A 56766-nucleotide genomic window follows, 5' to 3' on the forward strand; every position below is an offset into this window, starting at 1 on the left:
CGACTTGCAACGCCGCGTCTTTGCCGAAGCGCTCGGAACCTGTCTGCTGGTCGCGACCGTGGTCGGATCGGGCATCATGGCCGATGGGCTGACGGATGATGTCGCGCTGTCCCTGCTTGGCAATACGCTCGCGACCGGCGCCATTCTGGTGGCGCTGATCACGATCTTCGGGCCGATCTCCGGTGCGCATTTCAACCCGGCCGTCTCATTGGTGTTCGCGCTGAAGGGTCAATTGCCGCGGCGCGAGCTGGCATTGTACATCGTCGCACAATGCCTGGGCGGCATCGCCGGTACGGTCGCAGCCCATCTGATGTTCGATCTGGCTCCGATCGAAGCGTCGCTGAAGGTACGAACCGGGGCGGCACAATGGTTTTCCGAGGGCGTGGCCGCCTTCGGCCTCGTCGCCGTGATCCTCGGCGGCATCCGATCTGATCCCAAAAGCGTGCCGTGGCTGGTCGGGCTCTACATCACCGCCGCCTACTGGTTCACCGCCTCCACATCTTTCGCCAATCCTGCCGTGGCGCTGGCGCGGTCGCTGACCAATACATTTTCCGGCATCCGTCCGCTCGATCTCCCGGGTTTCGTCATCGCCGAAATTCTGGGCGCCGTTTGCGCGCTTGCCCTGATGAACTGGCTGCTGCGCCAGCCCTCCGCCAATACCTAAACACCCACGTCAGAGGCCATCATGACCGTTACCATCTATCACAACCCCGATTGCGGCACCTCACGCAATACGCTCGCGATGATCCGCAATGCCGGGATCGAACCTGTCGTAATCGAATATCTCCACAACCCGCCAAGCCGGGACGCTTTGAAAACGATGATCGCGGATGCCGGGCTTAGTGTGCGCGAGGCGATCCGCGAGAAGGGTACACCGTTCGATGAACTGGGCCTTGCCGATCCGGCCTTGACCGACGACCAGCTTCTGGATGCGATGCTGGCGCATCCGATCCTGATCAACCGGCCCTTCGTCATCACACCGATGGGCACGCGCCTCTGCCGGCCATCCGAGGTCGTTCTCGATATCCTGCCGGAAACGTACAAAGGCCCCTTCGCAAAGGAAGATGCCGAGCAGGTACTCGATGCAGAGGGCAAGCGCCTTGTCTGATCTGCCCGCAGCACATGCACAGCACCTGCGCCTGCCGGACCGCGAGGCGTTGCGTACGCCGCTCTCGGCCCATCCGCCGCGCATCCTCATTCTCTACGGCTCGCTTCGAAGCGTTTCCTACAGCCGGTTGCTGGCCGAGGAAGCCGGCCGTCTGCTTACGCATTTCGGTGCGGAGGTCCGTTTCTTCAATCCGGAAGGCCTGCCCCTGCCCGATGCGGCCCCGGCCAGCCACCCCAAGGTTCGGGAACTCAGGGACCTGTCGCAATGGTCGGAGGGCCAGGTCTGGGTCAGTCCCGAGCGACACGGCGCCATGAGCGGCATCATGAAGGCGCAGATCGACTGGATTCCGCTTTCGGTCGGCTCAGTCCGCCCGACGCAGGGTCGCACGCTTGCCGTCATGCAGGTCTCCGGCGGCTCGCAGAGCTTCAATGCCGTCAACCAGATGCGCATTCTCGGGCGCTGGATGCGGATGATCACCATCCCCAACCAGTCGTCCGTCGCCAAGGCCTTTCAGGAATTCGATGCGAATGGCCGGATGAAACCATCCTCCTACTATGATCGCGTCGTCGATGTGACGGAGGAACTGATGAAATTCACGCTGTTGACGCGCGACATCTCGGGCTATCTCACCGACCGCTACAGCGAGCGCAAGGAAGATGCAGAGAAACTCGAGCAGCGTGTCGGCTTGAAGGCCCTATGAGCCACAAAAAAGGCGCCGTTGCCAGCGCCCTTCTTTTACTTCGGAAACTCCAGCCCCATCTCGCGGAAGCGCTCGGGGTCGTCACCCCAGTTTTCGCGCACCTTGACGAACAGGAAGAGGTGGACCGGCTGTTCAAGGATCTCGGAGAGTTCCTTGCGCGAGGCCATGGAGATCGCCTTGATCGCTTCGCCGTTCTTGCCGAGCGCGATCTTCTTCTGGCTGTCGCGCTCGACATAGATCACCTGCTCGATGCGCACCGAGCCGTCCTTGCGTTCCTCCCATTTCTCCGTTTCGACATGCGAGGAATAGGGCAGTTCCTGATGCAGCCGCAGAAAGAGCTTTTCGCGGGTGATCTCAGCGGCGAGCTGGCGCATCGGCAGGTCGGAAATCTGGTCTTCCGGATAGTACCAGGGGCCTTCGGGCAGCTTCATCGCGAGATAGTCGAGCACATCGTCGCAGCCCGAGCCGGTCAGTGCCGAAATCATGAAAGTGCGCTCGAAGTCGACATATTCGTTGGCCGCCGTTGCGAGCTTCAAGAGGTCCTCGCGCGAAACCTGGTCGATCTTGTTGAGCACCAGCATCTTCGGCTGTTCGACTTCCTTCAGCCCTTCTAGAATGGTCTCGGCGTCGCCCTTCAGCCCGCGTTCGCTGTCGATCAGCATCATGATGGCGTCGGCATCCCTGGCGCCGCCCCAGGCGGTCGTCACCATGGCGCGGTCGAGGCGGCGCCGCGGCTTGAAGATGCCAGGCGTATCCATGAAGACGATCTGGGCCTGTTTGTGGATGGTGATGCCACGGACGATGGCGCGGGTCGTCTGCACCTTGTGGCTGACGATCGACACCTTGGCGCCGACCAGCCGGTTGAGCAGGGTCGACTTGCCGGCATTGGTGGCGCCGATCAGCGCCACGAAGCCGGAACGGGTGGCAACGCTTTCGGGCGGTGCCGTCTTTACATCATCTTGGCTCATAGTGTCCGTAATTCCGATTGTGCGCCGGGCGCCGGTGGGCGCAGGGTCGCATGTCTATCAAAAGATTGCCTGATCTTTCGGGAGGATCCTTGCCTCCGGACAGGTCAGGCCGTCGTCGCTGTCTTCCAGACGCCTTCCCGCTCCAGGATTTTCGTGGCGGCTACCTGTTCGGCGGCTCGCTTGGAGCGGTCGATGCCGGTTGCCGGCGCAATGCCCGGTATCTCCACCGTCACCGTAAAGCGCGGATCGTGATCAGGCCCCGACCGGTCGTCGATGCGGTAGCTCGGCGTCACGCCGAACTTGGCATGTGCCCATTCCTGCAATTCGGTCTTGGCATCGCGGCGCGCACCATCGACCCGGCTTGCCCGCGCCGACCAGTGGCGCTGAATAAACCCCCGCGCCGCTTCCAGTCCGCCATCGAGATAGATCGCCGCGATCAGCGACTCTACCACATCGGCGCGCACATTCAGCATGTGTTTTCCGGTGAGCTTTTTCACGTCAGCGCCGGTGCGAATGAAGAGGTGCAGCGACAGCGCATCGGCAACAAGCGCACAGCTTTCGGCGCTGACCAACTGGTTCAGGCGAACGGAGAGTTCGCCTTCGTCAGCCTCCTTGAAGGTCTGGAACAGCAACTCGGCGACACAGAGCCCGAGCACGCGGTCCCCGAGGAATTCCAACCGCTCATAGTTCGAGCCTTTGGCGTTGCGGGCGCTCGCATGGGTCAGCGCCCGGTCGAGCCGCTCCTTCTGAGCGAAGTTGTATCCGATCGCAGCTTCAAGGCGCTCCCGGTCCTCCGTGTTCAGCGAACGGCTCTTACTCATTCAACGGCCTTGAAAAGGCGGTCGTAGCGCAGGTTCGTCGGCCACTTCCACACTTCACGGAATGACGTGTCGTTGCCGAGCGAGAAGAAGATCATGCTGGCCCGGCCGACAAGGTTCTGGGCAGGCACGAAACCGACGTCGAACCGGCTGTCGGCCGAGTTGTCGCGGTTGTCGCCCATCATGAAATAATGGCCTTCGGGGACGATGAACTCGCGGGTGTTGTCGCCACGCGAATCCGGAAACTGGTCGAGCGTGTCGAAGTTCACGCCGTTGTCCAGCGTCTCGCGATAGACTGGAACCTCGGCGCCCGTGTCATACTGGTCGTCGGCGCGGAAGGCGCCGTCCGGGACACGCGGAACAGGTTTGTCGTTGACGTAGAGAATACTGTCGCGAACCTGGATCCTGTCGCCCGGCAGACCGACCAGGCGCTTGATGTAGTCGATGTCCGGGTTTGGCGGGAAACGGAATACGACGACATCGCCGCGCTTCGGCTCACTCGCAAAGATGCGGCCGCTGAACAGGTCCGGCGCGAACGGCAGGGAGTATTTGGAGTAGCCATAGGCGAACTTGTTGACGAAGATATAGTCGCCGACGAGAAGCGTTGGCATCATGGAGCCAGAGGGAATGGTAAAGGGCTGGAAGAAAACGGTGCGGATCACCACAGCCAAGAGAAGCGCCTGGATGATGACCTTGACATTTTCCCAAAGGCCACTCTGCTTCTTTTCTATCTTTTCTGCCACGCCGTCGTTCCTTGATCTGGTCATTGCTCGCACCGCTCCGTGTCGAACGAAGATATTACTTGCGGTCTACATCCTGACGGGGATTTGATCACAGGCCGTCCGAAGATATTGCGCCCGACGCCGCTTTTCAAATGAACCACGCCCGTTTTCCGGTCCGCTTCATGCGGACATGCTCTAAACGCTTCCTTTATCGGGGGCAACGGGCAGAGCTTCGATTATCACGAAGGCCTGCGCCAGGGGGAAGTCATCGGTGATCGTTAGGTGAATGACGCCGCGATGTCCGGCCGGCAGCATTTCGGCCAGCCTTTCGGCAGCACCGCCCGTCAACTGCATGGTCGGCTTGCCGCCCGGCAGATTGACGACTCCCATGTCCTTCCAGAACACGCCCTGCGCCATGCCCGTCCCAAGTGCCTTGCAACAGGCTTCCTTCGCCGCGAACCGCTTGGCATAGGATTCGGCGCGGTTTTTCCGGCCTTCGGATTTCCGGATCTCTGTTTCGGTGAAACAGCGCTGGCTGAACCGCTCGCCGAAGCGTTCAAGCGAGCTTTCGATACGCCTGATGTCGATCAAGTCACTGCCGATGCCGATAATCATCGAACGAAATACCTTATGAGAGTTTGAGGCGCGCCTCACCGGACAAGAGCAAACAGACGGCCGCCTGCCAAGTTAAAAATTCGCGAGATCAAAGACCGTTCGCCGATCCCGCCGTGCGCGGCTGCACCTTGCTGGAGCGCCGGACCTGGCGGCGGGACTGGAACAGTTTGACGGCTTGGAAGGCCACGACATAGAAAGCAGCGGCACTGCCGGCCGCAACCGGCACCGAACCAATCAGCAGCGGCTTCAACACAGGCTCCCATAGATGCATGAGTTCAAGATGCCCCAGCATATGGAGGATGTCTTCCCCCGTCAGAGCACCGCTGCCGCCCGTACCGAGGATCATCGCGCCAACCTCGTAGGTCGCGACGAGAATGACCGGGATGGTCAGCGGATTGGCAAGCGCGGTGGTTATGCCGGCTGCGATCAGATTGCCCGACAAGAGATAGGCGAGAGCAAGCGCGATGAGGATGTGAAAGCCGATAAACGGTGTGGCGGAAGATGCCGCCCCGGCGGCAACGCCGACGGCGATGGAATGCGGAGAGGACGATAGCCGCAGAACGCGCATCGACAAATACCGGAGGCCACGCGAAAAGCCCTTTCGCGGCCACAGAAACTCACGGAGCCTTCCCGACAAGGTTGCTGGCTTCTTGCGTCTGAACAACATGCTGTCCTGATAGACATGCGGATATGGCTGCTCAATGGCGGCCGCGGGAAAATCAGCATTCCGACACAGCATATCTGGCCGTCATGCCAGACACCTGATGGCGCCTGCACCTCATGCGCAGTGAGCCCGGTCCGGCATGCATCATTTGCATAGGTCCCGGCAGCCTGCGGAAACAGGCAGCCGGACGGCAGCCTGACTTAGAAGTTGCGGAACAGGCCCCGATCAACCTGACGCTGACGGTATTCCAGATCGATCCGGTCGAGCGAACCATTGAGATAGTTCATTTCGCGCTCTTCGACGGACGGTACGCGCAGGGCGCGGGTGATATTCTTCAGTTGCTTAAACATGGTAAACCTCTTTCGTTTACCTCCCGACGCTGAAGATAGGTGAGGCTGCGCTAATTCACCAGCGCTACAAAGAGGCGGCAGCCATGCGCAAGATGCATGGCACGCACATCATCTCCCCACAAAGTGCACATTTCCAGGGCAATTGCCGCCCGGCTATGCGGAAATGCCGCCAATCGTGACCGGATGTGGGCGTAGCTCGCGGCCGGAAGCCGGGCAATGCCGCACATGCGGCATCACTCGAAGACGCGCTTGACCGTGGAAACGCTCGGCAATTCGCGGATCTGGGTAATCAGGTGATTGAGCTGGCGGAGATCCCAGACTTCCAGATCGAGCTGGAACTCGCTGAAATCGGCGGCCACCTGGCCCATCGAGAGCGTGCGGATGTTGATGTCGCTGGTCGCGATCGACTGGGCAATTTCGGCAAGCGTACCGGGCTCGTTCAGCGCATTGATCTGTATGCGCGCCATGAAGCGGGTGTTGTTCGCTTCGTCGAGATCCCAGCGCACATCGATCCAGCGCTCGGACTCGTCGTCGAATTTCTGCAGGCTGGGCGACTGGATTGGATAGATCGTGATGCCCCGGTCCTTTTCCATGATGCCGACGATGCGGTCACCGGGCACGGCGCCCGAGGCGCTGAAATGAACCTCGGCGTTACCGGACAGCCCGCGAATAGGCAGAGCTTCCGGGCCCTCCCCCTCAAGCATGTCGAACATATCCTTGGGCCGGTTTGGCAGCTTGAACACCATGCCGGCGGCACTGCGCATGTTGAACCAGCCTTCGTCCTGCGGCTTTATCGTGACGCGCTCGTCCTGATGATCAGGGAATACGGCGCGCAGCACGTCGAGTGACGACAGTTCGCCGCGGCCGACTGCTGCAATTGCGTCCTCGATATCCTTTTGACCGAGCCGATGCAGGACCGGCTTCATCGCTTCGCGGGTAAATGACTTGCCCGCCCGCTCGAACGTGCGCTCGAGAATGCGGTAGCCAAGCCCGGAATATTGCTTGCGCACGGCAGCCCGGGTCGCGCGTCGAATGGCGGCGCGCGCCTTGCCGGTGACGACGATTTCTTCCCAGGCGGGCGGCGGCACCTGGATGCCGGAACGGACGATCTCGACCTCGTCGCCATTGTTCAGCCGGGTGACCAGCGGCATGATCCGGCCATTGATTTTCGCGCCGACACAGGTGTCGCCGATATTGGTGTGGACGGCATAGGCGAAATCGATCGGCGTCGCGCCACGCGGCAAGGCGATCAGCTGGCCTTTCGGGGTGAAACAGAAAACCTGATCCTGGAACAGTTCGAGCTTGGTATGCTCAAGGAATTCTTCCGGATTGTCGCCTTCAGCCAAGGATTCGATCGTCCGGCGCAGCCAGGAATAGGCATTCGACTTCGGCGACAGCTTGACGTCCCCGGCGGGCTCGACACTGTCCTTGTAGAGCGTATGGGCGGCAATCCCGTATTCGGCGATCTCGTGCATGTGGCGCGTGCGGATCTGCAGTTCGATGCGCTGGCGGGATGGTCCGACGATTGTCGTGTGGATCGACTGATAGTCGTTCTGCTTCGGCGTCGAGATGTAGTCCTTGAACCGTCCAGGCACGACGCGCCAGCGGGTATGGACGATGCCGAGCGCCCGGTAACAGTCCGGGATGTCGGCAACGATGATGCGGAAGCCCCAGACGTCGGACAGCTGCTCGAAGGAAAGCGACTTCGATTGCATCTTCTTGAAGACCGAATAGGGTTTCTTCTGCCGCCCCTTGACGACGGCGCCGACCAGCCCCCTTGCCAGAATGAGTTCGCCCAGTTCGTCCTCGATCTTCTTGATCAGCCCTTCGTTGCGCGTTGACAATTCGTTCAGGCGGCGGGTGACCGTCTCGAAGGCTTCGGGATTGATGTGGCGGAACGAGAGGTTTTCCAGTTCCTCGCGCATATCCTGCATACCCATGCGGCCGGCAAGCGGCGCATAGATATCCATCGTCTCCTCGGAAATCCGGGCGCGCTTTTCCGCCGACATATGATCGAGCGTGCGCATGTTGTGCAGCCGGTCGGCAAGCTTGACGAGAAGTACGCGCACGTCGTCGGAAATCGCCAGAAGCAGTTTGCGCAGATTTTCCGCCTGCTTGGCCTTCTTCGTCACCAGATCGAGCTTCTTGATCTTGGTCAGCCCTTCGACAAGCGCACCGATATCCTCGCCGAACAGATCGTCAATCTCGGCGCGCGTCGCCGTCGTATCCTCGATCGTATCGTGCAGAAGTGCCACCGCGATGGTCGATTCATCGAGATGCATCTCGGTGAGGATAGCGGCGACTTCGAGAGGGTGGGAGATATAGGGGTCGCCGCTCGCCCGCTTCTGCTGGCCATGTTTCTGCATGGCGTAAACATAGGCCTTGTTCAGCAGCGCCTCGTTTACATCGGGCTTGTATTTTTGAACGCGCTCAACGAGCTCGTATTGGCGCATCATCCGCTAGCGGCTCCAGGGGTATCCGGAAAACAAAAAGTGCGCCAATCATAGGAGTGGCGCACTGCTTTGCAAATACCGGCGTTACGCGATTTCGGAACGAAAACGCGGCATTGCGTCAGAGCGTCGCATCCGGCGACAAGCCGGACGCGCAATGGCTCAATAGTCGTCGCTTTTTTCCGGCGGAACCAGGCCTTCGATGCCGGCCAGCAGTTCTTCTTCCGACATGCGGTCGAAGGTGATCGGCTCCGGCTGATCATCGTCTTCAGCCGTTTCAGCGAAGGCCGCAGCGGCATCGCCGCTGATCATCGACGATGGATCGGGCTCAGGCTCGTCCACTTCAACATGCTTCTGCAGCGAGTGGATCAGGTCTTCCTTCAAGTCGCCGGGAGACAGGGTTTCATCTGCAATCTCGCGAAGGGCAACGACCGGATTCTTGTCGTTGTCGCGGTCGATGGTGATCGCAGCACCCTGCGAGATCAGGCGGGCTCGATGGCTTGCCAGAAGGACGAGTTCGAAACGGTTATCGACTTTGTCGATGCAATCTTCAACAGTGACGCGGGCCATTGCCTGTCCTTTGGGTCTCAAGAGCGCAGCTTCAATCACGGATACCCTGAAATGATCCGTCGCTTGCGCTGATTAACAACATCGGAACCCGGCCAGCCGTCGGCCTGACGCTATGCGTGGCTCCGATTTCAGGAATTAACCTGCCCGATACAATCAAAAGCGGACAAATTCAAGTTTTTCCTGCATTTCAACAAAAGATATCCGCGCAATGCCAGCAGCAGCGTAATCGCCACGCCGACGCGACGCGATTGCGGTCAATCGATCGGCTTTAACATCCTCACAAATGATGATTGAATGCCACTAAAGCCTATTGTCGTTCTAGAAGGCGAATATTGGCTTAAACGGCATGGCCCGACACAATGTCGGCAAAAATAATCCCAAATAAAGCCACAAACTTCTCATTCTTAGCAAAAAAGTGCGAAAAATAGCTATTTCAACCGGGATTTTCTTAGACTAAGCAAATTGCGGTGTAGATGGTTGGCATATGAAGAAATCTTTTAGATGGCTAGCATATGAAGAAATCTTAATGTAAGCGAGATTATTCCGCCACTGGTGCCTATTCGCGCGCGTCAGGTTGAAAATCAAAAACACTGAGACAACAAAAAGGATAAAACGATGTTCGACCCCCGCGAAAAAATCGCCCTATTTATCGACGGCGCGAACCTCTACGCCGCCTCGAAAAGCCTTGGTTTCGACATTGATTATCGCAAGCTGCTCAAGGCTTTCCAGAAGCGCGGCTACCTTCTTCGCGCCTACTATTACACGGCACTGATCGAGGACCAGGAATACTCGTCCATCCGTCCGCTGATCGACTGGCTAGACTACAACGGTTACAAGGTTGTGACGAAGCCCGCGAAGGAATTCACCGATTCCCTCGGCCGGCGGAAAATCAAGGGTAACATGGACATCGAACTGGCCATCGATGCGATGGAACAGTCCGAAACGGTCGACCACCTTGTCATCTTCTCCGGCGACGGAGACTTTACGACGCTGGTGGAAGCGCTGCAGCGCAAGGGACGCAAAGTCTCGGTGGTCTCGACCATGTCGACACAGCCGCCGATGATCGCAGACGACCTGCGCCGCCAGGCCGATCACTTCATCGAACTGGTCAGTCTCAAGGCCGAAGTCGGTCGCGATCCCTCCGAGCGAGCGCCCCGTGCCACCGAACCGGTCAGCGACGACGCCAGCGAATGAAACCATAAGGACCGGCCGCTTGCGACCGGTCCTTTGAATTTTGAGAGATGCGTCAAGATCAGTGATCCTTGAGGAGCCTGCTCTTCTGCCGGTTCCAGTCGCGTTCCTTCTCGGTCTCACGCTTGTCGTGCAGCTTCTTGCCCTTGCCGAGCGCCAGTTCGAGCTTCGCCCTGCCCTGATCGTTGAAATAGATCTTGAGCGGAATGAGCGTCATGCCCTCGCGATTGATCGCGCTTTGGAGCCGGTGGGCCTCCCGTTTCGACAAAAGCAGCTTGCGGCGGCGGCGCGGTTCGTGATTGAAGCGGTTTGCCTGCAGATACTCCGGCAGATAGGAATTGATCAGCCACATCTCGCCGCCTTCGTCGGTGGCGTAGGACTCTGCGATATTGGCCTTGCCTTCGCGCAGCGACTTGACCTCGGTGCCGGTCAGAACCAGACCGGCCTCGTAGGTATCGATGATCTCGTAATTGAAGCGGGCCTTCCGGTTTTCCGCGACAATTCTCTTGACCACCCGCTGGCTGCCCTTGGGTGCCATCAGTTCATCAGCCCCGCATGGCGAAGTGCTGCATCGATCGCGGCTTCCGTCGACGGCTCGAGCGTTGACAGCAGAGGCGAGCGGACGGTGCGGCTCATCTGGCGCAGCCGGTTCAGCGCATATTTGGCGCCGCAGAGACCGGGCTCCATGAAGATCGCCTTGTGCAGCGGCATCAGCTTATCCTGATATTCCAGAGCCTTGGCATAATCGCCAGCAAGCGTCGCCTCCTGGAATTCGGCGCAAAGACGCGGCGCCACGTTGGCGGTCACGGAAATGCAGCCCACGCCGCCATGGGCGTTGAAGCCAAGTGCCGTTGCGTCCTCACCCGAAAGCTGGACGAAGCCGGACCCGCAGGCCATGCGCTGCTCGGAAACGCGCTCGATCTTGCCGGTCGCATCCTTGACACCCATGATCGACGGATACGCCTTGTGAAGGGCTGCCATCGTCTCGACGCTCATATCCACCACCGAACGGCCGGGAATATTGTAGATGACGATCGGCAGCTTCACGCTCTCGGCGATCGCCGCATAATGCGCGAAAAGGCCCTTCTGGGTCGGTTTGTTGTAGTAGGGGGTGACCACCAGAACGGCATCAGCACCGGCCTTTTCGGCGTGCTGCGCCAGTTCGACAGCCTCCGTCGTATTGTTGGAGCCAGCACCTGCGATCACCGGCACGCGCTTTGCCGCGATTTCGATGCACAGCTCAACCACGCGTTTATGCTCGGCATGCGAGAGGGTCGGCGATTCACCGGTGGTGCCGACCGGCACGAGGCCGTGGCTGCCTTCGCTGATCTGCCATTCGACATGCGCGGCAAAACTATCCGTATCGACTGCTCCGGAAGCGGTGAACGGGGTGACGAGAGCGGGAATGGACCCCTTGAACATGCACGACTCCTGACGGCGCCCGGGAAGCTTGAAACCAACCCACGCTTTGGCCGCATTTCATGGTTAGAAAACTGGCGCACCATAATCATGTGAGGTGCCTGCGGCAAGCACTCTATCGCGCCATTCATCGCCGGTTCCCGTCTATTTCCCCGGCATCAGCGGCGTTTTTATGCATTTAAGGGCGCAACCACCCGCTGGCGTGGAACCGCCGATATTTATGGGCCGATATTTATGGGATTGAATGGACGCGAGTAACCTTTCGTTAATAATTGCATCGCCAAATGAGAGACTGACACGGGCAAGCGTGGGGTTCTTGATGCGTGGACACAAGTCTCGCCGGATGATTGCGATGCTCGGCGCATCCGTGATCGCGTTCTCGACTGTTACCGCATATGCGCAGGAAAACCAGACCCCACTGCCGCGCTTCAAACCCCAGGTTCTCGCTAAAACCAACCGTTCGTCCTCTCGGGACGTAACCGGCTCGATCGTCTCGGCGAGCGCTGTAGTGCCGATAGATTCAAACCTCAAGGCAGGGCTCGACGCTCTTTCCAACAAGGACGCCGGGCGCGCCATCGCGGCCCGCAATGCCATGGCCAAGGGCACGCTCGATCGCCACATCCTCACCTGGGCGATCGCCGTTTCCGGCCAGAAAGGCGTTCCCTCCTATGAAATTGCGGCAGCCCAACGGGAATTGAAGGGCTGGCCGGGGCTTGGCGCGCTGCGCGCCAATTCCGAACGTGCGCTCTACCGCGAGAATCCGCCCACATCCGACGTGCTCTCGGCCTTTGGCACGACGCGGCCGGAAACTGCCGATGGCACCATTATCCTCGCCCGTGCTTTGCAGGCGAACGGAGACAAGGCCGCTGCTGCGAAACTGCTGCATGCCCTTTGGTCGAAAGACGCTCTCGACAAGGCGACCGAAACCAGGATTCTTGCAGAATTTCCAAGCCTGCTCACGACCGCCGAGCACAAACAGCGAATGGAAATGCTGCTCTATCGAAGCCGTCTGGATCAGGCTGCCCGCTTCAGTGATCTCGGTAAGGCCCAGTCTCTCTATCGCGCCTGGGTGGCCGTTGCGAAAAAAGCCCGGAATGCCGCAGCGCTCATCGCGGCCGTCGATCCGTCATGGGCCAAGGAACCGGCCTACTTGTTCATCCGCGTCGAATATTTGCGCGCCCAAGAAAAATATGAGGAAGCGGCAAAGCTGCTCGCCGGTCTCCCGAAGGACAAGGATGCCCTCGTCAACCCCGCAGAATGGTGGGTCGAGCAGCGGATCATCAGCCGGGGACTGCTCGACCAGGGCAAGTTCAAAGCCGCCTACCGGATCGCGGCGAACCACGTCGCAACCGATCCGGCGGATATCGTCGATGCCGAATTTCATGCCGGCTGGTATGCGCTGCGCGGCCTTGAGGATGCGGCAACGGCGGCCCGGCATTTCCAACGCATCCTGCAGGCATCCAACAGGCCGATCTCGGTTTCACGTGCCTGGTACTGGCTGGGCCGCGCCGCCGAGGCGGGTGCGCCCGGCAATGCGGACGACTATTATGCCAAGGCAGCGACCCTGCCCGGCACCTTTTATGGCCAGCTTGCGGCTGCCCGTCTCGGCCGGAAGTCACTGAATGTCACCTATCCGTCACCAAGCGCCGATGATCGTTCACGGTTCGAGAGCCACGAGGCGGTTCGCGCCATTGCCCGCCTCGAAGCGGCCGGCCACGGTTGGCGCGCCGACAGCCTCTATCGGGCGCTGGCCGCGGAACTGACAAGCCCGGGAGAACTTGCAATCCTCTGCGCCCGCGCGGAAAAAACCGGGGGCCACCAACTGTCACTGCAGATCGGCAAGCTCGCCTTCGGCCGCGGCATCGATGTCGCAGCGCTCGCCTTCCCGATCGGCGTCATTCCGGCAACCGCGAACATCGGCGGATCCGGAAAGGCGCTTGCCTATGCAATCGCGCGGCAGGAAAGTGCCTTCAATCCCGCGGCCATTTCGCCGGCCAACGCGCGCGGACTGTTGCAGATCCTCCCCGGCACGGCAAAAGGCATCGCCGGACGCCATGGCCTTGCCTATTCCAAGGAGCGGTTGACCACCGACGCCGCTTACAATGCGACGCTCGGTGCACATTATCTTGGCGAACAGATCGACGATTTCGGCGGCTCATATATCCTCACCTTCATCGCCTATAATGCCGGCCCCCGCCGCGTGCCCGAATGGATTGGCCGCTACGGCGATCCGCGCGGCAAGTCGATCGACGATGTCGTTGATTGGATCGAACGCATTCCCTTCGCCGAGACCCGCAACTATGTGCAGCGGGTGATGGAGAACTACCAGGTCTACAAGTCTCGACTCGGGCAGACAGCCGATATCGTCCATGACCTGCGCATGGGGCGTTAAGCACACCGTCCATAGCCATTGGGACGCGGATCGCATGAAGATCAAGACTGACCGCCCTTCACGCGACGCGGCGATCCGTTATGGTGCTCCAATCAGAAATGAAGGGACAACCCTTGACGCGCGCGACCAGGACCAGTTTTGCGGAACGTTATTTTCCGGCAAGCGACGGATTGTCGCTCTATGCCCGGGACTACGGCCATGACAACCCGCAGGCGAAGAGAACACTACCGATCGTTTGCCTGGCCGGCCTCAGCCGCAACAGCCGCGACTTTCACCTTCTGGCGGAACAGCTCTCCGCCCACCCTGAGAGACCGCGCCGTGTCGTCGCACTCGACTATCGCGGCCGCGGCTTTTCCGACTGGGACCCGGACAAGAGCCACTATCAGCTTCCGATCGAGGCGGAAGATGTGCTCACGGCATGCGCGGTGCTCGATGTTGAGCAGGCGATTTTCATCGGGACATCCCGTGGCGGCCTGATCCTCCACCTGCTTGCCGCCATGCGCCCGACGCTGTTGCGCGGCGTCGTTCTCAACGACATCGGACCGGTCGTCGAGACCACCGGCCTGCTCCTGATACGCCAATATCTTGAGGCGCAGCCGGTGCTGCAATCCTGGGACGAGGCAACCGAAAGTCTGAAGCGCGTGCACGGCGCTTCGTTCCCGGCCCTTGGTCAAGCCGATTGGGATGACATGGCTGAAGCGATCTTCAGGGAAAAGGACGGCGCGATCGTCGCGGATTTCGATCCTGCCCTGATCGAGCCGCTGAGAAGCATCAGCGAGGATAGCCCGATGGCGGATCTCTGGACGCTCTACGAAGGGCTGAAACCGGTGCCCTTGATGGCGATCCGGGGAGAAAACTCCGCGATCCTTTCGCCAGCGACATTCGCGGAGATGGCTGAGCGACATCCACGAATGAGATCGGTCGCCGCGGCAGGCCAGGGCCACGCCCCGCTCTTGCACCGCCCGGATTTGCTCGCCGAAATCCTGGGGTTTATCAACGGAATTTCATAGGAGCGTCATGCCGCCACGCGCCGACGCAAGAGAAGCATCTTAACGGAAAAAGCCCGGCCGAAAGGCCGGGCTTCCCATCACTGACCGAAGTCAGATCAGATTAGAAGTCGCGCTGCAGGCGGAGGAAGCCAGTCCAGGTGGCGTCATCGGCGCCGTCAACATCGAGGTAGTTGACGGTAGCGAGCGTACGCAGGCCTTCCGTGATCTGGTAACCAGCCGTTACGCCAACCTTCCAGGCGTCGTCGCCAGCGAAGGAACCGTCAGCAGCAATACCGTAGTCGCCGAAGTACTGGGCAGCCGGGGTGATGAAGAACTTTTCAGTTGCCTGGATCTTGTATTCGGCAGCAACCGACCATTCAGACACGTCCCAGTAGAAGTTCGGGTCGGTCGCATAGATACCCATCAGGCCGAAAGTGCCCGGGCCGAGTTCGGCGGTCAGGCGAGCCTTGAGAGCGGTTTCGTCAGCGTCGAAGTCGTAGGAAGCGATGAGCAGAGCGTCAACGCCGCCAACCGTGCCGCGGATGAGGCCGGATACGCCGACGTCGTCGTTCGTGCCGTTACCAGTGATTTCTTCAACCGAAGCGCCGACCTGGAACGAGCCACCGTCGTAGGTGTAACGAACCGAGTTGGTCAGGTTGCCGGCTGCTACGTCGGTTTCGCCGCTGAGGCCGAAATCGTCCCACCAGTTGTAGAAGTAACCAACGTCGAAGCCAGCGATGTTGATCCAGGCACCATCGAGGAAGGTGTCGGAGTCGCTGTCAGCCTGCAGGTTGATGTAGCCGGAAAGCGCACCGAATTCGGTATCGCTCTTGGCAGCAAACGTCAGGTAACCGCGGGTGTATGCATCCCAGTCAGCGCCGTTAGGCGTCCAGTTTTCATCGTACTCGAGCTGGGTACGAACGTAACCGCCAACCTTGAGGCAGGTTTCCGTGCCCGGGATGTAGAAGTAGCCAGTGCCGAAAGCGTCGCAAACGCGAACGTATTCCATGGGCTCCGGCTCAGCAGCTACGATAGCGTCAGCTGCCTGGGCGCCGGATACTACTGCGAGAGCCGCAGCGGAGCCGAGAAGAAGGCTCTTGATGTTCATTTCTGACCTCCAGTCAAAAGTTTCAAACGGGTCTGGGTATTTTGCTGAAGGACAGCGTTCCCTGCCCCATCCCCAACATTTAAGAAGTCGGACGATCAACCGCCCTTGCTTCCGGAGTTGAAAATACAAGACCGGACCGTCTGCGCAATCACCAACTTGCGAGTTCATGCAGTTTGATACGCCCTTCCCCATGCGCTGTTGCTGAAACGACACAAAATCGCCTCATGCGCCCGGAAGTTCTTAACAAGTCCTTAAGAAAACCCTTTATTCATCAGAGCTTAGCCGGTCCCGCAAACGGTCTGTCCGTGTCATAACGAGGCAAAAATGGGGCAAAACGAGAGCCCAAGCGCAGATTCGCGCCCCGGCAGGAGCCGCGTGGCGACCCCCTTCCCGGTCAATTCCATGCCTCGGAGATGGAATCACGATGCGCATCTGGGCGAGTGACGAAGAGATTCGCAGAATCAGGTCGCAGCAGGCCCATCGAAAGATTCCGCATCTTGAATGACGCCGGCGTAAAAGAGCGCGCCGCCAAACCGCTCGGTATTGTTATGCTCACATTCTGCAAAGGCGCGACCGTCGCGTCCTGACGAGGGAATGCTCACGCTGACGTTCCTTGGGACATCAGCGTCAGGCAAAACCTACGAATTCAGGCGCATTTGCTCTTAAGAGATGCTTCACAGTGTCAACGCCAGCGGCTGGTTTGCCGGCGTCTCGGTCATCGGAACTTTCTCTTGTTTCACCTCTGGGCCGCAGGTCAAAGCAAGTAGGCAGACCAGGAAAAACACCGTGAAGCCCTCGCGGCCATAAAAGGTGATCGTGACCTCAGTACCGCATACCGTCAGTAGAGCGATAAGGAACACCATCAGCCCCCTCCACAGGGGCTGGTGTCTTCCTTGAACTCTGGCATAAAGCCGCAACCGCCCGAGTACCAACACGATCAATCCGATGTGCAGCACAGCACTAATCAGGCCTCCATCGATCAAAAACTGCAGATACGAGTTGTGAAGCGACGCCAGATCTCGACCGGCATCATTCCACCCGGCAAAGACAAACGAATAGCTGCTCGATATTCCCGCCGCTACCTGTCCGTAAACGCCATTGCCAAAAAACAGCTGCGCGAACGAGGCGGCGTTCCAATAGTTGAGAAAGATCGTCCAGAGGTATTCGCGGCCAGAGAAAAGGCCATAGGTATCGTACCGATCGCTTGCGATGTCGATCAGGTTGGACGCTTTAAGGATAACTGCCAGGAACAAAGCAAGAGGCAGCCAGGCGGCAACCACAATCATAGCCGCACCAAAACGCCGAGACATCCACCAGAAGATCAAGGCAATAGGCAACGCCATTTGGTAGGTTCGAGAGTCGTTCATCACCAGTAAGGCGGCCGCGAGCAGAAACCAAATGAGTGACCAACCGGATGAGCGCAGGCGAAACAGCGAGAGCGATGCAAGGAGGAGGGGGTAAACGCAGGCATTAGTCATCCCTGTTGAAATAGGGAACAGGAAGCGATTGAAATCAATTCCCGCATGAGAGAGGAAGAGCGCAGGACGCAGCGTTTGCGGAATTTGCGCCTTATCAGCATGCTCAATGCCAAGGCCGCCAAGAAGGAGTTGGGCTAAGCAGAACCACACCAGCGCGAAAACCAGCGATCGTTGCAGAACCTCTTGCCGTTGATCATCTTTGATAGATAAGAGGATGGAGACGATCGCGACAAGGAGGGTGCCTTGCATCGCCGTAGACACAAACAGTTTTGTTGCGGTCGATCTTACCAGCTCCATATCGGAGATCATCGCCCTTCCGAAGAGGAGGACGTTAACGACAAAGATTAGCGTCACAAAGAGCATGCCTACATTGAAGGGCCAACTCCTTTTCCAGGCCCTTCCAGAAGCATAGAGCAGCGCTAAAAATGCGTAAGGGATGGCGACCAGCCCTGCACCGATAAAAGGTGAAAATTCAAGGCCATTAAAAAGGCCGGGCAGTGCAAACAAAACAAGTAAGCTGAACGTTAATACGATCGACCGTTGCGACATGCCGGCCAATGAGACCGTTTGCTTCGTTTCATCAGACGGAACTGCAAAAGCTGAGATGGCCGACATGTCGTTTGTTTACCTTGGATATGGTTGTCGCTTAGTTCATCTTTGCGATGTCGGACAGTACGATGTACTTTAGGGCGGCGCGAGCTTCAGGGCTCAGCGGTCCGTTCGAGCATTCCTGCGATTCTGACGAGCATATCGAATTGATGGCCCTGATCGTTGAGGCCGTCAACATACCGTTAGTGCTGCCGGCGTATAAGCCCTTCTCGCGCAAAAACTCTTGCAGATAGTAAACATAGACGTTGGGGTTGGTGTAGCTCAAGCGATCAATGATGCCGACCTGAGTGTCAGGCCTCATCGTTTTCACTTCCTGGACGATTGCGGCAATGGCTGAACGAGATGATGCAGAGGAGCCATCGAGGTAGAGCTTTTCCGTTTGATACCGCTCAGCGGGCAGTGAGTTCTTGACCGTTTCAAGTGCCTGTCGTGCGCGCGTAATGCTCTTAGGAACGGCAACACCGGAGCCTATGGAGTAAAGTCCGGCGAGGCGGACGCCGGCATCACCGTCGCCATCCGCAGCCGCTTTGCCAAGGATTTCGATTGCCCGCGCAGCATCGCGTGGCACGCCCCGGCCATAGAGGTATGTTTCGGCGCTCACGACGTTTATGCCGGGAATGTTCTTTGCCGTGCCTTCGTTAATCAACTCTATCGCGCGCGCCTGCTGTTTTTTGGTTCCGCGGGAAAGAAGATTTGCGGCCTTTGCAAGCGCGTCCTTGTTGCCACCTTTATACGAGCTCAAATACAGATCGATGGCCTTGTCGAGATCGCGCGCCGCTATAGTGCCTTCGCGGTATATGTCTCCCATACCGGCGATGGCCCATGGATCGTTCGCGTCGACCCCCAGCTGGTAGAACTCCATGGCTTTTGTCACATCAAGCCCGGCGGAAAGGCCGCGCTGGTATACATTTCCGAGTTTCCAAGCTGCTCCCATGTTTCCCAGAGAAAGTGCCTCTTGGTAAAGTTCGATCGCTTTATTAAGGTCGCGATCGACAAGAATGCCTTCCTTATAGACGTCTCCCATACCAAGCATTGCCCCTGGGTCGCCAGCATCGACGCCCTGCTGCAGATACTTGACGGCATTCGCGGTATCCAGGCCGTAGCGATCACCGAGGCGGTAGATGTTACCGAGTTTGCCTGCTGCCGTCGGGTTGTCTTTCTGCAGGGCCTGTTCATAGAGTGAAACAGCCTTTTGGGCATCCAGGGGTAAGACAGTGCCTTCCCGATGCATGTCGCCCAGAGCTACCCTTGCCCAACTGTCGCCGGCTGCCACGCCCTTTTCAAGGAGAGGTGCGGCGTTCGCTGGATCTAAACCCATGCGGTCGCCTTGCTTGTAGAGACTGCCGAGCTTGAAATAGGCCGACGTATTATTCTTAGCCAGCGCCTGTTCGTACAGTGAGACGGCCTTTGGCACGTCTTGAGGGACGATTTTGCCGTCCTTGTAAATGTCACCAAGGGCAATAAGAGCCGAAGGATCGCCCTTGGCGGCGGCTTGCTCGAAGTAGCTGACCGCCTTGCCCTTGAGAGTATCCTCAGCAGCCCGCCAATAGAACTCACCCAGAGCCAACGCGGCGGTTTGGTCGCCATTTGAAGCCAGATCTTCAAGCGTCGTGACGGCCGACTTGATTTCAGGAGAATCGCCGCCATTACGCACGAGCGATCTGAGTTGCATGACGTCGGGCAAAGACCGCACTGGTGAAGGGTTCGTTTGTGCGAATACTGAAGCTGCAGTGATGGTGAAAAATACCGTTGATGAAAGAAGCGTTCTAAAAAACATAGCGGCCTCCGTTGGCTAAAAACGCGTGCAGGCTACGACTGATGGGTATCCTTGTCTAGGAAGACGACACAGTTCAATAGCTGCATACCGCCCCAGCACAACCCAAGCTACCACCACCTCACCGCCCGGAATCCACCATGCGAATGCCGATGGTTTGCATCCGACCGTTCTGGCCGGGTGCGTCCGCATCGTGTCCATTATCGCGACCCACGTCAGAACCGTGGTGTGACAAACTGTTGGTGAGGTGTGCCTTAGTGATGACGTGTCTCTGATCGCTATGGCGGTCGGGTAATCTGGGGCGGCGAACGGTAGTCGGCTTTCCACCCCGAAGCGGTAGTTCAGCCTGACAGCCGCATGCTTGGATGTCTCGCGCTGGTAACGGCTAGATTTCATCTTTCATCGATTGTGATCCGGTGGCACCGGAACCAACACGCAGTCTCGGGGTTGCTCATGTGATGGGGTCCGCTGGGGATTTCATGACGTAAACCTTTAGGCCCGCTGTTTCGTAACAGCGGGCCGGTTTTATGAGAGCCGCAGCCGCGATACACGCGGCACTTTCCTTGGAACCATGCCCTAGCCGAATCGTTGTACCGGCGCATTGAAAATCCAGGAGGAAGACATGAAGAAAGTGATCATCCCTGCCGTAGCTCTGTTCCTGTCGCTCGGCGGCGTGGCGGCTGCGCAGACGGCGACGGTCGTCGTTCCCGGCGAGGTCAGAACCTATATTCTCGAGCAGACAACGCCGTCGGTCACGTTTGAAGGCGATCTGGCAGTCGGCACGGCGCTTCCTGACACGGTCGAGATCCACACAATTCCCGATCAGCCCGATTACAGTTATGTGATCGTCAACAACAAGCGCGTGCTCATCAATCCGAAGACCCGCGCGGTGATAGAAATCATCGAATGACTTGAAAGCACTGCGGGCCCGGCTCTCCCCCCGGGCCCGCGATCCTCCCCTACCAATTTACCCTCGTCCAGGTCAGAGACCATTCGTCCTTGCCGCCAGCATTGTGGGTATAGTGTCCGTGGCCGGCGACACCGCCGCTCCCCATATTCGTCATGATCCAGCCGGGCGGAACTCTACCCGGAAGCTCCAGCGTCATGAGCGTGGACTGAATCTCTTCGCGTCGTGACCCGTTGGAGGTCCTGTCGGCCACGCACGCACCGCGCCCCAGTCGCTGCACGTGACCGGGGCTGACCTGAGCCGGTCGATTTCTGTCTTCTGGATGTGCGGGGTTGATCGCGATCCTCTTGGTAGGCCAGCGCATGATCACAAACGATCGTGGTAAGCGCTTACCACTTGTCCCATCCAGCTGCAGTGAATTCATCGATCAGGTCGACAAGTGAGCAATCCAGGAGGGAGGGTTTTTGACAGGGTTCTGGAAAAACCGAAATTCCGATTCGCCGTGTCAAAATTCCGAAAAGGCGCGTCCGGCTACAACGCCGTGTCAAAATTACGGAAAGTCGCGGCGAGCTGCGTCGGACAAAAAGGAAAATGGCGGAGAAGAAGGGATTCGAACCCTCGATACCCTTCCGGGTATACTCCCTTAGCAGGGGAGCGCCTTCGACCACTCGGCCACCTCTCCGTTAGCGCCTGACTAGAGTCAGGAGCCCTTCATTGCAAGGGATTTTTGCGGTTACCCGCTACAAAGTTGAATTTTCCATCCTGCATGACGGCGCACCTGCAGTCCTTCACAAGCGCCGATCAAGCCTGTCTGCGGGCGGATCTGCTTTCTTGCCGCCCCGTTCCTGGGCAACTCCCGATCGCCTTTGCGCCCTATTCACCGATTGCCCGCTACGGGCGTTTTGCGGTAGTCCTGTGCGCTTGAAATCCGCCCTTGCCCGCCGCTGCGGGCGGCGCGAGACAGCTTTGGGAGCAGAGAGTGAACAGCAACAGCAAACCGGAAACTCAAGTGACGGTCGAAAAGCTTCGCAACGGGCGCTGGGCTTTCGTCATCAAGCGCGGCACCGTCGTCTATCCTGCCAGCGGCCAGTTTATCAGTCAGCTGCAGGCGCATGCCGCCGGTCAGATGGCGCTCAAAGCCCTGGAAAACAAGCGTTAGCCAGTCGCCCATCGTCGCCAGATCGCGAAAGCCGGGCCTGCTGCCACAGGCCCGGCTTCGTTTTCCAATGCAGTTTGATATCGGTCAGCTCTTTTTCGCCAGTCGGTCCATCGCATTCTGGGTGGCTGCGCCAAAGTCACCGTCGAGCGGTCCGCTGTAATAGCCGCGCTCCCGAAGCAGCGCCTGGATTTCCTTGCGGAAGGCAGGCGTGAAATTATTCGGCGAGGTCTTCATCTCCTGCAGCTTCGCCGGGTCGCCGCCCTCGACGCTGGCCGCTGCCCAGCGGGCCGCCTCCTTCGGGTCCGCCCTGGTGCCGAGGCCAAAATCATAGAGGCGGCTCAGATTGCCCATGGCATAGGCGCTCCCGGCGTTCGCTGCCGTTTCATACCAGTTGCGGGCCTGAACATAGTCCTGCGGCACGCCGTTGCCGACGTCGTAGAACCAGCCGAGCAGCGCCATCGAATAGGAATCGCCGACATTGGCGGCCTTTTCGTACCATTTCTTGGCTTCCGCATAGTCCTGCGTCGTGCCGAGACCGTTCTGGTAGGCCCAGCCGAGCGAGGACATGGCATTGGCATCGCCGCCTTCAGCCGCCTTCTGGTACCAGGAAAGCGACTGGTTGAAGTCTTTCGCGACGCCGTTTCCTTCACGGTAGAACCAGCCGATCGTCGCCATGGCATTGGCATAACCCTGATTGGCCGAGAGCTGGTACCATTTCAGCGCCTCGGCATAATCCTGCGGCACGCCGCCGTAGCCCTCGCGATAGAGCCAGCCGAGCGATGCCTGGGCATAGGAATTGCCGGCATTGGCCGCCTGCTCGAACATCTGCTTGCCCTTCTCGATGTCGACCGGACCATCCGTGCCGTAAATCGAGAACCAGGCGAGGTTTGTCAGCCCGTACATGTTGCCGCCGTCTGCCGCCTTCTGGTAGTTGCGCCGCGCCTCGACATAGTTGCGGCCGGCATCGTGGGCGCGACCGAGCATGTTGACGAGCATCATGTCGTCGGGGTTTTCGTTGACGGCCTGGGCGCAGGCGGTGAGCGCGCGGGCCGAATCGATCTTCAGGAAATTGACGCCGAGGAAGCCCGGCATCGACTGTGGCTCACCGGCAAGCAGGTAACAGTCGCGCGATGCCTGCGTGTCCTTCCCCGTCTGTGAGATGTTGAGCCCCTTCTTCGGCTCGAGCGCGGCGATCTGGGTTTCGGCTTCCGCCTTGTGCTTGCTGTCAGGATAACGCTCTATGAAACGGGTGAGTGCGGCGGCATCGGTCGACTGCTTCAGCGCGTCCCAGGCGATCTCGTCGGGGCTGCTTACGGCGTTCTGCTCCGCTTCGGTCAAAAGTTTCAGCTTCTTCTCGGCCAACATCTTGTAGACGGGGTCGGAGCCATGCTTGGCGAGGAAAACCTCGATCAGATCCTTGTCGGCGAGATCGCGGATGTTCTGCCAGTCGGCGGCAGCGGCCGATTGGCCGTTCGGCGAGACTTCTTCCGTGTTGCCGTTGTTGGTGACGTTGACGTTGACCTCCCTGATGTTGAGGAAGATCTGCGCGCCGCCGAGCGAGCCGTAGACGAAGGGTTCCTGGCCGCGGTTTGTTGCCGCCACCACCTCGTCCCGCACCTTGCCAAGCGCGATGCGCACATCGACGCCGGGCTCCGTCAGATATTTCGACAGCGCCGTTGCAAACGGGCTGTTCTTGCCCTCGCCGTCCATGGCGACCGTGCCGGCCTTCGAGGCGAAGGCAACCAGCAGATCGGCCGATTCGGGCTCGACGCGGGCGAGACCGCGGCTGACGGCGCGGGTCGAGATCGACCGCGTCATTGATTGCTCGAACGGATTGTTGCGACAGGCGTCGAGAATGACCAGCTTCAGGCGGGTCGCGCCTTCCAGCGAACGCTGCACGCGATCGAGCGGAACGGCCTCGTCTTCCACATCCTTATCGGTCTTCAAAGCGACATCGACGGGCAACAGGAAATTCTGGCCGTTCATCTCCATGCCATGACCGGAATAGTAGATGATCGCGACTTCGGCGCCTGTCGCCGCATCCTCGAAATCGCGGAGCGCGCGCACCATCGAGGCTCGGTCGAGATCGTGGACGGTCGTCACCGTATCGAAACCGGCGTCCTCGAACGACGCCTTCATCAGGTCCACGTCGTTGGCCGGGTTGTTCAGCTGCGATGTCGCCTCATATTTCTCGTTGCCGATCAGGAGCGCGACCCGCTTCGCGGCCTCGGCTGCGCCAGCCTGAAACGCGAAAACTGATAGTGACAGAACGAGGATCGGCACCCAGCGCCGAGAATAGGCTTTGAACATGATTTTCCCTCCGCGCTTGCGCAGCGGGCCGGGACGTTTCGCGCCCCCCGCAAACCGCACAAACATGATCCCTAATTTCCGCGCGGTTTTTTCCACCGCGCGCTTTTCATGAAAGTATTACGTATGGCCCAGCCTGTTTCAATGTCCGCTTTTGTGCTTTTTTAAGCAAGCCGGAAGACAGGGCCGTGAAAGGCACAAGCTCAGGACAAGGCTGACGGCGGAAACTGCAATCATAGTCATGTGATTGCGTCGATAAAGCTCGACGCGAGCCTTCATCAAAAGCTGCAGAAATCTAGCAGAAGCGGCGCAGCGCCGTCATTTTTTCCGGAGTTTCCGATGTCGATGGTGATGCATCTCGCCGAGGCAAAGCCGGGTCAACCGACCACCAGATACAAACATTATTATATCGAACGCCCCTGCCGCATCCTTGTCGTCGGGCAGCACCTGAAGACGAAGACGAAATACCAGTGCCTGCTACGTCACATTTCCATCGGCGGTGCCATGCTGGATTTCAACGCCAATATCCTTTTGCCAAAACATTTCTTCCTGGAGATCGACGGCTTCCGGGAAGAAATAGGCTGTTCGCAGGTATACCGGCACAACTTCGAGCTCGGCGTGCGCTTCAACATGCCGTTGGCGCCCAAATTCATCAGCCGGTTGATCCGAATGGACTTTACCAGCGGCCTGATTTGAAGCCGGATCGGGCTATGTCCATCACGCCTGCAATCCGGCAACCTCCCGATCAGCGCGTTGAATCGCCACAAGGTCAAAGCATTGTCCGGCGATTTAGGTCCTGATTAAATTTTTAGGGAATGCTTTCAATGGATTGCAATATTCGTGACCGATTCTCCATGGATCGCTTGTTGCAGTCAGAAGGAGGGCAAGAGCGGTGAGAAGCGAGCGGCGCGGCAGCTTTGGATCTGGTTGATCCGCCGCCCATCGCTACCGAGGAGTGGTGATGCAGAACTCGACGATGTACTCCGTGGTCAAATCCAAGCTCTATGAGGAGCGCTTCGAGCGTTTCACGATCGGGCAGGCGGGCACCCTGATGGCGGTTCGGCCAGCCCTTGGCGGCGTTTCGACCCGCACCTGCAAAATGCTGGAAATTTCACGCGGCGGCGCCGCCTTCACCGTCAATACCACGATCGGCCTGCCGCCGCACTATTATCTGACCATCGTCGGCACCAAGAGGCGAATCGGCTGCGCTGAAATTTTCCGCAACGACCATCGTATCCAGGTGCATTTCATCAAGCCGATCGACGAGGAGTTCCTTCACGAGATCGTCCGCTACGAGTTCTTCACCGGGAACGAGTCGAAAAAACATTGACATCTTCGTCCCAAGCGATCGAGGGCGGTCAGATGCATTTCGCGAATGGATTCGGTTTCCATGACGATCAAACATCGCTAGTGTCCGCTGCGGTTTCATCCATCGTCAGGCTCGATCAACAGCATGTCCGCATTTTCCCGCTTTACGCCCCTCGTTTCCTCCCTTCCCTCCACCATTCCCTTTGTCGGCCCGGAAGCGATCGAGCGACAGCGCGGCCGTCCGATCAAGGCGCGGATCGGTGCCAATGAGAGCGGTTTTGGCCCTGCCCCCTCGGTTATCAAGGCCATGGCCGAGGCGGCGACCGGCGTCTGGAAATACAATGATCCGGAAAATTTCGAGCTGAAGCAGGCGCTGGCCCGCCATCTCGGCACTTTACCGGCGAATCTGGCTATCGGCGAGGGCATCGACGGTCTTCTCGGACAGATCGTCCGGATGGTGATCGAGCCCGGCCTGCCGGTCGTTACCTCGCTCGGTGGTTATCCGACGTTCAATTTCCATGTCGCAGGTCATGGCGGCAAGCTGGTGACGGTGCCTTACGTCAGCGACCGCGAGGATCTCGACGGCCTTCTGGCGGCGGTCAAGCGACAAGACGCGCCACTGGCCTATTTCGCCAACCCTGACAACCCGATGGGAAGCTGGTGGGATGCCGACAGTGTCGTCGCCTTTGCCAAGGCGCTGCCAGAAACGTGCCTGCTGGTTCTCGACGAAGCCTACGGTGAAACCGCGCCGGCTGGCACCATCCCCCCGATCGCATCGCTGATCGACATGCCGAACGTGATCCGCACCCGCACATTCTCCAAGGCCTACGGTCTGGCAGGCGCGCGCATCGGCTATGCCATCAGCACGCCGGGAACCGCGCAAGCCTTCGACAAGATCCGCAACCATTTCGGCATGAACAGGATCGGCACGGCGGCAGCGATCGCGGCGCTGGCTGACGGCGCGTATTTGACAGAGGTGCTTGGGAAAATCGCTGCCTCGCGCGAAAGGATCGCTGCAATCGCCATCAGGAACGGGCTGGTGCCCCTGCCGTCGGCAACGAATTTCGTCACTATCGATTGCGGCAGAGACGCGATTTTTGCGCGCGCGATCGTCGATCGGCTGATGCAGGATCACGGCATCTTCATTCGCATGCCGGGCGTTGCGCCGCTCAACCGGTGCGTCCGCATCAGCACCGGCCCGGAGGCGGATATGGCGCTTCTGGAGGAGGCGCTGCCGAAGGTTATCGAGGCAATAGGCAGTGCGCAGTAGGCAGTAGGCAGTAGGCAGACCTGTCGCCTATCGCCTCAGTGCATGGTCATCCATTCGCGGGCGGCGCGCAGCGCCGTGGCAAGGTCGGTCTTGCTCATGCTCATCGTAAGATCCGCACGCAGCGCGGCAGCCCGGTCGGAGCCTTTGATCGCTGCGATGTTGAGCCACTTGTGTGCAGCGACGAGATCAATGTCGCAACCACGTCCGGTTGCATACATCAAGCCCATTTCGCAGAAAACGTCCGCGCGGTTTTCGCCACCCATCGTGGCATCCGAAGCATTTTGAATGTCAAAGCGTGCCATTGTCTATGTCCCTGTTTGCCTGGTTGGTTACTACAGCGCAGCGCGTCTTTTCAGACGCGCAAAGGTCGCTGTAAATCTTTGATCTGCGGCATAATCCTGTTCTCAAATCGATTCCGATTTAAGGAATTGTGCAGCAGCGCAGTCCCTGTTTTGCTTGCCTTTTTGAGGCACCTTGGGGGCCGGCCGTCTTGTGCGGCTTTCGGTCCCCAAGGGATCCCGGCGGGGTGTTTTTCCCTGCTCGTCTTATGGGTTTGAGTATGCCGCAGCGGTTTCAATACACGCTTAAAATGCATGATTAATGTGCGACAAACAAAGTTCAAACGATTGGTAAACTTGGGTTTTTGTTAAACATCGGACCGCCTTGAAACGCTGGCTTTTGCCTCAATCTTTACGGAAAATTCAATTCTCGATTTCAACCAATCGCTAACCACGCGAAGCGGTGACACGCTCCATTTCGAAAAGAGTGAGGGCACGAGGGGCTGTTTTGCCGGGAATTTTCAGCGGAAAACGGGGGAAACACTTATTTACGTTTACGTTCGCGTAAGCTATTTTCCGCGTGTTGAGCGGTGAGGAGACCAGCTCTGGCAACATTTCGACCGAACCATGCGGCAAAGCATGATTATCCGGCGAACTTTATGGGAGGAACTTTATGATCCGCGCATTCATCCTGGCCGCAGCCATGACGCTGGCCACGACCACCGCAGGTTTTTCCGCCGAACCGATCGTCGGCAACTGGAAGACCGCGAGCGGCGAGACGGCAGCCATCGCCTCCTGCGGCGGCGGCTACTGCATCACTTTGAAAACGGGAAAACATGCAGGCAAGCACATCGGCAGCATGAATGGCAGCGGCGACAGCTATAGGGGCGAGATCACCGATCCCGCCAACGACAAGACCTATAGCGGTTCGGCATCAATCGAGGGCAGTTCGCTCAAAATGCAAGGCTGCGTGCTGAAGATCCTCTGCAAGTCTCAGACCTGGAGCCGTATGTAGCTGCGGGCATGGTCCGGCGGGCTTGCCGGCCGGACCATGTTTTCATCTTCAGCGAGCGGTCTGGCCGAACAGGATTTTCTGCGCTTCCTTGTCTTCCGAAAGGTGCTTCTGCCGCTCCCGTTCCTGCCTGCCGACATCAAAGCCCCTCTGAACCGCCGGGCGGGCCGTCAGCGTCTCGAACCAGCGTTTCAGGTTGGGGAAATCGTTGAGGTCCTGGCCATTTCCTTCGTACTGGCGCACCCAGCCAAGGCAGGCCATGTCGGCGATCGAATATTCACCGGCGAGGAACGGTCGGTCCGCCAGCCGCTTGTTCATCACGCCGTAGAGGCGATTGACCTCGTTGGTGTAGCGGGTGATGCCGTATTCGATCTTCTCGGGCGCATAATTGCGGAAATGGTTTGCCTGGCCGGCCATCGGCCCCAGCCCGCCCATCTGCCAGAACAGCCATTGATCGACATCGACGCGAGCGCGCTCGTCGGTGGGATAGAACTTGCCGAACTTGCGGCCGAGATATTGCAGGATGGCGCCGGATTCAAACACCGAGATCGGCTCGCCGCCCGGGCCGTCGGGATCGATGATTGCCGGCATGCGGTTGTTGGGAGCGATCGTCAGAAAGTCCGGCGTGAACTGCTCGCCCTTGCCGATATTGACGTATTTCACCTCATATGGAACGCCGAGTTCCTCAAGCATGACAGTGATCTTCCAGCCGTTCGGGGTCGGCCAGTAGTAGAGTTCGATCGGCGCAGTCATCGGCAATCTCCAATTGGGAAACTCGACCGAAGACTTAAGGGGCACCCCCCGCCGTTGCAAGGGTGAAAGCCGCGAAGATGAACGGGAGATGAACCGGGGTCTCAGCAACAGTTCAGTTTGCCCATGCGAAAAAGCCATCATCGCGTTGAACCCGACCGACAAACCCGACCAGACGGACAAAGCCATGGACATTCTCGCACGCCGCCTCACCATCATCAGCATGCTCATGGTCGTCTTCGCGATCACGCTTGCGGCCGCCGTCAGCGCCGACACGCAGCGCCGCCGCCACAATTATGCAGGCTCGATCGCCGACTGCACCGTGCACACCGCCCAGTTCTGCGAACAAGCCAAGCTCTAAAGGTCAGAAACGATGTCTTCCCTCGCCCATTCTGCAATCATCGCTCTGCGCATGCTGACGCTTGCAGCCCTGCTGATGGCGCCGATGGGTGCGATTGCCTACAACAAGGCCTCTGGCCTTGGCATCAGCAAGCAGGGAGCCGGCTTCGTTCTTTTCGTGACGCTTCAGCGCCAGTCCATGAGCTGATGCTGTCGAAGCAAGCGACGCACTTGCGCATTTAAATCTGCTGCCTTCCTACTGCATAATTCCATAAATCGGAATCGATTTAAGAACAAAATTATGCAGCAGATCAAAGTGTTACAGCGACACCTTTGCGCCTCTGAAAAGACGCGCAGCGCTGTATGCACCGCCAAGGAAGGAACACCATGCCCATCTCCGCATTCGCCATCTATGCCCTTGCCGCCCTTGCGGAAATCGCCGGCTGCTTCGCCTTCTGGGCATGGCTGAAGCTGGATAAGCCGATCTGGTGGCTCATTCCCGGCATGGCAAGCCTCGCGCTCTTCGCCTGGCTTCTCACGCTGACCGATACGACTGCTGCCGGGCGTGCCTACGCGGCCTATGGCGGCATCTATATCGCTGCGTCGCTAACCTGGCTCTGGATTGTCGAAGATGTTCGTCCGGATCGCTGGGATATAAGCGGCGTCGCGCTTGCGATTGCAGGCACAGTCGTCATCCTTGCCGGCCCGCGCTGAGTGGGGTTTTTCCGAACGATGCCTGTGCATTCGAATCTTGTCGTTTGCTTGTAAAAGACGCCATTCTATAATGCCGCATGAACAAACGAATCTCTTCCCTCTCCGCCCTTTCCGTCGCGACGCCGGACACTTTCGAGCCGCAGACGTTCGATGACCCAGCCGCAGCGGTCGATGCCTTGTCGGCGCTCTACGAGCGCAACACCAAATTCCTGGTCGATGCCTTTACCGAACTCGGTCGCACCGGAACGCCGATTTCGCGCTATCGCGCCTGCTATCCCCAGGTCAGCATCGAGACCAGCAGTTTCAGCCATGTCGATTCGCGCCTGTCCTACGGCTATGTCAGCGCGCCGGGCGTCTATACGACGACGGTCACCCGGCCGAAGTTGTTCCGCCACTACCTCAAGGAACAGCTCGGCCTCCTGATCCGCAGCCACGGCGTCGGTGTCACCGTCTCCGAATCGGCAACACCGATCCCGCTGCATTTCGCTTTTGGAGAAGGCGCCCATGTCGAGGCGTCGATGGCGGAAAACATCGACATGCCGCTGCGCGACCTGTTCGACGCACCCGACCTGACGACCACCGACGACGAGATCGCCAACGGCTCCTACGAGCCCGGTCCGGGCGATCCCTCCCCGCTGGCGCCGTTCACCGCCCAGCGCATCGACTATTCGCTCGCTCGCCTCAGCCACTACACGGCAACCAGTGCGACGCATTTCCAGAACTTCGTGCTTTTCACCAACTACCAGTTCTACGTCGATGAATTCTGCGCCTGGGCGCGCAAGCAGATGGCGGAAGGAGGCAACGGCTATGCCTCCTTCGTGGAACCGGGCAACATCATCACGCAGGCCGGATCTGACAAGCCGGAATCGGATCTTTCGCTGGTGCGGATGCCGCAGATGCCGGCCTATCATCTGAAGAAGAAGGGCCATGGCGGCATTACCGTCGTCAATATCGGCGTGGGCCCATCCAATGCCAAGACCATTACCGATCATATCGCGGTGCTCAGGCCACATGCCTGGCTGATGCTCGGCCACTGCGCCGGCCTGCGCAACAGCCAGACGCTGGGCGACTATGTGCTGGCGCATGCCTATGTGCGCGAAGATCACGTGCTGGACGACGACCTGCCGGTCTGGGTGCCGATCCCGGCACTCGCCGAAGTTCAGGTGGCGATGCAGGACGCGGTGGCGGAAATCACCGGTTACGAGGGCTACGACCTGAAACGGATCATGCGGACCGGAACCGTGGCGACGATCGACAACCGCAACTGGGAACTGCGCGACCAGCGCGGCCCGGTGAAACGGCTGTCACAGTCGCGCGCCATCGCGCTCGACATGGAATCGGCCACCGTCGCGGCTAATGGCTTCCGCTTCCGCGTGCCTTATGGAACGCTACTCTGCGTCTCCGACAAGCCGCTGCACGGCGAATTGAAGCTGCCGGGCATGGCCACAGCCTTCTACAAGACGCAGGTCAGCCAGCATCTGCAGATCGGCATTCTGGCGCTGCAGAAGCTCGCCGCCATGCCGAAGGAAAAGCTGCATTCGCGCAAGCTTCGCAGCTTCTTCGAGACGGCGTTCCAGTAATACTCAGCGTCGCGGCGACAGCACAATCGACAGCAGCGTGCCGGCAACCGCCGACACGACGATCAACAGATGCGCGTTGACGCTGGCGCTGGCGAGCAGATCGAAGGCAGAACCCTTTGCCGACGCGCCGAACGAGATCGCGCCCGCGGTGATGCCGGCCGGATAGGTGCCGACACCGGCCGGCGCGTGAACTGGCAGCACCGACGACAACTCGCCACCCAGAGCGCCCCCGAAACAGGCGCCGAGCGGCGCGACGCCCATCGTGAACAGCACCCAGGCAAGAACCGCGACCTTGGTCGACCAGTTGAGAACCGTCATCAACCATGCCCGCACGAAGACCATCGCATTCGCCGGCAGGCCGGCCTCTATTTCCTCGAGCAGCCTGCCGAGCTTGTCCGGAAACCGGCGCTCGACAAACGCAAGGGCGCTGCCCTTCAGGAAAAACAAAAGCAGCGGTGAGACGAGGAAGAGGGCCCAGAGAAGCCAGCCGAGGCGCTGATTATCGTGTTCGAGCACAAGGCCGATGCCGGCGGCAGCAAACAGCGCATGCAGGTCGAGCACGCGCATGAGCAGCAGCGCCGACGTGCTGCGCGCCAGGGGAATGGTGAATTCCGAGCGCATGAGGATCGGAAAGCTGGTCTCACCGGCGCGGAAAGGCAGCATGATGTTCAGAAGATTGTGGACCTGCGTCACGCGCAGGAGCAGAAGGAAGCGGCCGCGGGTCTCGCCCGGGAAATAATCGTAGATCCGATAGCAACGGATGAAATAGGTGCCGACCAGCAGCGCCAGCGCCGAAAACACCCGGACAACGCCGATCTCCGCCCACTGCCGAAAAAGCGCCGGCCAGCCCCAGATCCACTGAACGAATGCGGCATAGGCAATGACGGCAGCCAAGGAGACGAAGGTCATCCGGTTGCGGACAAGCCACGAGCCCCGGCTGGTATCCCCTTTTGCATTCATATATTTGCTACTTTCCTGTCCGGTGCTATGGGTTCATGGCTGTTATCACGAGAACCCGGGCAAGAGAACCGGCAGCGTTTTTCAGAGGCTTTGACATTGGATCCCATCTTGCAAGCAAACAGGACAGAAACTGTCGTCGCTGACGCGATAGAATTGTCCGTTGTCGTGCCGATCTACAACGAAGAGGAAAGTGTCGGTCCGCTGGTCGCGCGCATCCGCGACGGCATGGCCGATTTCGGACGCAGCTGGGAGCTGATTCTCGTTGACGACGGAAGCACCGACGCAACGCTGGTGAATGCCCGCAAGGAACTTGCCGATTCCAGCCTGCGCTTGAGGATCGTGGAGTTGCAGCGCAATTTCGGCCAGACCGCCGCTATGCAGGCCGGCATCGATACCGCCACTGGAAGGCTGATCGCGACGCTGGACGGCGATCTTCAGAACGATCCGCGTGATATCCCAGCCATGGTTACAGCGATCGAGGCGCGCGAACTCGACCTTCTGGTCGGCTGGCGCAAGAATCGGCAGGACGGGCTTTTCCTGCGCAAGATCCCCTCCTGGTGCGCCAACTACCTTATCGGCAAGATCACCGGTGTGAAGCTGCACGATTATGGCTGCAGCCTGAAGATCTACCGGGCATCAATCATCAAGCAGGTCAAGCTGATGGGCGAAATGCACCGGTTCATTCCGGCCTGGGTCGCCGGCGTAGTGCCGAGCAGCCGAATCGGCGAAATGGCGGTCACTCATCACGCTCGCCAGCACGGGACATCGAAATACGGGATCTCGCGGACCTTCCGCGTCATTCTCGACCTGCTCTCCGTGCTGTTCTTCATGCGCTACAAGGCGCGGCCGGGGCATTTCTTCGGTTCGATTGGCCTCGCGGCCGGAGCGCTCAGCGCGCTTATCCTGTTCTACCTCTTCGTCGACAAGTATCTGCTCGGCAACGATATCGGCGGAAGGCCGATGCTGATCGTCGGCGTCATGCTGTTTCTCTCCTCCGTCCAGCTCATTACCACCGGCATTCTGGCGGAGATGATGGCGCGCATCTATTCGGGCGAAAACGACACACAGCCCTACATTGTGCGCAAGGTCTTTAGCGGGGATGCTCCGAACGCGTGAACCGGGCTGCGACCTGAACGCGGGCGGCTATCGTCCGACAAGCACTTTCAATTCGCCCGGATGGATACGCAGGGCGACATCGCGGCCGATCGGCAGCAACTCGCCGTCAATGACGCAGTTGGTCTTGTGACGCGCGGTGGGGAAATGCAGGTCGACTGCCGACACGCTCATTTCGGTGATCAGCGGGCTTTCGCGAAATTTGCCGCGCATAATATCAAACACCAGTTTGGCCACACCTGCCGGCTTCAAGGGTGGCGCCGTATAGAATCCCAGATGCCCGCCGGTGAGGTCCTCGGCATACATCAGCGCGTTTGGGCCGAAATGGTTGTTGGAGACGGAAATGGCCGAAACCTCGCGTCGTTCATGGATACCGTCCACATCGAACTCGATCTCGAACTCGGGCGGATTGAAGATCACGCCGACCGCCGCGCGAGCGGTCGCGCGGATTTTCCCGAGCCGTGAGGCGAAGCTGTATGATTCGCGATAGCGCACCATGCGGGCATGCAACCCCATGGAAAATTGGTGCACGAAGGCACGGCCGTCCGCACTGCCGATATCGGCATCCGTGATCCTGCCATCGGCGAGGACGTCCAGCACCCTCCAGATATCGAGCGGCAATCTCAGCGAGCGGGCAAAGAGGTTCATCGTTCCGGCCGGAACGACGCCGAGCGGCATGCCATTCTTCCAGGCGACACCGGCAGCGCCGGAGATCGTGCCATCCCCACCACCCGCGATCATGGCATCGAGGTCATCACGTCGTGCTGCTTTTTCAAGGGTATCGCCCATCTCGCTGCCGGAGACGATCGCGATTTCGATATCGTGTCCCGCTGCGCGAAAAACCTCCTCGGCCTTCCGGCGATAGGCCTCCATATCGGTCGTCCGGAACGTCCCTCCGTCTCGATTGAAAATGGCCTTGATCTTCATCCGTCGTCCTTATGACCGCACACCGCGGGCAAACATCATATGGGGTGCGCCCAGCAAATTGTCAGGGCATGACCGGCGAGCGGCGGCGATTGAAGGAACGGATCGGGCCGGTTACGCCACTGCGCAAGACGGCCGGCTGTTGTCACGTCGACGCCGTGTGGTAGAACCCGCGCAATCCAAGCGCAAAGGCCACCCAGCATGACTTCGCTCGCCGAAAAAATTGAAACGCGACCCAACACGTTCATCCTGCTGATCGGCGTCTATTTCCTGCTCAATCTGATCGTTCGCATCTGCCTGCCGAATTCGCTCGAAATGGACGAGGCCGGTCAAATCCTGATGAGCCAATGGTACGCTCTCGGATACGATACGCAGCCACCATTCTTCAACTGGGTGCAGCATGCGGTCATCGACGGCATCGGACAGTCCCTGTTTGCGCTGAGCCTGGTCAAGAACCTCTTCCTGTTCCTGAGCTACGTCTTCTATTACCTCGCCGCCCGGCAGGTGCTTGCAAACCAGTCGCTCGCCGTCGCCGCAGCGCTAGGGCTTCTCACCATTCCGGAAATCGGCTGGCTGGCACAGCGCGATCTCACCCATTCGAACGCCTCGCTCTTCGCCGCCTGCCTGTTTGTCTACGGGTTGTTTCGCACGCTCGACCGGCCGGCGGTCGCCACCTATCTTGTGACCGGCATCGCCATCGGGATCGGGTTGCTATCGAAATATAATTTCTCGATTCTCTGCCTCTGCGCCTTCGTCGCCGTGCTTGCCAGTCCGTCCTATCGCCAGCGGCTGCTCGATCCGCGCATTCTCATCACCGCCGCGGTGGCGCTGGCGATTGCTCTGCCGCACGCGGTCTGGCTGTTCCAGAATTTCGAGATCGCCTCGCACGATACCGTCGACAAGCTGGCCTCGGATGCCGAGGGCGGCACGCTGATGCAGATCGCCCGTGGTCTCGCGGAACTTCCGCTGACACTCCTGAGCTTCTGCGCGCTGACCGTCGTTGTCTATGCTTCGACCTTTCGCGCCGGCTTCTGGCCGTCGTTGCGGGCGGGGAATGCAAAGACGCGACTGATAGAGACGATGTTCCTGGTCCTGCTCGTCTTTTTGCTTTTCATGGTGCTGTTCATGGGCACAGCGCAGTTGAAGGTCCGTTGGGTGTCGCCGGTGCTGTTCCTGCTGCCGATGTACCTCTGTATGAAGATCGACGCGTCAGGCGCTCCGATCGGTGACTTCCTGCGGCGTTTCATGCCGGTCATTCTGCTGCTGATGATCCTCATTCCCGCGTCGCTGGTGTTGCGCATCACGGCTGCGGGCGTAATGAACTCCCATCCGAAACTGACCGTACCCTATCAGGCATTCATCGAAGAAACCGTCAAGAAACCGGCTATCACCCCCGCCCTGGTGATCGCGGAAGACGCCTTCATGGCAGGAAATATCCGCATGCAACTGCCGCACACACCGGTCGACACGCAAACCTACCGGCTCTACAGCCCGCCTTTCTCATGGTCGAAGGAAAGCCCGATTCTTCTGCTCTGGCGCGATAATGGCAAGGGTAACGCCCGCGTGCCCGGGCGTCTCGAAGACCGCCTCAAGCAACGCATCGGCACCGTTCCGCCGCTGCAACCGCAGACGATCGCCCTGCCGTTTACTTATGGCAGCGGCGGCGATCTCTTTCGCTTCGGTTATGCCTGGGTTCGCAGGCCCTGATCCTGGTGCCAAATCATCCGGCTGGTGCCTGCCGGATTTGGACGCGCTTCAAACAAGGCCCCGCCGCAGTTCCCGCAGGAACCTCGGTTCCTCTTTACGGCCAGTAAACAGGAGACAGCGCGGCACACCGGGGAGCCTCCCGAACCGGAGACGCTGCGCTGCCCCGGGAACCGGTCCAAAGCCCGCGACAGGCGACCGGTTCCGGGGCAGTTTCATCACCTGTCATCGGAGAAAAAAATGCCTTCCTTCATTGATTCCATCGTCGGTTCCCGCCCGTTCGGCTACCTGGCCCGGGCTATCCTAACCTATATGTTCTGGGCAAGCGGCCTTGCCAAACTCCTCGATTTCAACGCCGGCGTCGCCGAGATGTCGCACTTCGGGCTAGAGCCGGCACCGCTCTTCAACATAGCGGTGATCGTCACCCAGCTTGGCGGTTCCGCGCTGATCATCACCAATCGCTGGGCCTGGCTTGGCGCCGGCGTGCTTGCAGTCTTCACCCTGCTCACTATTCCGATCGCCCATACCTTCTGGACCATGCAGGAGCCGATCAGGACGCTCGAATTCTACGTGGTCATGGAGCACATCACGGTGATCGGCGGCCTGATGGTGGTAGCCTGGAAGTCAGCCCCGAAGCACGAGAGTGCGCCGGCATCCCGGCCGAATTTTGCGGAAATCAACGCCTAGGGCTGCGGCGATCAACCCGATTCAAGGTTGCTACGGCAACCTTTGGCGCTGTGGCGGCGCCGGCGGCTTCAGGGCGCCGCCGGCGCCGGCAGCATTTCCGAATCGTCAGCCGTGAATGATTTCGCGGTGGCGCTGCAGCCTTTGCCCATACGCCTGGCTCACCCGGTCGAAGATGATCGCAATACCGACGATCGCCAGACCGTTGAAAATGCCGAGCGTGAAATACTGGTTGGCGATGGCCTTGAGAACCGGCTGGCCGAGGCCCTGCACCCCGATCATCGAGGCTATGACCACCATGGCAAGCGCCATCATGATCGTCTGGTTGATGCCGGCCATGATGGTGGGCAGCGCTAGAGGCATCTGCACGTTCTTCAGCTTCTGCCAATTGGAGGAACCGAAGGCGTCGGCGGCCTCGAGTACATCCTTGTCGACAAGGCGAATGCCGAGATTGGTGAGCCTGATCATCGGCGGGATCGCATAGATGACGACGGCGATAAGGCCGGGTACCTTGCCAATGCCGAGGAGCATGACGACGGGGATCAGATAGACGAAGCTGGGCATGGTCTGCATCACATCGAGCACGGGATTGACCGCGTTCTGCAGCCGGTCGGACCGCGACATGGCAATGCCCATCGGGATGCCGATCGCGATCGAGAGAACCGTACAGACGAAAATCATCGATATGGTCTTCATCGTGTCGTCCCACATGTCGAAATAGCCGATGGCCAGGAGCGTCCCGATGCAGGCGGCGACGATCTTCCAGTTCCGGCTCGCAAACCATGCGACCAAGGCGACCAAGACCAGGATGATTGGCCAGGGCGTGCGCGTCATAAAGCGTTCGGAGTGGATAAGGAAGAACTGCAGCGGCTCGAAGAACCCCTCGATCACATCACCATAGGCGCGGGTGAAGGCGCGAAAGCCTTCATCGATTGCCTTTTTCAGGTTGCGCAGCGAATCGTCGTTCATGTGCGGAAATTTGGTGAGCCAATCCATGCCGGTCCCCTTATTCGTTATGCATCGACGCCGGCCTTTCCTGAAGCCGGACACCGCAGAAACAGAAGGCCGGCGCGGCGCGCCGGCCCGTCACATGATCAGAGCGCAGCCTTGATCTTCTCGGCAGCTTCCGGAGAGACCCACGGCGTCCAGAGCGCTTCGTTTTCCTGCAGGAAATGCTTGGCGCCGTCTTCACCGCTTGCCTGGTTGTCGGTCATCCAGGCCATAAGACCGTTGACCGTATCGTTCGTCCAGGAGCGTTTATTGAGATAGGCGACGACATCCTCGCCGGCGCGGTCGGCAAAGCCCTTGGTAACCAGGGTCTGGACCTTGTCCTTCGGCCAGTCGTTCTTCTTCGGATCCGGGCATTCGGCAACCGTATTGCAGCGTTTCCATTCGGCCGGATCCGCCGGAACACCGTGCTCAAGCTTGACCATCTCATATTTGCCAAGGAGCGCCGTCGGTGCCCAGTAGTAACCGACCCAGCCTTCCTTGCCTTCGTAAGCCTTGGCGATCGAACCATCGAGGCCGGCGGCGGAGCCGGTGTCGATCAGGCTGAAGTTGGCCGCTTCTGCGCCATAAGCCTTGTAGAGCTGTGAGGTGACGACCGTGCCGCCCCAGCCCTGCGGACCGTTATGCACCGCGCCCTTGCTCTTGTCCTCCGGGTCCGGGAAGAGTTCGGGATGCTTCAATGCGTCGTCAATCGTCTTGATATCGGGGTGGGCGTCGGCGATGTATTTCGGAATCCACCAACCCTGCACGCCGCCGTCGGACAACGCCATCGCTGCGCCGACAATCTTTCCCTCCTTAAGACCGCGATTGACGACGTCGGGGAGCAGGTCGATCCAACCTTCCGGCGCGACGTCCGGCTCACCCTTTTCGATCATCGAGGTGATCGTCGGCACTGTATCACCGACGATGATGTCCGCGTTACAGCCGTAGCCCTCAGTGAGAATGAACTTGTCGAGGCTCGCCAGAACCTCGGCGCTCTGCCAGTTCATGCTGGCGATCGTCACGTCGCCGCAGTCGGCGGCAGAGGCCGCGTTGCCGAGCGCCAGCAGGCCCAAGGCAAGGCTGGTCGTTGCAAGGAGATGTTTCATGTCGGTTCCCTCTTATAAGGCGGTGTATCACGCCCACGAGGCCCGGCAGCACCGCCGCAACCGGCCCCATGATCCGGACAAGCAGGATCGCGTCCCGCATTCCTCCGTTATCAAATTTTGCAGCTATGCAGAGGAATGCCGCTCAGCCTGCGCCTGCGCCTGCTCCACCTGCGCCATTCCAGTGAGATTTATCGCGGCAGGGTACAAAAACAATGGCGCACGGGTGCAGATCGACGCTCGCTAATCTTTTGGAACGATTAAATTTTACCGCGGCGGTCAGGCCTGCAGCACGACGACCCGTCCGCCGACGGTGACGCGTTCATAGAGATCGATAACATCATGATTGAGCATGCGGACACAGCCGCTCGACACGGCCCGTCCTATGGTCTGAGGCTGATTGGTACCGTGGATGCGGAACATGGTGTCGTTGCCGTTCCGGTAGAGATAGACGGCGCGGGCACCGAGCGGATTGTGCGGCCCACCGGACACGCCGCCGGCATATCTGAGGTTTCGGGGATCGCGGCGGATCATGTTTCCCGTTGGCGTCCAGCTCGGCCATTGCGCCTTGCGGCCGATATAGGCCGAACCTGCGAGCGCATAGCCCTCGCGCCCCACGCCAATGCCGTAGCGCATCGCCCTTCCCTCGCCGAGAACATAATAGAGCCGGCGCCCCGGCGTATCGATGACGATGGTGCCGGCATCATATGAGGTCTCGTAAGCCACCTCCCGCCGCCGCAGTTCCGGCTTGATCCTTGCAAGTGGCATGGCAGGCAACGGAAAAGGTTCGTCCGACAGGGCAGCGTAGTTGGCCGCATGGTTCGGTCCGCTGCCGGCACAGCCGGCAAGAAGACCAGATATGCCCAGAAGCAGGCCACGGCGGGTAAGCGACATGAGGCGTTCCTTAATATCCGGTTGATACAACCGAAATTACGGAAAATATGGTTAATGGCCGGTTAAGCCCTGCTACCGTTGCCGGCATCTTCCTTGGCTCCGCGCGTCCGGTGGTCACATATTCGGATAGACCGGCCCTTCGCCGCCCTGCGGCGGCACCCAGTTGATGTTCTGGTTGGGGTCCTTGATGTCACAGGTCTTGCAGTGGACGCAGTTCTGGGCGTTGATGACGAAGGTCGGCTGGCCATCCTTCTCCACCCATTCGTAGACGCCGGCCGGACAGTAGCGCGCTGACGGCCCGGCATAGACGTCGTATTCGGAGCGCTTCTGCAACTCCATATCCTTGACCTTGAGGTGTACCGGCTGGTCTTCCTCGTGGTTGGTGTTCGACAAAAACACCGAGGACAGGCGGTCGAACGTCAAGACGCCGTCGGGTTTCGGATAGGCGATCGGCTTGTGCATCGAGGCCGGTTCAAGCGATTGAGCATCGGTCTTGCCGTGTTTCAGCGTGCCGAAGAAGGAGAAGCCGAACAGCGTGTTCGTCCACATGTCGAGACCGCCGAGTGCGACCCCGACGGCGGTGCCGAACTTCGACCACAGCGGCTTGACGTTCCTCACCTTCTTCAGGTCCTGGCCGATGGCGCTGTCGCGCCAGCCGTTCTCGATCTCGATAACCTCGTCATTGGCCCGGCCGGCCGCGATCGCAGCGGCAAGCTTTTCGGCGGCAAGAATGCCGGACAGAACCGCGTTGTGGCTGCCCTTGATGCGCGGCACGTTGACGAAACCGGCCGAACAGCCGATCAGGGCACCGCCCGGGAAGGACAGCTTCGGCACCGACTGGTAGCCGCCTTCGGTGATGGCGCGCGCCCCGTAGGACAGGCGCTTGCCGCCCTCGAAGGTGCCGCGGATCGCCGGATGCGTCTTGAAGCGCTGGAATTCCTCGAAGGGATGGAGATAGGGGTTCTTGTAGTTGAGGTGCACCACGAAGCCGACGGCGACGAGATTGTCCTCCAGATGATAGAGGAACGAACCGCCACCGGTCTTCATGCCGAGCGGCCAGCCGAAGGAATGCTGCACCAGGCCCTGTTTGTGGTTCTCGGGCTTCACCTGCCAGAGTTCCTTGATGCCGATGCCGAATTTTTGCGGTTCGCGGCCCTTCTGCAGATCGAACCTGGCGATCAGCTCTTTGGCGAGCGAACCGCGCACACCTTCGCCGATCAGCACGTATTTGCCGATGAGTTCCATGCCGCGGGCGAAGTTCGGGCCTGGCTCGCCGCTCCTCTCGATGCCCATATCCCCGGTCGCAACGCCGATCACTGCACCCGCATCATTGTAGAGCACTTCGGTTGCCGCAAAACCCGGATAGATCTCGACGCCGAGCGCCTCGGCCTTTTCGGCGAGCCACCGACAGACGAGACCAAGCGAGACGACGTAATTGCCGTGGTTGTTCATCAAAGGCGGCATGGCGAAGTTCGGCAGGCGCAGCGAACCGGCCGGGCCGAGCAGCAGAAACTGGTCGTCTTTCACTTCCGTCTTGAACGGATGCCCCTCCTCCTCGCGCCAGCCTGGCAACAGCCGGTCGATGCCGATCGGATCGACGACGGCGCCCGAGAGGATATGGGCACCGACTTCGGCGCCCTTTTCCAGGACGACGACCGAAAGCTCCGGATTGACCTGCTTCAGACGAATGGCCGCGGCCAGCCCTGCCGGACCCGCGCCGACGATCACCACGTCGAATTCCATGCTTTCGCGCTCGGGCAGTTCCATCGCCTCGGTCATTTGATTGTCTCCAGTCCTGTCCCGGCGTTTACCCGGTTTGTTCCCAATTCTTGAATTCCGTCATGACAAATACAGGAAACCTTGTCGAGCCGGTCTGCGACAGCGGGCCTGCGAATTGCGCATGAGGTCATGCACTGCGCACTACAATATATAACGTGTACGTAAACGTCAAAATTTGTTTGTGCACTGTGGGATGATGCCGCTTGCCTTGCTCCGCCGCCAGCCCCTGTTGCCGAAGTCGATCTTCCAGGCCTCAAAATCCAACCATGCCTTGCTTTTGCCCTCTCCCCGTGCGAGGAGGCGCGCCTCAAAACGCGTAACGCATTCGCCGTCTGCGAATGCCCCCTACCCCGATCCCTGCGAGCGATGTCCGGCGTCAATTGACGATGCGGCGTTTCGACGCGTGGGACTGAAGAACAAGAACATGCACTGACGAGCATTGGAGACACTTATGACCAAGGCCCTCGGCTTCGATTTCGGCACGACCAATTCGGTGCTCGCCGCCTCGCATGGCGACACAACCCAATCGCTGAGCTTTACCAGCACCGCCGGAACCAATGATTCCATGCGCACGGCCCTGTCCTTCATGAAGCACGCGCAGTTGGGTGCTGCGGCCGTGAAGATCGAGGCCGGCCAGGCGGCGATCCAGCAGTTCATCGACAATCCCGGCGAAGCGCGTTTCCTGCAGTCGATCAAGACCTTTGCGGCAAGCCCCCTCTTCCAGGGCACGCTGATCTTTGCCCGGCGCCATGGCTTCGAAGACCTGATGCGGTCTTTCCTCACCCGGATCGCCGACTATGCCGGCGATGGCTGGAAACAGGATTACGGCCGCATCGTCATCGGCCGGCCGGTGCGTTTCGCCGGCAGCAACCCGGACGAAGCGCTGGCGCTCGAGCGCTACGACCGGGCGCTGTCGTCATTCGGCTTTCCCGAGGTTCACTATGTCTACGAACCGGTGGCGGCCGCCTTCTATTTCGCCCAGAACCTGAAGAAGGACGCGACCGTGCTGGTCGCCGATTTCGGCGGTGGCACGACGGACTATTCGATCATCCGCTTCGAAAGCCACGCGGGCGAGCTGACGGCGGTTCCGGTCGGCCATTCAGGCGTCGGCGTCGCCGGCGATCACTTCGACTTCCGCATCATCGACAACGTCGTTTCGCCGCTGATCGGCAAGGGCAGCCAGTTCAGGAGCTTCGACAAGCTGCTCGACGTGCCCTCCAGCTACTACGCCAATTTCGGCCGATGGAACCAGCTGTCGATCTTCAAGACGCTGAAGGATTTTGCCGACTTGAAGCAGCTGGTGCGCTCGGCAGTCGAGCCGGAAAAGCTCGAAACCTTCATCGATCTTGTCGAACACGATGAGGGCTATCCGCTGTACCAGGCGGTCTCTGCCACCAAGATGCGACTGTCGCGCGAGGAGGAAACCGAGTTCTACTTCGCGCCGCTTGGCGAAAAGAGCCGGCGGACCGTGCGGCGCAGCGATTTCGAACGCTGGATCGCGCCCGATCTGGCCCGGATCGAGGAGGCGCTGGACGAGGTGCTGGCGACGACGAATACGCCAGCCGGCGGTATCGACAAGGTGTTTCTGACCGGCGGCACGTCCTTCGTGCCCGCCATCCGCCGGCTTTTCGAAAGTCGCTTCGCCGGCGATCGCATCGAAAGCGGCGGCGAGTTGCTGTCTATCGCCCACGGACTGGCGCTGATCGGCGAGCGCGACGATATCGAGCGCTGGACAGCCATGGCTGCCTGAAATGGCAGAGGACGCGGCGACTTTTCCGCTTTCCCGGCGATCGGCCCTTCTGTAGAAGGTAGAGCATGATCTCCAGCGACAGGATGACACCGGCCGAACTTGCCGCCCTTCTGCATTTCCATGCGGAAGCGGGCGTCGAATGGCTGCTGGAACAGGATCCGGTCGATCGTTTCGCCGAGTTCGTGCAGGCAAAAGCGGCGCGTGGCAACATCGGCTCGCAAGCCGTGCAAAAAACGCAGACCTTTGTACGGAACGATACGCCACGCCCGGCAACAAACCGGGACACTTCCAACCCGTCTGGCAGTCGCATGGCCACGGCACCCGTCCCCCAAATGGCCATCCCGGACGAGCAGGCCATCGCCGAGGCACGTTTTGCTGCCGAATCAGCCTCCTCGCTTGCCGAACTGAAGAGCGCCATGGAGGCGTTTTCGGGCTGCAACCTCAGAAACAGCGCCCGCAACATGGTGTTTGCCGACGGAAACCCGTCGTCCGGGATCATGGTGATCGGCCCGATGCCGAATGGCGACGACGACCGGGACGGCGTCCCCTTTTCCGGAAGGCAGGGGCAGATGCTCGATCGCATGCTGGCTGCGATCGGGCTTGACCGGACGTCCGTGCTGCTCACCAACGTCATTCCCTGGCGGCCGCCGGGAAACCGGGTGCCTTCGCCGCGCGAGACCGATATCTGCCGGCCGTTCATCGAGCGCCAGATCATCCTGGCGGAGCCTCGGCTTATGCTTGTTCTCGGCAATTTCGCCGGCCGCTTCTTCTTTGGCGGCACTGACACGATCCATCATATGCGCGGGGAATGGCGCGATCTCCCGGTCGGCGGACTGACCATCCCCGCCTTCGCCACGCTCCATCCGCAGGATCTGATCTCAGCCCCGGCGAGCAAGCGGCTTGCCTGGCAGGACCTGCTGGCGTTTCGCGCCCGGCTTCGTGGTTAAAAGCGTCTCAACGGCCGCCTGCCTGATTTATGAACAAACAATGAATGAAGCCATGCGAGCTACGCATATCAGCAGCGCAAAATGACGCATTGCGGAATCAATGCTGCAGCGCAATATAAGCTCACGGGAGGATTGGAAAAGGAACTGAACCATGACTGCCCGTTTTCGTCCTCTGCACAGCGGCTTCGAGACGCTCCGCCACGCCGGCTCTCCGCTTCGCACGCCCTTCGCCAGCTTCGGCTCGGCTGCGAACGAACAGATGACCGCCGCGGGTTACGGCCGCATCACGCGCCCGGTACAAATCTTTTCCGAATTCATCCAGCGTTGATTTGAGGCCGCGCCTGCGCGCGTCCTTTCCTGCCAAGATTTCGCCTGCCCAGATTTCGAAAGACCCGTTAATGTCCGCTTCCATCCGCGCCCTGATAGAAACCGTCGCAGACATCGGCACCGCCGTGCGCGCCTCGCGCGAATATAGCCGCCTGAGCATCGATGCCCCTGCGAAACAGTCAGACCGGCACGCCATCAGCGCTTTCCTGCCGAAGTAATGTGTCTCGGACGCAGGCGTGGATCGCCTGATCTGCGCCACGCCCTGTCGCAATCGACAGCGCAGGAGAAATTGGTTAGAGCCACACTCGTCCTTCCAACCAAAGGGCGGCATGCCGTGCAATTCCAACCGTTCTGACCGCGCAACCGCTCCAAGCCTGTTTTTAACGCCTGCCTGGCCGCTTGAACATGATCGAGCATCCGGCAGATGCACCCCCGGGAGCGTCCATGCTGGCCAGCCTCAGATCCGTGTTCAGCCTGATCCTGTCGACGCTGCTGATGATGATCGGCTTCGGGTTGGCGAGTTATGTGCTGCCGGTGCGCTCGGTGGTCGAGGGTTGGTCGACGCTGATCATCTCGCTGATCGCCACCGGCTATACGCTCGGCTTCACCCTCTCCTGCATCGTGACCCCGAAATTCGTGGCGCGTGTCGGCCATGTCCGGGTCTTTGCCGCGCTGATCACCTTGCTCAGCATCGCCATCCTGATGTGCGGACTGGTGGTCGACTGGCGCGCATGGATCTTCTTCCGTGCTATTTCCGGCTTTGCCATCTCGGGAAGCTACCTCGTCATCGAGAGCTGGCTCAACGAACGGGTGACCAATGAAAACCGCGGCATGCTGTTTTCGGTCTATCTGATCACCACCATGGTCGGCACGATCGGCGGGCAGTATCTCGTGCCCTTGGGCGACCCCACGAATTCCTCGCTCTTCATCCTCTGCGGCGTCCTGTTTTCGCTCGCGCTTTTGCCGACGGCGCTATCCTCGTCCGCCATGCCGGCACCGCCTGCCCAGGCCAATTTCGATGTGCCGGGCCTTTTCCGCCGCTCACCGGTCGCGGTCGTCGGCGCCTTCCTTGCCGGCGCCATGGCCGGCGCCTGGCTCAATCTCGGCGGCGTCTTCACGCAGAAAATCGGCCTTTCCACCGCCGAAGGGGCGACCTTGCTGGCAGCCCTTCTCACCGGCAGTGCGATCTCGCAGATCCCGATCGGCCGCGCGTCCGACAGAATGGACCGGCGCATCGTCATGGTCGCCTGCGGTATCGTCGGGGTCGCGTCCTGCCTCGCGATGGTCGCTTTCGTCGATGCAAGCCCGATGGCGCTTTACGTGATCGCCGCCTTCGTCGGCTCGGTGCTGTTTCCGATCTATGCGCTCAATGTCGCCCATGCGAACGATCTTGCCCGGCCCAACGAATATGTCGAGGTCTCCTCAGGCATGATGATCACCTATGGCATCGGCACGATTTCAGGCCCGTTGATGGTCGGCCCCGTGATGGACCGGTTCGGCCCCCCTGCTCTTTTCGTCGTGCTTGCGCTCTATTTCGCGCTCTACGCGGCCTATGCGACATTGCGCATCGCCCGGCGCAGCCAAAAGGACGGACTGGTCGCGAAGACCGACTTCCAGGCAAACACAATGCCGACGCCGGGCATGGAAGCGGTGAACGCGATGAACCAGGCGATACGCCCGGCCGGTCTCGTCGAAGACGATACGGCTCCGGCGAGGTCATCCTGACCCTGCCATCCTGGCATTTATCCCTGTGGCGTGACGTGCTTGCGCGCACCTCGGCGCTCGAGACCGAGCTGATGCTCCCGGAAAATGATGAAAATGCCGGCGCCGACCACGATCGCCGTGCCGATCAGCATGACACCGGTCGGAACATCGTCGAAGAGGAAATAGCCGATGATCAGGCCGAGGATGATCGACGTATATTCGAAGGGCGCAATCGTCGACATGTCGGCGTAACGATAGCTCTGCGTCAGCAGGATCTGCGCGACGCCGCCGCAGAAACCGGCCGCCATCAGAAGCAGGAAGGAGTTCCACGGCAGCGGCTCCCAGCCGAAGGGCAGCGTCAGCAGCGAGAAGCAGGAGGCCGAAAGGGAGAAATAAAGCACGATCGTGTGCGTGCGTTCCTTGGCGACCAGTTTTCGCACCAGCACCATGGCGACAGCGCCGAGCGTTGCCGATAACAGCACCGACAACGCGCCGAGCGCCTCGCCGGACCCGAAGCCACCGTCGCGCAGCAATGTCAGGCGCGGCAAAGTGATGATCATCACGCCGACAAGGCCGATCAGGACCGCCGACCAACGGTAGACCCGCACCGTTTCCTTGAGAAAGACCGCCGCAAAGACAACAGCGAGCAGCGGCATCGCATAGCCGATGGCGATCGCCTCCGGCAGAGGCAGATGCACCAGGCCGTAAAAGCCGAAGCTCATGGCGAGAATGCCGATGAAACCGCGAGCCAGATGGCCGAAAATATCCTTGGTGTGAAAGGCGGTGCGCAGATGGCCCTTGAAAGCGAGGTAACCGAGGATCGGCACCATGGCGAAGGCCGAGCGGTAAAAGGTGATCTGGCCCGTGGCGATCCCCGTGCCGGCCGCCTTGATCAGCGTCGACATGCAGACGAAAACCAGTACGGACAGGACCTTGAGGGCAATGCCCTTCATCGGGTGGGAAAATTCGGCATCCATATGCGGCACGCTCAGCGGACAAGACGGCAGCGAGCCGAAAGCAAAAGCACGACGGGCTGCGGGGAGGATGCGAGCGGAGAATCCGTCGCTCAGGCGGGATTAGTCTAGCGCGTGATGAACGGAAAGGGCGATCAATTTTCTTGATGTGAGGCGGAAATATTTGATGCCTCCGCGTCAATGTCCTACGCTGGAACCAGCGGCAGAAAGCGCTGCGATCGTCGGCGGGTCAACAAACATGAACGTCCGCCAGGAATTTGCGCAATCTGTGCCAAAAAGACACGCCCGATTTAAATATTGTTAGGGCGAATTTCGTAAGTCTCTGACGCAAGATTTGGGAGCGGGACAGATCGGATGGACGGGAACACAGCGCCGGCCACCGAAAAGGACCTATCCTACCACGCCGAAGCTCCGCAGAATGCGTAGCCTCTTCACGATGACCAAGCCTCTTCCCGAGCATGATATAGCGGGAGATGCCAGCGGGACAGACAATGCGGACAGATACGGGCGAAATCATTCATCTGGAAGACTACCGGCCAACGGATTTCGTCCTCGAGAGAGTGGATCTCACCTTTGAACTCGACCCGAAGGAAACCAAGGTCGAAGCGCGGTTAATCTTCCACCGGCGCGAGGGCGTCAGCGCGCAAGCGCCGCTGATCCTCGATGGCGACGAACTGAAGCTGACAGGCCTGCTGTTCGACCAGGAAGAGATTCCGGCGGCAAATTACGATGTGACCCAAGACAGCCTGACCATCCGCAACCTGCCGCCAACAGCGCCTTTCGAGATCACGGTCACAACGGAACTCAACCCGGAAGCCAACACCAAGCTGATGGGGCTTTACCGCACGAGCAATATCTATTGCACCCAGTGCGAGGCGGAGGGTTTCCGCCGCATCACCTATTTCCCGGACCGTCCCGACGTGCTTGCCGTCTACACGGTCAACATCATTGCGGACAAGCAAACCGCGCCGCTGCTTCTTTCGAACGGCAATTATCTCGGCGGCGCCAGTATGGGCGACGGGCGGCATTTCGCGGCCTGGTTCGATCCGCACCCCAAGCCAAGCTACCTGTTTGCACTGGTCGCCGGCGATCTCGGCGTCGTCGAAGACACGTTCACGACCATGTCCGGCCGCGAAGTCGCGCTGAAAATCTATGTCGAGCATGGCAAGGAGCCGCGCGCGACCTACGCCATGGATGCGCTGAAGCGCTCGATGAAGTGGGACGAAGAGGTCTTCGGCCGCGAATACGACCTCGACATCTTCATGATCGTCGCCGTTTCCGACTTCAACATGGGCGCGATGGAAAACAAGGGGCTGAACGTCTTCAACGACAAGTACGTGCTTGCCGATCCCGAGACCGCGACCGATTCCGACTACGCCAATATCGAGGCGATCATCGCGCATGAATATTTCCACAACTGGACCGGCAACCGCATAACCTGCCGCGACTGGTTCCAGTTGTGCCTCAAGGAAGGCCTGACCGTCTATCGCGACCACGAATTTTCGGCTGACCAGCGCTCGCGCACGGTCAAGCGGGTCGCCGAAGTTCGCCATCTGAAGGCCGAGCAGTTCCCGGAGGACGCCGGCCCCCTCGCCCATCCGGTTCGCCCGACAAAATACCGTGAAATCAATAACTTCTATACGACGACGGTCTACGAAAAAGGCAGCGAAGTCACGCGCATGATGGCGACGGTGCTCGGAGCGGACCTCTTCAAGAAGGGCATGGACCTCTATTTCGACCGCCACGACGGACAGGCAGTGACGATCGAGGATTTCGTTGCCTGCTTTGCCGATGTCAGCAAGCGCGACATGACGCAGTTCTCGCTCTGGTACCATCAGGCCGGCACGCCGCACGTCACCGGTTCGACCGCCTATGACGCGGCCAAGCAGATCTTCACGCTGTCGCTCGAGCAGATGGTGCCGGCGACGCCCGGACAGAGCGCCAAGGAGCCGATGCATATCCCGCTCAGGCTCGGGCTATTGTTGGAAGACGGCTCCGAGGCCGCCCTTTCTTCAGCCACCGGCGCCGAAGTCACGGGCGACGTTCTGCACCTCGTCGAACGCAAGCAGACCGTTACCTTCACCGGCATCGTCTCGCGCCCCGTGCTGTCGCTTAACCGCGGGTTCTCCGCGCCGATCAACCTCCATTTCGAGCAGACGCCGGCCGACCGCGCCCATATTGCCAGGCATGAAAGCGACCTGTTCGCCCGCTGGCAGGCTTTGAACGACCTCGCCCTGCCGAACCTGGTGACGGCGACTGCCATCGCCAGGGAGGACGCAAAGGCAGAATGCGACCGGGCGCTGATCGACGCGTTGCTCGCTACTTCGGCCGATGCGCGGCTCGAGCCCGCCTTCCGGGCTCAGGCACTGGCCTTGCCAAGCGAGGCCGATGTTGCGCGGGAGATCGGCAGCAACAACAACCCGGATGCCATCCACGCGGGACGTCAGCAGATCATGACGGCGATCGCGGATGCGGGCCGGGATATCTTTACGACCCTCGCGGACGAAATGGTGGTCAACGGCCCCTTCAGCCCGGATGCGGCAAGTGCGGGGCGCCGGGCATTGCGCAATACCGCCCTTTCCTATCTTGTCTATGCCGAAAACCGACCCGGCCGGGCGTTGGACGCATTCAAGTCGGCCAACAACATGACCGATCTCAGCCAGGCGCTGACCATCCTCGCCCACCGTTTCCCCGATGACAGGGAGACGGTCGAAGCGCTCTTCGCGTTCAAGGCGCGCTTTGCCGACAATGCGCTGGTCATAGACAAGTGGTTCACCATCCAGGCAACGATCCCCGGGGCGGATGCGCTCGGCCGCGTCAAGACGCTGATGGCCGATCCGCTGTTCAACAGCTCCAACCCGAACCGGGTCCGGGCACTCGTCGGCACCTTCGCCTTCTCCAATCCCACCGGCTTCAACCGGGCCGACGGCGAAGGCTATCGTTTCCTCGCGCGCCAGATCCTCGATATCGACGCGCGCAATCCGCAGTTGGCCGCACGCATCCTGACATCGATGCGCTCGTGGCGGTCGCTGGAGGACGTCCGGGCCGAGCATGCGCGCAACGCGCTGCGCGAGATTGCCGCCGCGCCGAAGCTGTCCGTCGATGTCAGCGACATCGTCGAGCGGATGCTGAAAGGCTAGGAATTATCAAGCGGATGCTGCCGAAAACCCCGCGATTGCGGGGTTTTTTCGTTTTTTGTGTGCGCACCGTCCGCAGCAGTATGATTTTCCAATGACGATAAATGGTTAATAAAGTTTTACATTTTCTTCTGGACAAGCCGAATCACAATTGATTCATTGGGTCAGGTTCGAGCGAGCGGCGCATCGAATCACATGAGGACCTACAGAATTGACGAAGATGGCGGAAGCGCAGCGGGGACGCGCGGCCGGTGAGCGGTTGCGGCCAAAATTTCCAGGTTTCCTGAACCTGGAGAAGGACGTCATCCAGCACGCACGGATTTTTAGGGAGCCGGCAGCGCTGCGCCTTGTGCGCGCAGAGCCACTGCTGAAGCGTTCCATCCCGATCCTGATCACCGCCTTCCTGCTCGTCGTCGCGATTTCCCGCGTCAACGGCATCATGGTCGAACATGCCCGCATGGAGGCAAGTTCGCGCCAGGCAACGGTTCTTGCCGCCGCAACGGCAAGTGCGGCCCTGCAGGGAGATGCCGCGACCCTTTTCGACAAGGCTCAAAGGTGGGATGTAGAGCAGCGCCTCAGCACCTTCCTGCCGCCAGATATGCTTGAGCCCGGCGCGTTCGTTTTGACCATTCGAAATGACGGGCGAATTTTCGCAAGTTCCCCGGAGGGCGTCGCCTATACCGGGCGCACGCTTGCGGCTGTCGCGCCGGAAGTCGCCGCCTTTCAATATTTCGGCGAGCGGTCGACGGTGATGAAAACCTTCATCGGCGACGTCGAACATGTCGTCGCGCTGATGCAGGTGCCGGGCGGTGCCGGAACATTGCTCGTTGCGACGCCGCTGGCGCGGATCGAAAAGCTTTGGCGCGACGAGGTTTCGTTGAACGTCACGCTGTTTGCCGGCATCTCGGCCATCCTGCTCGTCGTGCTCTATGCCTATTACATCCAGGCAAAGCGCGCCCGCGACGCGGACCAGATTTTTGCTGAATCCAACCTGCGCGTCGAAACGGCGCTGTCGCGCGGCCGCTGTGGTCTTTGGGATTTCGACATGCCGAACCGGCGCCTCTTCTGGTCGCGGTCGATGTATGAAATGCTCGGCATGGCTCCGCAGAGCAGCGTTCTTTCCTTCGGCGACGCCGCCCGGCTGATGCATCCGGATGACGGCAGCATCTACAAGGTTGCGCGCACCATCGCCAAGGGCGATGCCCGGCAGATCGACCAGGTCTTCCGGATGCGCCATGCCGAAGGTCACTATGTCTGGATGCGCGCCCGTGCGCAGGTGATCCGCACCGCATCCGGCCGCGTGCACCTGATCGGCATCGCCATGGATGTTACCGAGCAGCACCGCCTGGCGCAGCGTTATGCCGAGGCCGATCAGCGGCTGGCTGACGCCATCGAGTGCACCTCCGAGGCTTTCGTGCTCTGGGACAAGAACGATCGCCTCGTCATGTGCAACACCCACTATCAGCAGGCCTACAAGCTGCCAGACCACGTTCTCGTGCCCGGCACTGAGCGCTCCGTCGTCAACGCGGCCGCGGCCCGCCCGATCATCGAGAGGCGGATTGCCGATCCCGACCGGTCCAACCACTCGCAGACCTCCGAAGTCCAACTCGCCGACCAGCGCTGGCTTCAGATCAACGACCGGCGTACCCGCGATGGCGGGCTGGTTTCCGTTGGCACGGATATCACGCTGCTGAAGCGCCATCAGGTGCGGTTGCGTGAATCCGAGCGCCGCCTCATGGCGACCATTGGCGACCTCTCGACCTCCCGCATCACGCTTGAGCGTCAGAAGGCCGAGCTCTCGATTGCCAATGCCAATTATCAGGCCGAGAAGGAACGGGCCGAAGCGGCCAACCGGGCAAAGTCCGAATTCCTTGCCAACATGTCGCATGAACTGCGCACGCCGCTGAACGCCATTCTCGGCTTCTCCGAAATCCTGCAGAACAAGATGTTCGGCCCGCTCGGCTCCGAGAAATACGACGAATATTCCCACGACATCCATGATAGCGGCAAACACCTGCTGAACGTCATCAACGACATCCTCGACATGTCGAAGATCGAGGCTGGGCAGATGAAGCTCAACCGTGAGACGATCGATCTTGCACCGCTGATCGAGGAGACGCTGCGTTTCACCACCATCCCGGCGAAGCAGAAGAACATCTGTGTCGACCAGCAGGTCTCCTCCGGCCTGACGCTGGTCGCCGACCGGCGTGCAATGAAGCAGATATTGCTCAATCTCCTGTCGAATGCCGTCAAGTTCACCAATGAGGGTGGCAAGATTTCGCTCAGGGCCCGCAAGGTGGCCGGCGCCGTGACGCTCACCATCGCCGATACCGGCATCGGCATCCCGCGGGCGGCACTCCAGAAGATTGGCCAGCCCTTCGAGCAGGTACAGAGCCAGTATGCCAAGAGCAAGGGCGGCTCCGGCCTCGGTCTGGCCATTTCACGGTCGCTGACCCATCTGCATGGCGGGGCGATGAGGATTCAGTCGTTGGAAACCATCGGCACGATCATTTCGGTCAGGATCCCCGACGCGGCCATTAACCGCGTCGGAAACGAGATCTCTGCTAAAAAAAGCATAGCGCAAGATCAAGCCTATGAGGAAAGCGCCTGATCCAGGAAGCGGCGCCTCCGGGATTGAACTTCAATCCAAATTCATGGCAGCGAGTATCGTTTCGGATGTGCTAACTGGAACTCAGGATATAGCGCCGATTGGTGGTGAGCGCCGGGCGCGCATTCATCGAATAGAGCGCCGTGAATTTCTTGATATCAGCCGCTGCGACCTCGATCGGGTCCTTCGCCACCATCCAGTCGACGATTTCGGAGCAAGGCGGCGTGGTCAGCGAGCCCTCATAGGCCCAGTATCTGAGCGACGCGGGCAGCAGGCCGCTCGGATCGGAATCCTCGACCGCCGCTTCCTCTCGCGCCTTCGCCGGAAAGGCAGCGGCGAGCTTCGCAAAGGTGTTATTTGCCGCGCCCGGAACAATGAACACGCCGAGCACGCCAAGCGCACCGTTTTTCTCATTCTTGTGCACGAAATGCGCCTCCATCGGGAAATGCTTTCCGTCAACAAGATGCTCGCTTGGCGCGTGGAAATGATACTGCACGAGTTCATAGATCTTGTCGCCCCGGCGAAGCTTGCTGCCAGCCGGCACCTTGACCTGGATCGTGTGCCCGTTGTTGAGGACGGTTCCGCCCTTCTTCCATTCGGTCTTGATATCCGGCATATCGGCCTTGATCGCACCGGTAATATCGAGCGGCGACTGCTGCGAGCCTGCCGAGCAAGCGGCATTCTCGGCGCTCAGTTCGCCCCAATGCTCAGGCCCCGCCTGGCCTTCATAGCTCCAATGCGCGCCCTCGGCCGCGAAGGCCCCTTTCGTGCAGAGCGGGCAGGCGGCCAGCAAGGCCAATCCGCGTAGGAAACTGCGTCTTTCCATGTCTAATCCTTTAGGAATTGAAACTCACGGCACTCTGCATCCTCAGATGCACAGGAGACCGCAACGCTTTGAATTTCTGCACGATTCAGCTCTTGATCCAGTGCGGGTACAAGAATTCATGCAGTTGTAAAACCAGCCCCGGAGCGGCATCTTTCAAGTTGGCATCGCACTGTCAATCCACCAGCACCGGAGTGTGCGCAAATGTTCGCAAAAGCGAAAAAAGCTGCGCAACTCGGATAAGCGCAGGCGCTTTTCGGAAAGCTTGGCAGCGGTGGCGGCATACCCGGCAGCGCCGTTGCCGGTGCATCAGGCCGGCAATCCTTCCCTATGGGCTGATCACGGTCGCCTGAAATATCCGCCGCACCGCCTTGGACAACCGCCGAACGTCTGTTTCCAGATGTTTCAGGTCCGGAGAATCCCCAGCCCGGCAAACGAGGTCGATCAGTCCGGAAGGCGCTTGCGGATCAAAATCGCCGTCGACGCAGAGCCGGATAATCTGCGACAACTCAGTAAAGAGCGTCAGCGCTTCGATCGCCGTACCGAGATCGTTCGGATCCATCAATGCGCCGCCCATGGCCTTCAGGACATCGGCGGTATGCGTTCCGGACAGCGGCGGCGAAATGCCCCTCGCCGGTGCGACCAGCGCGAGGTACTGCGCCACGAACTCGATGTCGACGAGCCCGCCCGGAATAAGCTTGAAGTCCCAGATTTGATTCGGCGGCTTTTCCTTGTCGATCAGTTCGCGCATTTCGATAATGTCTGCAGCGACTTTCGCCACATCACGTGTCTTCCCAAGGATTTCCGCGAAGATCGCCTCCGCCTCGGCGACCAGACCGGCATCGCCGCAGACGCACCGCGCCCGCGTCAGCGCCATGTGCTCCCAGGTCCACGCCTCTTCCCGCTGGTATTTGGCGAAGGCGTTGATGCGGGTCGCAACCGGCCCCTTGTTCCCGGAGGGTCTCAGCCGCATGTCGACGGCGTAAAGAACACCCTCCGAGGTGGGCGCGGCGAGAGCGGAAATCAATCGTTGGGTAATGCGGGTGAAATAGCGCGTCGGATCAAGCGGTTTCGCGCCGTCGGATTCCGCCGCGTCGCTGTCGTGATCGTAGAGGACGATCAGATCGACGTCGGAGCCGGCGGTCAGTTCGTGGCTGCCGAGCTTGCCCATGCCGATGACGGCGACACGCCCACCGGGAAACGCTCCGTGCGCGGCATCAACCTCACGCAGCACGGCGTCCAGTGCTGCCGCAATGATCAGGTCGGCGAGATCGGTAAGCGCATCCCCCGCCTGCATCCCGCTGATCACCCCTGTGAGGAGCCGGATGCCTATCAAAAACCGCTGCTCGGAAGCCGTGATACGCAATCGGTCGAGAATGTCCTCGTAGTGGCGCGCGCCGGAAAGGAAGCTGTTGATGCGATCAGCCAGATACGCACGCGTCGGCAACTCGACGAGCAGGCGCGGATCCAGCATGCCGTCGAAGACATGCGGCTTGCTGGCGATGATGTCGGCAAGCCTCGGCGCCGACGACATGATGTTGACGATCAGCGAAAGCAGCCCGGGATTGTTGCCGAGCAGCGAGAAAAGCTGGATGCCGGCCGGCAGACCTGCGATGAACTGGTCGAACCGGAGCAGCGCCTCGTCGGCCCGCTTGTTTTCCCCGAATACGCGCAGAAGCTGCGGCGTCAGTTCCGTCAGCCGTTCGCGCGCCTCCACCGATTGCGTCGCGCGGTAACGGCCATAGTGCCAGGTGCGGATGGTTCGCGAAATATCCTGCGGCCGCTCGAAGCCGAGTTTACTCAAGGTTTCCAGGGTGTCCGGATCATCCTTTTGTCCAGTGAAGACGAGGTTGCCCGTCTCCGCAGAAAGTTTCGCCTCCTGCTCGAAAAGCTGGGCATAGCGGCGCTCCACCGTCTTCAGCACACGCGACAATTCCGCCGAGAACGATGTGACGTCGGCAAAACCCATCATATAGGCGATACGCTTGAGCTCCGCCTCCGTCGTTGGCAACACATGCGTCTGCTCGTCGCGCACCATCTGCACCCGATGCTCGACATCGCGCAGGAACCAATAGGCGGAAATCAGCTCATCTGCGGTTTTCGCATCGATCCACTTGGCCCGCGCCAATCCCTCGAGCATCGGCTCGGTTGCGCACAGCCTTAGTTCCGGCATCCGCCCGCCAGCGATCAACTGCTGCGTCTGGACGAAGAACTCGATCTCGCGGATACCACCGCGGCCGAGCTTGATGTTGTGGCCTTTCACGGCAATCTCACCATGGCCCTTATAGGCGTGGATCTGCCGTTTGATCGAGTGGATGTCGGCAATCGCGGCGTAGTCGAGATATTTGCGGAACACGAATGGCGTGAGTTCGCGCAGGAAGGCCTCGCCGGCTTTCAGGTCCCCGGCAACTGGGCGGGCCTTGATGAACGCCGCCCGCTCCCAGTTCTGTCCCCTGCTCTCGTAATAGAGCATCGCCGCGTCTACGGAGATCGCGAGCGGCGTCGCCCCGGGATCGGGCCGCAGGCGCAGGTCAGTACGAAAGACATAGCCGTCACCGGTTCTCTCCTGCAGGATGCGGATCAGCCGGCGCAGCAGCCGGCCGAATGTTTCGGGCGCTTCCTGTGGATCGATGATCAGCGGCGCCTGCGGCTCGTAGAAGACGACGAGATCGATATCGGAAGAGTAGTTCAGCTCAAAGGCACCGAGCTTGCCCATGCCGAGAACCACGACGCCGGAGCTTTCGCTCGGTTGCTCCCCATCAACGACCTTGAGCTTGCCGGCGTCATGCGCGCTGA

Annotated in this window: 52 protein-coding genes and 1 tRNA gene (2 of these 53 running past the window's edge); 27 read left to right on the top strand and 26 right to left on the bottom strand. The window is 59.9% G+C overall.

The genetic code is table 11. From position 1 onward, the window contains the following. The 3 genes in view from ACSQ2W_RS01425 to arsH are tightly spaced (at most 21 nt apart) and all read left to right on the top strand, a layout consistent with a single transcriptional unit that may run on beyond the window. A protein-coding gene (locus tag ACSQ2W_RS01425) for an MIP/aquaporin family protein (protein ID WP_436084634.1) crosses the window boundary here: on the top strand, window positions 1-664 show its 3' portion. It extends 11 nt beyond the left edge of the window; only the last 664 of its 675 coding nucleotides appear in the window; its start codon lies beyond the left edge, outside the window; its stop codon occupies window positions 662-664. A gap of 21 nt (window positions 665-685) precedes the next feature. Continuing rightward, window positions 686-1108: an arsenate reductase (glutaredoxin) gene (gene arsC, locus ACSQ2W_RS01430; protein ID WP_436084635.1), complete on the top strand. Its 423-nt coding sequence runs from the start codon at window positions 686-688 to the stop codon at window positions 1106-1108. Continuing rightward, the gene (arsH, locus tag ACSQ2W_RS01435; RefSeq protein WP_436084636.1) at window positions 1083-1808 is read left to right on the top strand and encodes an arsenical resistance protein ArsH; all 726 of its coding nucleotides are present in this window, start codon (window positions 1083-1085) and stop codon (window positions 1806-1808) included. Before arsC ends, arsH begins: the two co-directional genes overlap by 26 nt. Window positions 1809-1843: 35 nt before the next feature. Here arsH and era read toward each other — a convergent pair whose 3' ends face one another. From era to rpoZ, 8 genes are all read right to left on the bottom strand, one after another. Then, window positions 1844-2776, bottom strand: a complete 933-nt coding sequence (gene era, locus ACSQ2W_RS01440; protein WP_436084637.1) for a GTPase Era — start codon at window positions 2774-2776, stop codon at window positions 1844-1846. 104 nt (window positions 2777-2880) lie between these two features. Beyond that, on the bottom strand, window positions 2881-3597 hold the full coding sequence (gene rnc, locus ACSQ2W_RS01445) for a ribonuclease III (RefSeq protein WP_436084638.1): 717 nt from the start codon (window positions 3595-3597) through the stop codon (window positions 2881-2883). Beyond that, entirely contained in the window at window positions 3594-4337 is a 744-nt protein-coding gene (lepB, locus tag ACSQ2W_RS01450; protein WP_436084639.1) for a signal peptidase I, read from the bottom strand. Before lepB ends, rnc begins: the two co-directional genes overlap by 4 nt. 174 nt (window positions 4338-4511) lie before the next feature. Then, the gene (acpS, locus tag ACSQ2W_RS01455) at window positions 4512-4931 is read right to left on the bottom strand and encodes a holo-ACP synthase (protein ID WP_436084640.1); all 420 of its coding nucleotides are present in this window, start codon (window positions 4929-4931) and stop codon (window positions 4512-4514) included. An 88-nt stretch (window positions 4932-5019) separates the two neighbouring features. Beyond that, window positions 5020-5598, bottom strand: a complete 579-nt coding sequence (locus tag ACSQ2W_RS01460) for a DUF2062 domain-containing protein (protein WP_436084641.1) — start codon at window positions 5596-5598, stop codon at window positions 5020-5022. Window positions 5599-5795: 197 nt separating this feature from the next. Then, window positions 5796-5945, bottom strand: coding sequence for a DUF3563 domain-containing protein (locus tag ACSQ2W_RS01465; protein ID WP_436084642.1), 150 nt, complete (start codon window positions 5943-5945; stop codon window positions 5796-5798). Between the two features lie 233 nt (window positions 5946-6178). Beyond that, window positions 6179-8401: a RelA/SpoT family protein gene (locus tag ACSQ2W_RS01470; RefSeq protein WP_436084643.1), complete on the bottom strand. Its 2223-nt coding sequence runs from the start codon at window positions 8399-8401 to the stop codon at window positions 6179-6181. A gap of 156 nt (window positions 8402-8557) precedes the next feature. Continuing rightward, on the bottom strand, window positions 8558-8965 hold the full coding sequence (gene rpoZ / locus ACSQ2W_RS01475) for a DNA-directed RNA polymerase subunit omega (RefSeq protein WP_113006685.1): 408 nt from the start codon (window positions 8963-8965) through the stop codon (window positions 8558-8560). 615 nt (window positions 8966-9580) lie between these two features. Here rpoZ and ACSQ2W_RS01480 point away from each other — a divergent pair. Beyond that, entirely contained in the window at window positions 9581-10159 is a 579-nt protein-coding gene (locus ACSQ2W_RS01480; RefSeq protein WP_436084644.1) for an NYN domain-containing protein, read from the top strand. 58 nt (window positions 10160-10217) lie between these two features. Here ACSQ2W_RS01480 and smpB read toward each other — a convergent pair whose 3' ends face one another. Beyond that, window positions 10218-10694 (bottom strand): SsrA-binding protein SmpB, encoded by a 477-nt coding sequence (gene smpB, locus ACSQ2W_RS01485; RefSeq protein WP_436084645.1) that lies wholly within the window; start codon window positions 10692-10694, stop codon window positions 10218-10220. Further along, complete coding sequence (gene dapA, locus ACSQ2W_RS01490; protein WP_436084646.1) at window positions 10694-11578, bottom strand: 4-hydroxy-tetrahydrodipicolinate synthase; 885 nt, start codon at window positions 11576-11578, stop codon at window positions 10694-10696. The genes smpB and dapA overlap by 1 nt, the downstream gene beginning before the upstream one ends. A 316-nt stretch (window positions 11579-11894) precedes the next feature. Between dapA and ACSQ2W_RS01495 the strand changes: the two genes are divergently transcribed. Both ACSQ2W_RS01495 and ACSQ2W_RS01500 read left to right on the top strand, forming a co-directional pair. Continuing rightward, entirely contained in the window at window positions 11895-13967 is a 2073-nt protein-coding gene (locus ACSQ2W_RS01495; protein WP_436084647.1) for a transglycosylase SLT domain-containing protein, read from the top strand. A gap of 98 nt (window positions 13968-14065) precedes the next feature. Continuing rightward, window positions 14066-14977 carry an alpha/beta fold hydrolase gene (locus tag ACSQ2W_RS01500; RefSeq protein WP_436087641.1) on the top strand — a complete coding sequence of 304 codons (912 nt, stop codon included), beginning with the start codon at window positions 14066-14068 and terminating at the stop codon, window positions 14975-14977. Window positions 14978-15077: 100 nt separating this feature from the next. On the opposite strand, the gene ACSQ2W_RS01505 is transcribed toward ACSQ2W_RS01500, so the two are convergent. From ACSQ2W_RS01505 to ACSQ2W_RS01515, 3 genes are all read right to left on the bottom strand, one after another. Next, window positions 15078-16064: a porin gene (locus ACSQ2W_RS01505; RefSeq protein WP_436084648.1), complete on the bottom strand. Its 987-nt coding sequence runs from the start codon at window positions 16062-16064 to the stop codon at window positions 15078-15080. Between the two features lie 674 nt (window positions 16065-16738). Beyond that, a complete protein-coding gene (locus tag ACSQ2W_RS01510; protein WP_436084649.1) occupies window positions 16739-18157 on the bottom strand; it encodes an O-antigen ligase family protein in 1419 nt (472 codons plus the stop codon). 31 nt (window positions 18158-18188) lie between these two features. Beyond that, a complete protein-coding gene (locus ACSQ2W_RS01515) occupies window positions 18189-19928 on the bottom strand; it encodes a tetratricopeptide repeat protein (protein WP_436084650.1) in 1740 nt (579 codons plus the stop codon). A gap of 619 nt (window positions 19929-20547) precedes the next feature. On the opposite strand from ACSQ2W_RS01515, the gene ACSQ2W_RS01520 reads away from it, so the two are divergent. Continuing rightward, window positions 20548-20835, top strand: a complete 288-nt coding sequence (locus ACSQ2W_RS01520; protein ID WP_436084651.1) for a DUF1236 domain-containing protein — start codon at window positions 20548-20550, stop codon at window positions 20833-20835. Window positions 20836-21424: 589 nt separating this feature from the next. On the opposite strand, the gene ACSQ2W_RS01525 is transcribed toward ACSQ2W_RS01520, so the two are convergent. Further along, window positions 21425-21514: transfer RNA gene (locus ACSQ2W_RS01525), tRNA-Ser, on the bottom strand. Window positions 21515-21811: 297 nt separating this feature from the next. Here ACSQ2W_RS01525 and ACSQ2W_RS01530 point away from each other — a divergent pair. Next, window positions 21812-21991, top strand: coding sequence for a hypothetical protein (locus ACSQ2W_RS01530; RefSeq protein WP_436084652.1), 180 nt, complete (start codon window positions 21812-21814; stop codon window positions 21989-21991). An 84-nt stretch (window positions 21992-22075) separates the two neighbouring features. On the opposite strand, the gene ACSQ2W_RS01535 is transcribed toward ACSQ2W_RS01530, so the two are convergent. Beyond that, window positions 22076-24301: a caspase family protein gene (locus ACSQ2W_RS01535; RefSeq protein ID WP_436084653.1), complete on the bottom strand. Its 2226-nt coding sequence runs from the start codon at window positions 24299-24301 to the stop codon at window positions 22076-22078. Window positions 24302-24637: 336 nt separating this feature from the next. On the opposite strand from ACSQ2W_RS01535, the gene ACSQ2W_RS01540 reads away from it, so the two are divergent. The 3 genes from ACSQ2W_RS01540 to ACSQ2W_RS01550 all read left to right on the top strand — a co-directional run bounded on the left by ACSQ2W_RS01540 (window position 24638) and on the right by ACSQ2W_RS01550 (window position 26876). Continuing rightward, window positions 24638-24994, top strand: a complete 357-nt coding sequence (locus tag ACSQ2W_RS01540) for a hypothetical protein (RefSeq protein WP_436084654.1) — start codon at window positions 24638-24640, stop codon at window positions 24992-24994. A 265-nt stretch (window positions 24995-25259) separates the two neighbouring features. Then, complete coding sequence (locus ACSQ2W_RS01545) at window positions 25260-25628, top strand: PilZ domain-containing protein (RefSeq protein ID WP_436084655.1); 369 nt, start codon at window positions 25260-25262, stop codon at window positions 25626-25628. 123 nt (window positions 25629-25751) lie between these two features. After that, window positions 25752-26876, top strand: coding sequence for a pyridoxal phosphate-dependent aminotransferase (locus ACSQ2W_RS01550; RefSeq protein ID WP_436084656.1), 1125 nt, complete (start codon window positions 25752-25754; stop codon window positions 26874-26876). A gap of 35 nt (window positions 26877-26911) precedes the next feature. On the opposite strand, the gene ACSQ2W_RS01555 is transcribed toward ACSQ2W_RS01550, so the two are convergent. Then, window positions 26912-27178 carry a sel1 repeat family protein gene (locus ACSQ2W_RS01555; RefSeq protein ID WP_436084657.1) on the bottom strand — a complete coding sequence of 89 codons (267 nt, stop codon included), beginning with the start codon at window positions 27176-27178 and terminating at the stop codon, window positions 26912-26914. A gap of 649 nt (window positions 27179-27827) precedes the next feature. On the opposite strand from ACSQ2W_RS01555, the gene ACSQ2W_RS01560 reads away from it, so the two are divergent. Next, on the top strand, window positions 27828-28169 hold the full coding sequence (locus ACSQ2W_RS01560) for a DUF2147 domain-containing protein (protein WP_436084658.1): 342 nt from the start codon (window positions 27828-27830) through the stop codon (window positions 28167-28169). Between the two features lie 48 nt (window positions 28170-28217). Here the strand turns inward: ACSQ2W_RS01560 and ACSQ2W_RS01565 are convergent, their stop codons facing one another. Further along, window positions 28218-28919, bottom strand: coding sequence for a glutathione S-transferase N-terminal domain-containing protein (locus tag ACSQ2W_RS01565; RefSeq protein ID WP_436084659.1), 702 nt, complete (start codon window positions 28917-28919; stop codon window positions 28218-28220). A 184-nt stretch (window positions 28920-29103) separates the two neighbouring features. Between ACSQ2W_RS01565 and ACSQ2W_RS01570 the strand changes: the two genes are divergently transcribed. From ACSQ2W_RS01570 to ACSQ2W_RS01585, 4 genes are all read left to right on the top strand, one after another. Continuing rightward, a complete protein-coding gene (locus tag ACSQ2W_RS01570) occupies window positions 29104-29277 on the top strand; it encodes a hypothetical protein (protein ID WP_037121339.1) in 174 nt (57 codons plus the stop codon). A gap of 12 nt (window positions 29278-29289) precedes the next feature. Further along, the gene (locus tag ACSQ2W_RS01575; RefSeq protein ID WP_436082038.1) at window positions 29290-29463 is read left to right on the top strand and encodes a hypothetical protein; all 174 of its coding nucleotides are present in this window, start codon (window positions 29290-29292) and stop codon (window positions 29461-29463) included. A 185-nt stretch (window positions 29464-29648) separates the two neighbouring features. Continuing rightward, a complete protein-coding gene (locus ACSQ2W_RS01580; RefSeq protein ID WP_436087642.1) occupies window positions 29649-29969 on the top strand; it encodes a YnfA family protein in 321 nt (106 codons plus the stop codon). 77 nt (window positions 29970-30046) lie between these two features. Then, complete coding sequence (locus tag ACSQ2W_RS01585) at window positions 30047-31549, top strand: AMP nucleosidase (RefSeq protein WP_436084660.1); 1503 nt, start codon at window positions 30047-30049, stop codon at window positions 31547-31549. 3 nt (window positions 31550-31552) lie between these two features. Here ACSQ2W_RS01585 and ACSQ2W_RS01590 read toward each other — a convergent pair whose 3' ends face one another. Next, the gene (locus ACSQ2W_RS01590; RefSeq protein ID WP_436084661.1) at window positions 31553-32509 is read right to left on the bottom strand and encodes a lysylphosphatidylglycerol synthase domain-containing protein; all 957 of its coding nucleotides are present in this window, start codon (window positions 32507-32509) and stop codon (window positions 31553-31555) included. A gap of 108 nt (window positions 32510-32617) precedes the next feature. Here ACSQ2W_RS01590 and ACSQ2W_RS01595 point away from each other — a divergent pair, with 108 nt between their 5' ends. Next, window positions 32618-33625 (top strand): glycosyltransferase family 2 protein, encoded by a 1008-nt coding sequence (locus tag ACSQ2W_RS01595; protein WP_436084662.1) that lies wholly within the window; start codon window positions 32618-32620, stop codon window positions 33623-33625. Between the two features lie 27 nt (window positions 33626-33652). Here ACSQ2W_RS01595 and ACSQ2W_RS01600 read toward each other — a convergent pair whose 3' ends face one another. After that, on the bottom strand, window positions 33653-34549 hold the full coding sequence (locus ACSQ2W_RS01600) for a diacylglycerol/lipid kinase family protein (protein WP_436084663.1): 897 nt from the start codon (window positions 34547-34549) through the stop codon (window positions 33653-33655). Between the two features lie 198 nt (window positions 34550-34747). Between ACSQ2W_RS01600 and ACSQ2W_RS01605 the strand changes: the two genes are divergently transcribed. Together ACSQ2W_RS01605 and ACSQ2W_RS01610 are read left to right on the top strand one after the other, a co-directional pair. Then, a complete protein-coding gene (locus ACSQ2W_RS01605; RefSeq protein WP_436084664.1) occupies window positions 34748-36253 on the top strand; it encodes a glycosyltransferase family 39 protein in 1506 nt (501 codons plus the stop codon). A 237-nt stretch (window positions 36254-36490) separates the two neighbouring features. Beyond that, complete coding sequence (locus ACSQ2W_RS01610) at window positions 36491-36937, top strand: DoxX family protein (RefSeq protein WP_436084665.1); 447 nt, start codon at window positions 36491-36493, stop codon at window positions 36935-36937. A gap of 105 nt (window positions 36938-37042) precedes the next feature. Here the strand turns inward: ACSQ2W_RS01610 and ACSQ2W_RS01615 are convergent, their stop codons facing one another. Then, complete coding sequence (locus tag ACSQ2W_RS01615; protein ID WP_113005528.1) at window positions 37043-37930, bottom strand: ABC transporter permease; 888 nt, start codon at window positions 37928-37930, stop codon at window positions 37043-37045. A 98-nt stretch (window positions 37931-38028) separates the two neighbouring features. Beyond that, window positions 38029-39030: an ABC transporter substrate-binding protein gene (locus ACSQ2W_RS01620; protein WP_436084666.1), complete on the bottom strand. Its 1002-nt coding sequence runs from the start codon at window positions 39028-39030 to the stop codon at window positions 38029-38031. Between ACSQ2W_RS01620 and ACSQ2W_RS01625 the strand changes: the two genes are divergently transcribed. Continuing rightward, entirely contained in the window at window positions 39029-39274 is a 246-nt protein-coding gene (locus ACSQ2W_RS01625; protein WP_436084667.1) for a hypothetical protein, read from the top strand. The genes ACSQ2W_RS01620 and ACSQ2W_RS01625 overlap by 2 nt on opposite strands. Window positions 39275-39306: 32 nt before the next feature. Here ACSQ2W_RS01625 and ACSQ2W_RS01630 read toward each other — a convergent pair whose 3' ends face one another. Then, the gene (locus ACSQ2W_RS01630; protein WP_436084668.1) at window positions 39307-39921 is read right to left on the bottom strand and encodes a L,D-transpeptidase; all 615 of its coding nucleotides are present in this window, start codon (window positions 39919-39921) and stop codon (window positions 39307-39309) included. A 114-nt stretch (window positions 39922-40035) separates the two neighbouring features. Next, window positions 40036-41700: an electron transfer flavoprotein-ubiquinone oxidoreductase gene (locus tag ACSQ2W_RS01635; protein WP_436084669.1), complete on the bottom strand. Its 1665-nt coding sequence runs from the start codon at window positions 41698-41700 to the stop codon at window positions 40036-40038. Between the two features lie 451 nt (window positions 41701-42151). Between ACSQ2W_RS01635 and ACSQ2W_RS01640 the strand changes: the two genes are divergently transcribed. The 5 genes from ACSQ2W_RS01640 (at window position 42152) to ACSQ2W_RS01660 (ending at window position 46449) form a co-directional block, all read left to right on the top strand. After that, complete coding sequence (locus ACSQ2W_RS01640; RefSeq protein ID WP_436084670.1) at window positions 42152-43450, top strand: Hsp70 family protein; 1299 nt, start codon at window positions 42152-42154, stop codon at window positions 43448-43450. A 65-nt stretch (window positions 43451-43515) separates the two neighbouring features. Continuing rightward, window positions 43516-44397, top strand: a complete 882-nt coding sequence (locus ACSQ2W_RS01645; protein WP_436084671.1) for a uracil-DNA glycosylase — start codon at window positions 43516-43518, stop codon at window positions 44395-44397. A gap of 151 nt (window positions 44398-44548) precedes the next feature. After that, a complete protein-coding gene (locus ACSQ2W_RS01650) occupies window positions 44549-44725 on the top strand; it encodes a hypothetical protein (RefSeq protein ID WP_436084672.1) in 177 nt (58 codons plus the stop codon). Between the two features lie 70 nt (window positions 44726-44795). Then, window positions 44796-44942, top strand: coding sequence for a hypothetical protein (locus tag ACSQ2W_RS01655; protein WP_436084673.1), 147 nt, complete (start codon window positions 44796-44798; stop codon window positions 44940-44942). Window positions 44943-45168: 226 nt separating this feature from the next. After that, window positions 45169-46449 carry an MFS transporter gene (locus tag ACSQ2W_RS01660; RefSeq protein WP_436084674.1) on the top strand — a complete coding sequence of 427 codons (1281 nt, stop codon included), beginning with the start codon at window positions 45169-45171 and terminating at the stop codon, window positions 46447-46449. A gap of 17 nt (window positions 46450-46466) precedes the next feature. Here the strand turns inward: ACSQ2W_RS01660 and ACSQ2W_RS01665 are convergent, their stop codons facing one another. Further along, entirely contained in the window at window positions 46467-47405 is a 939-nt protein-coding gene (locus tag ACSQ2W_RS01665) for a DMT family transporter (protein WP_436084675.1), read from the bottom strand. Between the two features lie 488 nt (window positions 47406-47893). Between ACSQ2W_RS01665 and pepN the strand changes: the two genes are divergently transcribed. Both pepN and ACSQ2W_RS01675 read left to right on the top strand, forming a co-directional pair. Then, on the top strand, window positions 47894-50542 hold the full coding sequence (pepN, locus tag ACSQ2W_RS01670; protein WP_436084676.1) for an aminopeptidase N: 2649 nt from the start codon (window positions 47894-47896) through the stop codon (window positions 50540-50542). A 208-nt stretch (window positions 50543-50750) separates the two neighbouring features. Beyond that, the gene (locus ACSQ2W_RS01675; RefSeq protein ID WP_436084677.1) at window positions 50751-53150 is read left to right on the top strand and encodes a PAS domain-containing sensor histidine kinase; all 2400 of its coding nucleotides are present in this window, start codon (window positions 50751-50753) and stop codon (window positions 53148-53150) included. Window positions 53151-53220: 70 nt separating this feature from the next. Here the strand turns inward: ACSQ2W_RS01675 and ACSQ2W_RS01680 are convergent, their stop codons facing one another. Both ACSQ2W_RS01680 and ACSQ2W_RS01685 read right to left on the bottom strand, forming a co-directional pair. Beyond that, window positions 53221-53973 (bottom strand): carbonic anhydrase, encoded by a 753-nt coding sequence (locus ACSQ2W_RS01680; RefSeq protein ID WP_436084678.1) that lies wholly within the window; start codon window positions 53971-53973, stop codon window positions 53221-53223. Between the two features lie 325 nt (window positions 53974-54298). After that, on the bottom strand, window positions 54299-56766 hold the 3' portion of the coding sequence (locus tag ACSQ2W_RS01685) for a bifunctional [glutamine synthetase] adenylyltransferase/[glutamine synthetase]-adenylyl-L-tyrosine phosphorylase (RefSeq protein WP_436084679.1). The gene runs 487 nt beyond the window's last position; 2468 of the gene's 2955 nt are visible here — the last part of the coding sequence; its start codon lies beyond the right edge, outside the window; the stop codon is at window positions 54299-54301.

The organism is Pararhizobium sp. LjRoot255, assembly GCF_964252905.1.
Taxonomy (GTDB): Bacteria; Pseudomonadota; Alphaproteobacteria; order Rhizobiales; family Rhizobiaceae; genus Pararhizobium.

Coding starts and splice junctions, on each gene's coding strand:
- arsC (WP_436084635.1), top strand. CDS start 686: ATGACCGTTACCATCTATCACAACCCCGATTGCGGCACCTCACGCAAT.
- era (WP_436084637.1), bottom strand. CDS start 2,776: ATGAGCCAAGATGATGTAAAGACGGCACCGCCCGAAAGCGTTGCCACC.
- ACSQ2W_RS01650 (WP_436084672.1), top strand. CDS start 44,549: ATGACTGCCCGTTTTCGTCCTCTGCACAGCGGCTTCGAGACGCTCCGC.
- rpoZ (WP_113006685.1), bottom strand. CDS start 8,965: ATGGCCCGCGTCACTGTTGAAGATTGCATCGACAAAGTCGATAACCGT.
- ACSQ2W_RS01625 (WP_436084667.1), top strand. CDS start 39,029: ATGTCGGTTCCCTCTTATAAGGCGGTGTATCACGCCCACGAGGCCCGG.
- ACSQ2W_RS01605 (WP_436084664.1), top strand. CDS start 34,748: ATGACTTCGCTCGCCGAAAAAATTGAAACGCGACCCAACACGTTCATC.
- ACSQ2W_RS01680 (WP_436084678.1), bottom strand. CDS start 53,973: ATGGAAAGACGCAGTTTCCTACGCGGATTGGCCTTGCTGGCCGCCTGC.
- ACSQ2W_RS01620 (WP_436084666.1), bottom strand. CDS start 39,030: ATGAAACATCTCCTTGCAACGACCAGCCTTGCCTTGGGCCTGCTGGCG.
- ACSQ2W_RS01590 (WP_436084661.1), bottom strand. CDS start 32,509: ATGAATGCAAAAGGGGATACCAGCCGGGGCTCGTGGCTTGTCCGCAAC.
- ACSQ2W_RS01560 (WP_436084658.1), top strand. CDS start 27,828: ATGATCCGCGCATTCATCCTGGCCGCAGCCATGACGCTGGCCACGACC.
- pepN (WP_436084676.1), top strand. CDS start 47,894: ATGCGGACAGATACGGGCGAAATCATTCATCTGGAAGACTACCGGCCA.
- ACSQ2W_RS01645 (WP_436084671.1), top strand. CDS start 43,516: ATGATCTCCAGCGACAGGATGACACCGGCCGAACTTGCCGCCCTTCTG.
- ACSQ2W_RS01550 (WP_436084656.1), top strand. CDS start 25,752: ATGTCCGCATTTTCCCGCTTTACGCCCCTCGTTTCCTCCCTTCCCTCC.
- ACSQ2W_RS01505 (WP_436084648.1), bottom strand. CDS start 16,064: ATGAACATCAAGAGCCTTCTTCTCGGCTCCGCTGCGGCTCTCGCAGTA.
- ACSQ2W_RS01640 (WP_436084670.1), top strand. CDS start 42,152: ATGACCAAGGCCCTCGGCTTCGATTTCGGCACGACCAATTCGGTGCTC.
- ACSQ2W_RS01630 (WP_436084668.1), bottom strand. CDS start 39,921: ATGTCGCTTACCCGCCGTGGCCTGCTTCTGGGCATATCTGGTCTTCTT.
- ACSQ2W_RS01460 (WP_436084641.1), bottom strand. CDS start 5,598: ATGTTGTTCAGACGCAAGAAGCCAGCAACCTTGTCGGGAAGGCTCCGT.
- ACSQ2W_RS01515 (WP_436084650.1), bottom strand. CDS start 19,928: ATGTTTTTTAGAACGCTTCTTTCATCAACGGTATTTTTCACCATCACT.
- ACSQ2W_RS01665 (WP_436084675.1), bottom strand. CDS start 47,405: ATGGATGCCGAATTTTCCCACCCGATGAAGGGCATTGCCCTCAAGGTC.
- ACSQ2W_RS01470 (WP_436084643.1), bottom strand. CDS start 8,401: ATGATGCGCCAATACGAGCTCGTTGAGCGCGTTCAAAAATACAAGCCC.
- ACSQ2W_RS01570 (WP_037121339.1), top strand. CDS start 29,104: ATGGACATTCTCGCACGCCGCCTCACCATCATCAGCATGCTCATGGTC.
- ACSQ2W_RS01600 (WP_436084663.1), bottom strand. CDS start 34,549: ATGAAGATCAAGGCCATTTTCAATCGAGACGGAGGGACGTTCCGGACG.
- ACSQ2W_RS01520 (WP_436084651.1), top strand. CDS start 20,548: ATGAAGAAAGTGATCATCCCTGCCGTAGCTCTGTTCCTGTCGCTCGGC.
- ACSQ2W_RS01465 (WP_436084642.1), bottom strand. CDS start 5,945: ATGTTTAAGCAACTGAAGAATATCACCCGCGCCCTGCGCGTACCGTCC.
- ACSQ2W_RS01540 (WP_436084654.1), top strand. CDS start 24,638: ATGTCGATGGTGATGCATCTCGCCGAGGCAAAGCCGGGTCAACCGACC.
- smpB (WP_436084645.1), bottom strand. CDS start 10,694: ATGGCACCCAAGGGCAGCCAGCGGGTGGTCAAGAGAATTGTCGCGGAA.
- rnc (WP_436084638.1), bottom strand. CDS start 3,597: ATGAGTAAGAGCCGTTCGCTGAACACGGAGGACCGGGAGCGCCTTGAA.
- ACSQ2W_RS01655 (WP_436084673.1), top strand. CDS start 44,796: ATGTCCGCTTCCATCCGCGCCCTGATAGAAACCGTCGCAGACATCGGC.
- ACSQ2W_RS01635 (WP_436084669.1), bottom strand. CDS start 41,700: ATGACCGAGGCGATGGAACTGCCCGAGCGCGAAAGCATGGAATTCGAC.
- ACSQ2W_RS01575 (WP_436082038.1), top strand. CDS start 29,290: ATGTCTTCCCTCGCCCATTCTGCAATCATCGCTCTGCGCATGCTGACG.
- ACSQ2W_RS01545 (WP_436084655.1), top strand. CDS start 25,260: ATGCAGAACTCGACGATGTACTCCGTGGTCAAATCCAAGCTCTATGAG.
- ACSQ2W_RS01610 (WP_436084665.1), top strand. CDS start 36,491: ATGCCTTCCTTCATTGATTCCATCGTCGGTTCCCGCCCGTTCGGCTAC.
- ACSQ2W_RS01555 (WP_436084657.1), bottom strand. CDS start 27,178: ATGGCACGCTTTGACATTCAAAATGCTTCGGATGCCACGATGGGTGGC.
- ACSQ2W_RS01585 (WP_436084660.1), top strand. CDS start 30,047: ATGAACAAACGAATCTCTTCCCTCTCCGCCCTTTCCGTCGCGACGCCG.
- acpS (WP_436084640.1), bottom strand. CDS start 4,931: ATGATTATCGGCATCGGCAGTGACTTGATCGACATCAGGCGTATCGAA.
- ACSQ2W_RS01615 (WP_113005528.1), bottom strand. CDS start 37,930: ATGGATTGGCTCACCAAATTTCCGCACATGAACGACGATTCGCTGCGC.
- ACSQ2W_RS01480 (WP_436084644.1), top strand. CDS start 9,581: ATGTTCGACCCCCGCGAAAAAATCGCCCTATTTATCGACGGCGCGAAC.
- ACSQ2W_RS01535 (WP_436084653.1), bottom strand. CDS start 24,301: ATGTTCAAAGCCTATTCTCGGCGCTGGGTGCCGATCCTCGTTCTGTCA.
- arsH (WP_436084636.1), top strand. CDS start 1,083: ATGCAGAGGGCAAGCGCCTTGTCTGATCTGCCCGCAGCACATGCACAG.
- ACSQ2W_RS01510 (WP_436084649.1), bottom strand. CDS start 18,157: ATGTCGGCCATCTCAGCTTTTGCAGTTCCGTCTGATGAAACGAAGCAA.
- dapA (WP_436084646.1), bottom strand. CDS start 11,578: ATGTTCAAGGGGTCCATTCCCGCTCTCGTCACCCCGTTCACCGCTTCC.
- ACSQ2W_RS01660 (WP_436084674.1), top strand. CDS start 45,169: ATGCTGGCCAGCCTCAGATCCGTGTTCAGCCTGATCCTGTCGACGCTG.
- ACSQ2W_RS01565 (WP_436084659.1), bottom strand. CDS start 28,919: ATGACTGCGCCGATCGAACTCTACTACTGGCCGACCCCGAACGGCTGG.
- ACSQ2W_RS01500 (WP_436087641.1), top strand. CDS start 14,066: ATGAAGGGACAACCCTTGACGCGCGCGACCAGGACCAGTTTTGCGGAA.
- ACSQ2W_RS01495 (WP_436084647.1), top strand. CDS start 11,895: ATGCGTGGACACAAGTCTCGCCGGATGATTGCGATGCTCGGCGCATCC.